Below are 54,886 nucleotides of genomic sequence, written 5' to 3'. Positions count from 1 at the left end.
AGGTCCACCCACAGCGCCCTGCCCAGGTACCCGTATCCCATCACAACCTCCCCCTTTTGAACGGTTTCTCAGGTTGTCAACCCTGAGGTCGGCTTCGGGCCTCGACCTACGCCTGAGTAGGCCGCCACGGCCCACCGCCTCACCCTGCCTGCTCTTCCGGTGCCTCCCGGTCTTTCCCCTCTGCGTCTTGGTATAGCAATTCGGGATGGCTTTTAACATAATTCTGGCGCAGTCCCTCGATTTCCTTCAGCTCCTGCAACCCCTGTGACCGTTCCGGTCCCTACGGACCAAACCAAAAAGCCCCGGGCCGGGCGAGGTGGCCACCCTCCCCGGACGACCCGGTCAGAAGCTACCGGGCAAAATAATGCCGGTATTCCTCCGGCGTGAGACTGCGGTAGCATTCGGGGCAGAGTTCGCCGCGTCCGGGCACCAGAACCGGATTGCCCTCCAGAACGTCCTCCACCAGTCCCAGCGACCGCCCGCAACGAAGGCAGCTGTCGATCACCGCGTCCGCCCTCCTTTGCTTGCTTTCGGTTTTAGCCTTGCCAACCCGACCCGGCGGTAACGCTGGAATCTCCTGGCGTAACCACCCTGACGGTGCTTTCATAGCCTGGAGCAGGGGTGAGAGTATGCGCCAGGTGCTGCCCTATCTCCTGCCGCTGGCAAGCCTGGCCGTAATTGCCTTACTGATCTGGGGGGAAAGCATCTGCCGGGAAAAGGGCGATCCGATTACTCTCTGCCTTCACCTGTTGCCTTCGCTGGCCGATTCCCTGGAGGTCGGGGTAAGGTGGGCCGTCTGGTCTGCCTCCTGGCAGGGAAGGACCATATCGGTGTACCTGATAGACCCGGGCTTCTCGCCCCTGCTCACCGAAATCGCCACCCGGCTGGCCCGAGCCTACCCGGGCGCCGTAATTCACCGCACGGCAGTCCGAATTTCGGTGCCTTCCCCCGACGGGCCCGGCCGCTAGCCTCCCAGCCGGCCGGGCCCGAGCCGATCTGAGCCCACGTACGCCAGCCCGCACGGACGCCACCGTGGCACGCCAGGCAGGCCCGGTACGAGATATACGGCAGGTTTATTGGGAGCAGGCAGGGAAATAGACAGAGAGGCTGCCGGTTAGACGGAGGCGGTTAGAAAGATGATGGACCTCAAACGTCGTCTTGGGCGGGAACTGGTTGCCGGCCTCTGGGAGCTTCTGTACCCTTTCGCCAACCGCTGCCCCTTCTGCCGGCAGCGTCGTCGCGGCGAAACCGGCATCTGCCCGGACTGTCTGGCCGAGGTAAGAGCCTGGAAGGGCCGTTACCAGCCCTGTCACCGGTGCGGCCGCCTGCTTCACGGGCCCGGGCTCTGCCGCGACTGCCGTCCCGACCCCCCGCCCTTCCGCTGGGCCCGCGCCGCCGGCGTCTACGAGGGACACTTGCGCCAGGCGCTGCAACAGCTAAAATACTACCGCCGCCGCCGCCTCGCCGCCCCCCTGGGCCGTCTCCTGCTCCTGGCCCTGGAGGAGGCACCGCCGCCGATCGACTTCGACCTGGTGGTTCCCGTGCCTCTTTCCCCCAGGCGCCTGGCCGAGCGCTCCTTTAACCAGTCCGCGCTTCTGGCCAGGGAATTGGCCCGCGCCCGCAGCCTTCCGCTTGCCGAGCCGCTGGTACGAACTCGCGAAACGCCGCCGCAGGTAGGTCTCAGCCGCGCCAACCGGATGGTCAATCTGGCCGGCGCTTTTGCCGTTCCCGACCCGCAAGCGGTGGCCGGCGCCTCCATCTTACTGGTGGACGATACTCTGACCACCGGGGCCACGGTGCGCGAATGCAGCCGGGTCCTGCTGGCCGCCGGAGCCCGCACGGTGTGCGTGGTTACGGTGGCCACGGCCTTCGCCCTGACCTAGCCACCCGCGGCATTTAGGAGGCTTGGGAGGAACCGTTCTTTCCCCTCTCAGACGGAAAAAGAAGTCCTAGCGACCGTACTACCAGCACCACGAGGTAAAGGATGGCGAAAGTAAGCGCCAGACCCCAAGCAAGGATCTCTAGGCCAAACTGAAGTTCGTTTCCCGTCAAGGGCTCACCCCCGCTCAGATCAATCCCAGGGCCCGCAATATGGCCAGGACCACACTGGCAACTACCACCGAACCTATTTGCCCGCTGGTGTTAGCGCCGATGGCGTGCATCAGCAGGTAGCTCTGGGGGTTCTCCGCCGCCGCCAGGCGGTGGGCTACCCTAGCCGACATAGGAAAGGCGGATATCCCTGCAGCCCCGATAAGAGGGTTTATCTTCTCTCGCGAAAACAGGTTTACTAACTTGGCTACGAGTATCCCCGCCACGGTATCCCCAACCAGGGCCACGAGGCCTAGGCCGAAAATGGCCAGGGTTTCTAGTCTCAGGAAGGTACGGCCCTCCATGGTAGCGCCCACCGCAAGGCCCAGCAAGAGCGTGGTTACGTTAACCAGTTCGTTCTGCGCCGCTCGGGATAGCCTTTCCACTACCCCGCACTCCCTAAGGAAGTTGCCCAGCATCAGCATGCCCATCAAGGGGGCTCCCATGGGGACGATGAGCAGGGTCACCACGCTTACTACCAATGGAAAGAGCACCCGCACGGTCTTGGACACCGGGCGGCTATAAATCGCCGCCGACATCACCCGGCCCCTCTCCTCGCGGGTAGTCAGCAGCCGCGCCAGCGGGGGCTGGATTATGGGTACGAGGGCCATGTAGGAATAGCACGCGACTCCCACCGGTCCCAGAATTTCAGGCGCATACCGGCTGGCTACAAAGAAAGCCACCGGCCCGTCACAGGTACCGATCATACCTACCGCCACGGCCTCCAATTTATCAAATCCCAGGGCCAAGGCTATGAGCAGGGTCAGGAAGACGCCGAACTGAGCGGCGCCGCCGAAGAACAGCACCCGCGGGTTCTGGAGGAGAGGACTAAAGTCGATCATGGCCCCGATTCCTATGAATATCAGGCAGGGAAAAATATCCGTGAGCACGCCCGCCTGGTAGAAGTAGCGAAGGAGGCCATGCTCCTCCATCAACCCGGTCAAGGGGAGATTCACCAGAAGGGCCCCAAAGGCGATGGGCACCAACAGGAGGGGCTCTACCTCCTTGGCCACGGCCAGATAGAGCAGCAGCCCGGCCAGGGCTAACATAACCGCGTTATGCCAGGAGAACTCTAACAGGGCAGCGAATAAGTTGGTCAGAACCTCGACACCTATCATGAGCACCAGACCCCCCGGACGGGCAATCGGAAACCGAGGCAGCTAGGATTTGGCGCTGCCATACGTCTTTAGGAAGCGGGCCAGGGAACGGTCGTAGGTCCTTTCTACGTCCGGCGGGAAAAGACATCCCGGTAACTCCCCGTGGCGCCAGTGGTAGCTCAGGCATTCACAGCACTTGCCTTTACGGGAGCACGGCTCGTAGGTGCAGGTGCACTTCTGGCGGTTACGCTCCAGGTTGCACTCGGCTCCCGGGAGACTCAAAGCCTACCTCCTCCTTCCTGGTCTGGTTCCGGAACGTTTCCCCGTTAATGACTAAGGTTAGACGTTCTCCGCCCCGTTCCTGCCTCACCAACCAACCTTATTCCCGGCCACCGTTGCCATCCCGAAGCCAGTATTCCCCGAACCGGCCCTTCGGCCCAGACACGGCCGAACGCCGGTGAGGTTTGCGTATCCCGTAGATGGCTCTCCGGCCGTTCAGAACCAACTCGGGCGGCCTCGGCGCATACCCTACCCGGCCTGAGGCCAGCCTAAGGATGAAATGGAGGGAACGATTTGCAGCTAGAAGAATTCGCCGCCCGACGGCGCGAACTTATGACCGCCGGGCCTTTCCGGCAACCTCAGGTAACCGTAGGCATGGGCACCTGCGGTCTGGCGGCGGGCGCGGGCGAGGTCTGGCGGGCGGTACGGGAATACCTTCGGGAACACCACCTGGCGGCCACGGTCAAACCGGTGGGGTGCATCGGCCTGGACGATGCCGAGCCCCTGTTGGACGTACTGCTCCCCGGCGAGCCCCGGGTAAGCTACGGCCGGGTCGGGCCGGATATCGTGCCCCGCATTCTGGAGGAGCACCTGCGGCACCGCCGGCCGGTGGAGGAATGGGTGGTGGGCCGCATCTACGAGGAAGGCCGGCCCTTCCCGGAGCTGGACTTCTACCGCCGCCAGGAGCGAAGGGTGCTGCGGCGCTGCGGCTTCGTCAATCCGGAAAGCATAGACGAATACCTGGCCCGGGGAGGCTACGGGGCGTTTCTAAAGGTGCTGACCCGGATGGATCCGGAGCAGGTTATCGAGGCGGTCAAGCGTTCGGGCCTGCGCGGCCGGGGCGGAGCCGGATTTCCCACCGGCCTCAAGTGGGAGTTCGCCCGCCAGGCCCCGGGGGAAAAGAAATTCGTGGTCTGTAACGCCGACGAGGGCGACCCGGGAGCCTTCATGGACCGCAGCCTCCTGGAAGGAGACCCGCACGCGGTGCTGGAGGGGATGCTGATCGGAGCTTACGCCATGGGCGCCACCCACGGCTACATATACGTGCGGGCCGAGTACCCCCTGGCGGTGAGGCGGCTCAAGATCGCCCTGGCCCAGGCTCGCCAGTACGGCTTGGCAGGGGAGAACATCCTGGGCACCGGTTTCAGCCTGGAAATTAAGCTCCGGGAGGGAGCGGGAGCCTTCGTCTGCGGGGAAGAGACCGCCCTGATGAGTTCGGTGGAGGGCAAGCGCGGCATGCCCCGGCCGCGCCCGCCCTTCCCGGCCCAGCGGGGGCTTTGGGGCTACCCCACCAACATCAACAACGTGGAAACCTGGGCCAACGTGCCCCTCATCCTCGAGCACGGCCCGGACTGGTTTGCCGCCCTGGGAACCTCCGGCAGCCGGGGCACCAAGATCTTCGCCCTCACCGGCAAGGCGCTCCGCAGCGGCCTGGTGGAGGTGCCCATGGGCATAACCCTGCGGGAAATAGTGTTCGGCCTGGCGGGAGGCCTGCCCGCCGGCCGCCGGTTCAAGGCGGTGCAGATCGGCGGGCCCTCGGGCGGATGCCTGCCGGCCTCGGCCCTGGACACCCCGGTGGACTACGATTCCCTTACCCAGGCCGGAGCCATGATGGGCTCCGGGGGCCTGGTGGTGTTAGACGATAGCACCTGCATGGTGGACCTGGCCCGCTTCTTCACCGCCTTCAACCGCCGGGAATCCTGCGGCAAGTGCACCCCCTGCCGGGAAGGCACCCAGCGGATGCTGGAGATCCTGGAGCGCCTGACCGCCGGCCAGGGCAGCCACGAGGATCTGGACAGGCTGGAAGAGCTGGCCCTGGTAATGAAGGATACCTCCCTCTGCGGGCTGGGCCAGACCGCGCCCAACCCGGTGCTCAGCACCCTGCGCTATTTCCGTTCCGAATACCTGGCCCACATCGAGAACCGGGTGTGCCCCGCGGGGGTCTGCGCTTTAACCCCGGGCAGGCCAAACCCAAGGGAGGGGGAAGCGCTCCATGCGGCAGCCGCCACCCGCTAGTACCCCAGATGATCCGCGTTCTCGGGCGGGCAGGCCAGGGATCCGTCAGGAAGACGCCGCCCTCTCGCGGCACCAACCCCGGGCCGAGGACATAAACCAAGGGGCGCCGCCGCCGGCCGAGGATCTGGTCGAGCTGACCATCGACGGCCGCCGGGTGCTGGCCGCCCGGGGCCAGACCATCTTCCAGGCCGCCCGGGCGGCGGGCATCGCCATCCCCCACCTTTGCTATCACCCCAAGCTTTCGATAATCGGCTCCTGCCGCCTGTGCGTGGTAGAGGTGGAGGGGGCGAGAAATTTGCCCGCCTCCTGCTCCACGCCGGTGGCCGAAGGCATGGTAGTGCACACCGAGTCTGAACGGGTGATCCAGGCCCGGAAGGTGATCCTGCACCTCCTGCTGGCCAACCACCCTCTGGACTGCCTCACCTGCGAGAAAACCGGCGACTGCCGGCTGCAGGCCTACGCCTACCAGTACGGAATCAAGGTTCCCAAATACCACGGCCTGCGGCGGGACTACCCCCGGGACGACACCAACCCCTTCTTCGAGCGCGACCACACCAAGTGCATCCTCTGCGGCCGCTGCGTGTACCACTGCGCGGAAAACGTGGGGGTGAACGTCTACGACTTCGGCTACCGGGGCTTTGAGGCCAAAATCGTGGCCGGCCTGGACCGGCCGCTGGAGAACTCACCCTGCATCTTCTGCGGCAACTGCATCGACGTCTGCCCCACCGGCGCCCTGCAGCCCAAGCTGATTAAAGGCAAGGGCCGGGTGTTCGACGTGGACCGCGTGCCCACCGTCTGCCCTTACTGCGGCGTGGGCTGCGCCCTCACCCTGCTGGTGAACCGGGGCGAAATCGTGGGAGCGGTGCCGGCCAACGGGCCGGCCAACCGCAACCTCCTCTGCGTGAAGGGCCGCTTCGGCTGGGACTTCGTGCACCACCCGGACCGGCTACGGCAGCCTCTCATCCGCAACGGCGAGGGGTGGCGCGCCGCCTCCTGGGAGGAGGCCCTGGACCTCGTGGCCCGGCGCCTGAGCGAGATCCGGGATCGCTACGGCCCCGACGCCATCGGCATCATCAGCTCCGCCAAGGCCACCAACGAGGAGAACTACCTGCTGCAGAAGTTGGCCCGAGCGGTGATCGGCACCAACAATGTGGACAACTCCGCCCGGCTGTGCCACGCCTCCACCATTACCGGCCTGGCCGAGGCCTTCGGCAGCGGCGCGGCCACCAACCCCATTGCCGAGCTGGAAGAGGCGGAGGTCATCCTGGTGGTGGGCTCCAACACCTTCGAGGCCCATCCCGTAGTCTACTTCTGGCTGCAGCGGACCCACCGCCGGGGCGCCAAGGTGATCGTCATCGACCCGCGCCGCACCGCCGTGGCGGAAATAGCCGACCTCCACCTGGCCCTGGTGCCGGGCACGGACATAGCCCTCATCAACGGAATGATGCACGTGATCCTCAAAGAAGGCCTGCACGACCCGGAGTTCATCGCCGCCCGCACCACCGGCTTTGAGGAACTCCTGCCGGTGCTGGAGCGCTACCCGCCCAAGCGGGCCGGCGCCCTGACCGGGGTGCCGGCGGAAAAAATCGTGGCCGCCGCCCGGCTCTACGGCTCCTCCCGCCGGGCCACGGTGCTTTACGCCATGGGCGTAACCCAGCACGTATCCGGCACGGCCACCGTCCGGGCCCTGGCCAATCTGGTGATGCTTACCGGCAATGTGGGCCGGCCCAGCACCGGCATTTACCCCCTGCGGGGCCAGAACAACGTCCAGGGCGCCTGCGACATGGGAGCCCTGCCCAACTACCTGCCCGGCTATCAGCGGGTGGATAACAGGGAAGCGCGGCAGCGCTTTGCCGCCGCCTGGGGCCGGCCGGTGCCGGAAAGGATCGGCCTGACCGTGGTGGAAATGTTCCAGGCGGCGATGGAAGGCCGGATCAAGGCCCTGTACGTGGTAGGCGAGAACCCCCTGGTGAGCAACCCGGACCTCAACCGCATGGAAGAGGCCCTGCGCCGGGTGGAGTTTCTGGTGGTGCAGGACCTGTTCCTCACCGAAACCGCTCGGCTGGCCCAGGTAGTGCTGCCGGCCGCCTCCTTCGCCGAGAAAGACGGGACCTTTACCAACACCGAGCGCCGGGTGCAGCGGGTGCGCCGGGCCATTGACCCGGTGGGAGAGAGCCGGCCGGACTGGGAGATCGTGGCGGACCTGGCCCGGCGCCTGGGGTACCCTATGGATTACGCCTCTCCGGCGGAAATAATGGAGGAAATAGCCCGCCTGACACCTATCTACGGTGGGATCACCTACGAGCGGCTGAAAGAAGAGGGCCTGCAGTGGCCCTGCCCGGACCGGAGCCACCCCGGCACCAGGTTCCTGCACCACGGTCGGTTCGCCGGCGGCCGGGGCCGCTTCGCCGCCGTGGAGTTCGTGCCTCCGGCAGAGTGGCCGGACAACCACTACCCGTATCTGTTGCTCACCGGCCGCCACCTCTACCACTACCACACCAACACCATGAGCCGGCGCTCCTACGGCCTGGCCCGGTTCCGGCCCGACCCCTACGCCGAGGTTCATCCCCAGACCGCCGAACGCCTGGCGGTGAACCAGGGAGACCTGATCGCCGTAAGCTCTCCCAGGGGAAGCATCCGCTGCCGGGCCTTCATCACCGACCGGGTGAAACCCAAGGAGGTTTTCGTGCCCTTCCACTACCCGGAGGCGGCGGCCAACCGGCTGACCCACGCCGGGCTAGACCCCGAGGCCCGCATACCGGAGCTAAAAGGCGGGGGAGCGGCCCTGGCCCGGGAGGAGCCGGCGCGGGCGGTGGAGGCCGGAGAAGCGCCCCGGGCGGCTCGAGCCCCGGGCGGCCGGGTGGCGGCTTCCGGCCGCCGGACCGGCACGGTCCGGGCCCAGGCGCAGGTAGAGCCAGAGCGGTCCGGCGACCTAGGCGAGACTCGCTAGCCTGCGCGCCTCGGGTAACAGGCCAGCGGCGGTTTGATGGAAGCCGCAGTTTTGAAGCATGCGTGATCGGGGGGTAACTACCGAATGCCCGTCACTCCGCAGCAGGAAATATGGCCGGGAGGACCGGAGGCGACCCACCTGGCGCCGCTTCCCGAGGCTCTGGCCAAGATCCTAGATCGCCACCGGGACGAGGAAGGCTCCCTCATCCCGGTGCTGCAGGAAATCCAGCGCCGCTTCGGTTATCTCCCCCGGGAGTACATGGCGGCCGTGGCCCGGGAGCTGCGCCGGCCCATGGCCGAAGTCTTCGGCGTGGCCAGCTTTTACGCCCAGTTTTCGCTCCAACCCCGGGGAGAAACCACCATCCGGGTCTGCCTGGGCACGGCCTGCCACGTACGGGGCGGACAGGCCATCCTGGAGGCTTTCAGCCGAACCCTGGGCATTCCGGCCGGCAGCACCACCCCGGACCGCAAGTTCAGTCTGGAGCGGGTGGCCTGCCTGGGCGCCTGCGGCCTGGCACCGGTGGCCATGATCAATCAGGAAACCTTCGGCCGGCTGACGCCGGAAAAGGTGCCCGAACTTCTGAAGCGAAAGGGTGAAACGCACTGAAGGAAGAGTATCCGGCCGGGCGATCCCAGACGCAAATCCCGGCCGACCTGCACGTGGAGGCTTACGCCCCGCGGGAAGTGGCGCGCAGGGTGGAAAAAATCGGTGCCAGCAAGGCCGAACAGGATCCCTGGACCACCCTGGCCCTGGCCTTTCTGGCCGGCGCCTTCATCGCCCTGGGTAGCCAGTTTTATACCGTGGCAGTGCACGATTCTCCCTTTGGGGTGGGCCTAACGCAGCTCATCGGCGGGATGGCCTTCTGCCTGGGCCTGGCCCTGGTGATCGTAGCCGGCGCGGAGCTTTTTACCGGCAACACCCTAATCGTGATGGCTTACGTGCAGAACAAGATTTCCGGGCGCCAGCTTCTGCGCAATTGGGGCCTGGTCTATGCCGGTAATTTCCTGGGCGCCCTGGCCATGGTCTTTCTCATCTATGCCAGCGGCCAGTACTCCCTCAACCACGGGCTGGTGGGAGCGCAGGCCCTCCTGATAGCCCACGGCAAAGCCGGGCTTTCCTTCTCGGCGGCTTTTAGCCGGGGCATACTCTGCAACCTGCTGGTGGCACTGGCGGTGTGGCTTTCCCTGGCCGGCCGGAACGTGGTAGACAAGATCGCGGCCCTCTTGCTGCCCATTACCGCCTTCGTCGCCTCCGGGTTCGAGCACAGCGTGGCCAACATGTACTTCATCCCCATGGGGTTGTTGCTCAAGGGCCACGCCGACTTAATGGTCCTGGCCGCCCGGGCCGCGGGCGGCCCCCTGAACCCCGCCCTCCTCTCCCTGACCGGCCTTTTCCGCAACCTGATACCGGTCACGCTGGGCAACGTAATCGGAGGCGCGGTTCTGGTGGGGCTTACCTACTGGTTCGTGTACCTGCGGCCGCCCGGAGCCCTGCGCCTGCCCCGTCTCTTCCCCGGCACCCGGCCGCTCCTACGGCCGGCGCGCAAGCCCCTTCGGCCGCGCCGCAACGGCCCGGAGCGTTAAAGCTTACCCGGCAACGTCGCCGAACCAACTCTCCTACGCGGCGGTGGAGTCCCCGCCCTGACCCTACAGCCAGTACCGGAACCCGTCGAGACCAGATAGGGGTCACGGCTCCGGCTTATCGCCTGTTGGCTCTGGGCGGCACCGGGTCTCCCCGTTCGTACTGTAACCTCGCCGACCGAACTAGGGCTCGAGCGTCGCGCTCCGGCAGGCGCCCGGCGCAGGCGCCATCCGTGGCGCTGCGCCGCTCCGGCCGTCCGTGGCCTCGCCAAGCTCAGCACCCGGTGAGGTGCCAATGTATTCAGGTGAGTACCCGGAACCGCCCGGCGACCTGGAAGCGGCGACAACTCACCGGCGGGCGGAACCGCCGAACCAGAACCGGGTCAAGCCTCGGCATCCTCCGGCGGCGGAGGTATGTATCCCCGCTCCATCAGGACCCGGGTCATCTCCCGCGCCTGGCGGATGATCTCCCGGGCGTGGACGAAAAGTTCCTCGGCGGTCTGCGGGCGCCTAGCCACTCCCTGCTCCACCGCCTTGGCTCCCACCGCCGCCGCCACCCGGGGGTAGACCTCCCACTCCTCCATGGTGGGCAGCAGATACTCTTCCGAGAGCCGTCCCGTCTCCTCCGCGTAAGCGGCCAGGGCCTCGGCCGCGGCCAGGCACATCTCATCGGTGATGGTGCGGGCGCGCACGTCCAGGGCGCCGCGGAAAATGGCCGGGAAGCCCAGGGAATTATTGATCTGATTGGGAAAGTCGGAGCGGCCGGTGGCCACCACCCGGGCGCCGGCCTCCCGGGCCTCCCAGGGCCAGATCTCCGGCACCGGGTTGGCGCAGGCAAAGACAATGGGATCGTCGGCCATGCTCCGAATCCATTCTTTCTTTATCCGGTCAGGACCGGGCCGGGAGAGGGCGATGACCGCATCCGCGCCCCGCAGGGCTTCGGGAATGCCTCCCACCCGGCCTTCGGCGTTGGTCTTAAGGCAGAGTTCCCACTTCTCGGGGTAGGAAGGTTTTAGCCCCTCCCGGCCCGGGTGCAGCAGGCCCCGGCTGTCTACCACCAAAAGGTTGCCGGGTTGTACGCCCGCGGCCATCAGCAGCCGGGCGATGCACACGTTGGCCGCCCCGGCTCCGATCAGGGCGATCTTAACCTCTTCCAAGCGCTTGCCTGCCAGTTTCAAGGCGTTTAGGAGCCCCGCCAGGGTGACCGCGGCCGTGCCCTGCTGGTCGTCGTGCCACACCGGGATCTCCATTTCCCGCCGCAGGGTATCGAGGATGGCGAAGCACTTGGGTTGGGCGATGTCCTCCAGGTTGATGCCCCCGAAAGAGGGAGCCAGGTACTTCACGGTGCGAATGATTTCCTCCGGTTCCCGGGTATCCAGGCAGATGGGCACGGCATCTACTCCGCCCAGGTACTTGAAGAGCAGGGCCTTGCCTTCCATGACCGGAAGGGCGGCCTCCGGGCCGATGTCTCCCAGGCCCAGCACCCGGGTGCCGTCGGAAACCACGGCCACGGTGTTCCACTTGCTGGTGTACTCGTAAACCAGGTCCGGGTCGCGATGAATGGCCCGGCAGGGCTCGGCCACCCCCGGGGTGTACCATAGGGCGAAGTCCTCCAGGCTCCTGACCGCGCACCGGGGCAGGGTTTGCATTTTGCCTCGGTAATAGGGGTGAAGCTTCATGGCCAGCCGGCCCGGCTTTTCCGCCTGCCGCACCAGTTCGTCCTTGCTTGCCACTCTTCAATCTCCCTTCCTTAGCGTCGGGCGTACTTTTGCCGCCCCTCCACATAGAGGTCCCCGCCGTAACAATCGTTGATCACTACGGCAGGAAAATCTTCTACTTCCAGGACCTGTAGAGCCTCCGGCCCCAGCTCCGGGTAGGCCACCACCCGGCAGCTCCTGATCTTCTGGCTCAGGAGCGCGCCCGCGCCGCCTACCGCGGCCAAGTATACCGCCCGCTGCTCGATCAGCGCCTGTTTCACCGCCTCCGAGCGCGAACCCTTGCCGATCATGGCTTTGAGCCCGGTGCGGGCCAGAAGCTGAGGGGTAAAGGGGTCCATCCGCCCGCTGGTAGTGGGTCCGGCCGCCCCCACCGGCCGGCCCGCACGGGCGGGAGAAGGGCCCACGTAGTAGATGATCTGCCCTTCCAGGTTCACCGGCAGGGGCCGGCCCTGTTTCAGGAGCTCCGCCCATAGCTTGTGCACCGCATCCCGGGCGGCGTAAAGTTCCCCGGTTATGAGCACCGGGTCGCCCGCCCGCAACTCCGCTACCACCTTGTCGGTAAGAGGGGGACGGAGAAGCTTAACCGCCATGCCCGCGCTCCTTCCTCCTGCGGCCGGTAGCCACCGGCCGGATCTCAAGGCCTCAGAACTTCCCTGCTTTAGTGTTCGCCGCCGAGGCTGGCAACCCTTTTGTGAGGCGCCGGGATAGGTCCAAGCCGGGAGGTTCCCCGTTGACGGCGGGCGGTACCGGGCCTCCCCGTTCGTACTGTAACCTCGCCGACCGAACTAGGGCTCAGGCTTCGCGCTCCGGCGGGCTCCCGGCGGAGGCGCCGTCCGTGGCGCCCCGCCGCTTCGGCCGTCCGTGGCCTTCGGCCCGCCTTCGCGCTCGCCCTCGCCAAGATCGGTTGCCCGGCGAGGTTCCAATGTACTCAGGGGAGGCCCGGTACCGCCCGCCAAACCAAAATTGCCGGTGGGTCGGGCGTCCGAGTGGCTCCCTCCGGGGAGCACGCATAGGATAAAGCAGCCGCTTCCGGCGCCAGAAGCACCGAGACCAAGAAGCAAGGTTCCAGCCAAAAAGCAGGGGGAAAGGAGGAGCGCGGTGCGCACCGTTCTCTGGCAGGCCATCACCGCGGAACAGAACTTGGCTCAAGCCTACCGCCGCTGGGCGGAGCAGATAACCCGGCCCGAGCTGCGCCGGCTCTTTCTGCAGTTGGCCGAACAGCACCAGCAGCACGCGGAGGTATTGCGGGCCCGGCTGGCCCAATCCCCCTGAAAATAAATCGGCCCGCAGGCTGCGGGCCGCAGGAGAAAGCGGACGGAAGCAACACGGCAACCGGGAACACGAGCCTCAGGCTCGGGGCTACTCTGCCCCTGGTTCCTCTTTCAGCTCTTCCTCCCCGGGAGAGGTCTCCTCCGCCCAGAAGCCCTCCGAGGAGCCCTCTTCCGCCGGTCCCGCCGGAGGGGCTGCCTCTTCGGGCGCGGTTTCGGGCTGGGGTGGCGGCTCGTGGCCGGGTGCCGACGGTCCGGGGGGCCCGGCTTCGGCTTTCGCCGGCGGAGCTGCCGCCCCGCACCCGCAGGGCCCGGAAGGGGCGTAGAGTTCTCTTACTTTCGCTTCGTCCAGGCCGTAGGCGGAAAAGTACTCCAGCACGGGCTTTGGGATACCGCTCAAGCGCTCTTCCTCCTTTCCCAACTCGGGAAGCTGATCAGGGTTCCGGCGGTCTTACCCCTCTCTAAACTTATGCGGCGAGCTTGGGTGAGGTTACCGGAGCAAGCGCTTTTTGTGGCAGGCGCCGTCCAGGAACCTCCTCCAGGTTCACCCCATATGATGGTCTACGGAAAAGGCTAGCCGGCAGGACCAGCCTTGGCCGCCCCTAACATTCCTTAAGGAGGGAGACCTGATGGGCGAAATTCAGCCCGGCAAATGCCCCATAGTAGACGGCGTGCCGCAGTGCCCGCCGCCCACGGAAATTGACTGTATTGAAGTCTTAAAGGTTTATGACCAGTGCATTAAGGAAGAGATCATCTTCCGCGAGGTACCAGTACCCAAACACTGCCACATAGACCCCACGGATACCATTGTATGTGAAGTGGTCTTCCCGGACACCACCTGCTCCATCTTTAACTTTGGGGAGCCGGACCCCAACAACTTTCGCTCAATAGTCATAAAGCAAACTATCAAGTTGCAGATCCGGGTGTTCGACAGCCGTGGTCACGAAAAGGTTCCCTGCCGCGTTACGGAGGGGCCCTTCCAGCAGTTCCAGGATGTCTTCCTGTACGCGCCCGAGGGTACCTTCGGCCAGTGCCGCATAGTGAGCGCCCGCTGCGAGTGCTCGGTGCTTCCCCGCACCGATACCACCAACCACGAGGACAGCGCAGAAGGGAACGGGCATGAAAGCCTCGTGTTGTTCTGCAAGATAAAGCTCTGCAAAGAGATCCAGGTGAAGGCCCTGGTGAAGCTCCTGGTCCCAAGCTACGGCTTCTGCCAGGCCGAGCCCTGCGTGGCCACTCCGCAGGAAGAGTTCCCCTGCCCGCCGCAAAACCTGTTCCCGCCCCAGCAGTGCGAAGTGCCGGACGTGGTGGTAGTGGATACCCCAGAGGCCCTGGCCAATAAGACCGCGGAGACGGGTCCGGAGGGTGAGGTTCCCAGAACCATGGTGCAGGGGATAGTAGTCACGGTCACCAGAGGGGCGGATGTGTTCGACGCCATCACCGACGCCGACGAGGTGGCCCGCTTCCCGGCCCTGGTGGGCGGCTTCAAGCGGGGCGACGTGATCAACGCCGGGGGCAAAGAGGTTAGGCTGCCGGTGGATTGCTGCCGAGTCACCTTCGAGCGCCAGCGCGACCTCACGGGGCAGATCGTACGCACCCTGGTGTACTGCGACGGCCGCCTCATCCGGGTGCTGCCCAACTAGGTCCCGGCGACGTGACCGCCCCAGCCCGGTAGAGAAGGCGCCAGGCGGCCGGCCTGGCGCTTTTCTCTGCCACCTCGAGTTGAGAGCATCGCCAGCCGCCGGAGCCCATATAATGTTTGGGGAGAATCCAACCTGAGAATCTAACCGGAGTAGGAGGAATCCCGGGTGAAAATCATCACCACCAGCCGAAAGTTCTACCTCACCCTAGAAATCACCGAGGAGGAGCTTAAACAGCTCCGGGAAGAATACCAGAAGATCGCTCTGGAAAAAGGGGTAATTACCGCCCTCATCGAACAGATACTGGTAACCGTCCGCTAGGCCCGACGCCTAGGCCTTCGCCGCCCCGCCCGGCATACCTAGGGCCGGGCGAAGAGCTCCACTACCACCAGGCCCGAACGGCCGACGTAGGGGGCTACCCCGATGCCCACCCGGGTGTAGGTGGGGCTGAGGATAATCGCCCGGTGGGCCGAGCTGGCCATGAGCAGCCGGTGAGCCTTGTAGACGCTTCCCGCCTTGGCTATGGTTTCGCCGCAGGCCGACCAGGGATAGCCGGCGGCGGTGAGCATCTGACCGGGGGTTCCGTAGGTGGGGGAGGTGTGCCCGTAATAGTCGTAGGTGGCTACGTCTTGCGCTTTGAGCCGCGCCAGACGCATCAACTCCGGATCGGCTTCTACCGGGCTCCGCCCGGCCTTTAGCCGCTCCTGGTTGATCCAGCGGAAAAGCTGCGCCTCTTCGGCGGTGAGGCCGGAAGGGGGCTCCGGCACCGTCTGAGGAGCCTGGGTTTGCGGCTGAGAGGTGCCGCCCGAGGCCGGGGCAGCCGGAGCGGGAGAAGAGGGGGCGGACGAAGCCGGAAGTTTGAGCGTGGAGGGAGAGTACTGCTGCAGGTACTCCAGATACCACTGTTCGACGCTCTGGCCGGGCGCGGGCCGTTCGGCCACCGCCGCCGCCACGGTAGGGGAGGGCCACAGGGCCAGGATAAATATTGCCAGCAGGGCAAGGGAAGTGGGTCCGAAGGAAGTTTTCACCGGTCTTCCTCCTTAATACGGGTTTAGTAGATTATAACTTGCCCGTAACAAGGTGGGAAACCGGTAAATTCTGCCTAGAAAGCCACGCTAATAATCCGCCGGCGGCCGTCGTACTGGACCCGGCCACCCAACCCCTCCGCCACCCGGCGCAAGGGCAGCCATAGGGTGCCGTCATCTTCCCAGGCCGCCGGGAAGGCATGGCCGGTGCTCACGTATACCTCGTATGGCCCGTAACGCAGAACTACCTGCCGCCCGGACCGGACCAGCGAAGCGCCGAAAACCTCGGTAAAGAACCGGGCGGGAACGTAAGCGGAGCCGCCTCGCAGGCGGTAGGAGTCTGACCCACCGTTAGCCTCCGCGGCCAGCCAAACCGTCCGGCCACGGCTGAGTCCGGCCAGCAGCAGGCGGCGGGCCAGGGCTTCCTGCTCCTCCCGGTCGGCAACCTCGTAGTCCGGCACCAGGCCCTTGCCGTCCACTTCGCGGCCCAGGGGCGTGCGGTAGCGGGCCACGGAAAGCTTCAGGGCGCCGCCGTTACTCAACTCGAAAACCGACTGGATGGAGCCCTTGCCGAAGGTACGCTCTCCCACCAGAAGGCCGATGCGGTAATCCTGAACGGCCCCGGCCACGATCTCCGCCGCGCTGGCGGTAAAGTGGTCTACCAGCATCACCAGCGGCAGCCTAACCCTCCGGCCGCCCTCGGCCTCCAGAGCTTCGGGCTCGCCCTCCCGGTCTACCACCTGCACCACCGGACCCGGAGGCAGGAACTGCGCCGCCACTTCTACCGCCACGTCTAACAGTCCCCCGGAGTTGCCGCGCAAATCCAGGATAATTCCCCGGCTGTCAGGAACCAGTTCGGAAAGCGCCCGGGCGGCTTCCTCGGCGGTGGCGGTTCCGAACTCCTCCAGCCGCAGGTAGCCGATGCCCTCGGGTAGAAGCTCCCAAGACACGCTGGGAATTTCGATTACTTCCCTCACCAGCCTTAATTCGAACCTTCCCCCACCCGGCCGCTCCAGGGTTAGCACCACTGCCGAACCCGGCTCCCCCCGAATGAGGGTCAAAGCCTTCTCCACGCTGGCGCCTACCAGGGAATGCCCGTCGGCGGCCAGGATGCGGTCCCCAGCCTTTACCCCGGCCCGTTCGGCGGGAGAACCGGCTAACGGCGCCACTACGGTTATGTAATCACCGACCTTGTCCAGACGAATACCCACACCGCTGAAGCTGCCCCAGAGGGATTCGAGGAACTGAGCATATTCCTGCGGCCCCAGGTAGACGGTGTAGGGATCGTTGAGGCCAGCGATCAGTCCTTCCACCGTGGACTTGTCGAGGCTTTCCGCCGGCAAGGGATCTACATAGTAGCGCCGTAGGTACTCCCGCACCTCCTCGAGGATCCCATTAGAAGAGGCCCCCGCCGCCATGGTGGCATCCGGCCGAGGCCCCTCCTCCCCGGCTACCCCGACCGCGGAGTAAGGGAGCAACAATAAAACGAAAAGCGCCAGGAGAAACCAGACCCGGCCGCCTCGACCCCCGACTGCCATTTGAAGCTCTCCTCTCCGATACCGCTCTAGAAACCAGCTCTTCCGCCGGCCATCTCCATGGCCCGCCGTCCGCCTCGAGGTAACATTTTCCCTTGACCTGGGGCGCCGGCCGTCCTCTTCCTCATTCTATTCCTACCACCGGGAACAGGCAAGACCAACCAATCGGTCCCGGCCAGGAGGAGAACCGCCTCGGAGCCTCGAATACGGTTCGCGTATCATTCTAAAAGCTCTATCGGTCGCACCAATATCTGGCCCGGGGGCCGTCCCGACCCGGGAAAGCGGGGATGCCGGTCGCCGGGCGCCAACAGCAGGTGCCGGCCCGGCACAAGGGCTTCCCACAATTCGGGAGGTGATAAAAATCGTTCCCGCCGAGTTCCTGATTCCGTACCTGGTTTCCAACGCCGTGTCCCTGGCGCTGGTGCTTGCCGCGCCCAAATGGCCCCGGCCGGTAAGAGTGCTCTTTGTACTCATCTTTCTCGGAGCCGGGAGCTTCAACGCCTATATGGCCATGTCCCAGCCCGAGGGCTACTTGGTCTACGGCCGGTGGGCCCTCCTGCCCGCTTACCGCGACTTCATCTCCGGGGTATTCAGCCGTTATACGCAGCCGATAGTGTTGGCCATTGCCCTGGGCCAACTGGCGGTGGGCGTGCTTCTGACCCGGAAAGGCCGTAGCTTCTGGCTAGGCGTGGCGGGCGGGATGGTGTTTTTGCTGGCCATCGCTCCTTTGGGTATCGGCTCCGCCTTCCCGGCTACCCTGCTGATGGCGCTGGCCCTCTACCTCATGGCGCGCCGCCTGCCGAAGGGCCGCTACCGCCGACGTATATACGGTTAGACCGCACCGGAGGATTGTGCCGCAGAAGATCACCGGCACCAGGCTTATTCCCCTCAAGGCCAGCCAGATAAAGGGCAGACTATCAATATTGTGGAGGTGTTTCCCCGTGGGACTGTGGTCGCGCCTCAACCAATTCTACCCGGTGTGGCTGGAGGCGGTTATTGTAGCCCTGCTGGTGGCCTCCTTCTCGTTCCCCCTGGCGAACTATGGCGATATGCCTGCCCGCATTCCCACCCACTTCGACGTTTCCGGCCTGCCCGACGCCTGGAGCGATAAGACGCCCAGTGCCGTCCTGCTCGGGTCGCTGATCGCGGCGGTCAGTTACGGCGGCCTGACCTTGCTTTCCTGGTGGGTGGCGGTGGTCGACGACCCGAAAAAGGTGATCAACGCTTCCAAGCAACGGCTGGCCGCCATGAGCAAGGAGCGGGCAGAACAGATCCGGCGGGTCACCCTGACCTTCCTTTTCGCCATCAAGTTCCTGCTGGTAGCCATGCTGGCCTACCTTAGCTATGCCCAGACCGAGGTGGCCCTCGGAGCCCGGGAAAGCTTGGGCTGGCCCTTCACCGCCCTGGCGGCCCTGCTTTTGGTTGTCTGCGGTTTTCTCACCTGGCGCGTCCTGGCGCTGGTGTACGGGCGGGAAAAACCCGGCTACGGCCGAACGCCCGCACCTACGCCCCGCAGGCGCAGCTAGGCCCCTGTTCTCGTGTCTCTTAACACAAGGGCCGTTGCCATAGCCACACTATACCCGGAACCCCGAACAATTTCCCTGCAAAGCCGGTGCTCCTCTTCGTTAACCTCTTCGTAACCCTTTGGGCGAAAGGAGATGATAGGATCTCACCAGAATAAGAGCGGCAAGGAGTTGATACCATGTCCTGCGTAACCCGTTTCATTGCCGCGGCAGTGGGGGCGGCCCTCCTTCTCGGGGGGTGCGGCCTGCCCAACCCCTCCGCCACCATAAGGGCGCCGGAAGTGGCCGGACAGGTAGACGAGCTGACCCGGGCCGTCCAACAGTTGCTGGCACCCGGCCAGACCATGGCCGAAGCCCGGCCGCTCTCCTCCCCGCAGGCCGAAGCCGAGCCACAGAAGGCCGTGGTCAGCGCCGATCTGGACGGAGACGGTCAGCAGGAACTGGTGGTGGGTTACCGGGAGGCGGAACAGAGGGCGGGCGTCTTCATCGCCCGCCGTACCGACCGGGGCTGGGAAAAGGTCTGGGAGGAAGAAATCGGCCCTCTGGGGCTGGACGTGCTGGGAGCGGAGGATCTCACCGGCGACGGCCGGCCGGAAGTGCTCATCGGGGGCACGATCGGGGCCTCGGCGGGCAACCACCTAAAGATCCTCACCTGCTCGCCCGGGGAAAAGGGGGGAGCCCCTTCCTATACCGCCCTCTGGGAGAACGGCTACCACCGCCTGGAGGTGGGCGACTTCGACGGGGATAACCGCCAGGAAATTGCCCTCTGGCTCAAGGATACCGGTACAGCCATGGAGGTGGAGGTTTACCGCTGGGCACCGGCGATGTATTTCCCCGCCGGGTTTTACGAGGCGGAAGATGCCTATACCTCCTACTTCCCGCGCGTGGTGGACTATTATCAGGAACAAACACAGCGCCTGCCCGACGCCGGCGTTCTCTGGTACCACCTGGCCCTCAGCCTGGTGCGGGCGGGCCGGCCGGCGGAAGCACTGACCGCCGTCGAAAAAGGGACGGCCCTCAAGGCGGATTATCCGGGCCCCGATCAGTGGGATCTGGTCAGAGGCGAGGCCCTGCTCGCCCTGGGGCGCTATGAGGAGGCGTTGAGCACCCTCGGCCGGATCACCGCGCAGGACCGGGCCGACCCGGCCCCGCCGCCGGAGAATGACGAACGGCGGCCCGTCTACGCCGTGCCGCCGTTCGTCCTCGCCGCAGCCTACTACCGCAGCGGCCTGGCCTGGGAAGGGCTGGGACAGCACGGCCGGGCCCGGGAAGCCTACGCCCGCGCCGCGGCCGTCCGCCCGGACTGGCTTCTCCCGGCCCGGGCCCTGGAGCGGCTCAAGGCCCGGCCGGCCGTGGATAAGGTGGTCGCCTACCTGGCCGCCTTGGAGCCCGGGGAGCGGGAGCAAGCCCTGAAGCACCTCGCCGCCTGGGGCCGGGAGCAGGGGCTGTATCTCGCCGCCGTAAGGGCGGAAGGTGCGGACGGTCTGCCCGAGACCTGGCTGGTGGATCTCAAGGCTGGCCCCTACGACGGCAGCCTGGACGCCCACCTGGTATGCTGGTGGGAGGACGGCGCCTCCGGCCGGGAAAACCGGTTCCGCTACCAAGTCTTTTACAGCGCCGAGGCCCAGGTGCACGGCCTGGGACCCACCCATCAGGCCGCGAGCGCCCGCCTGGCCCTGGGCCGGGAGGGCCAGGCCGAGATGGCCGCCGTCTACGACAGCGCCTTCTCGGGTAGCGGTTCCCCCCGGCCGGAACTGTATCTCTTGCGCCGCGAGGCCGACCGCTGGCGGATCCTCTGGCGGCCGCCCTCCCGGGAATGGCGCCCGAGCCACGGCCGCCTTACCTTCACCGGCACCGGCCTGGAGGAGTTCGTCCTGGAAAGCGATTCCTGGGAGGTCGGGGATGGTAAGGATCAGATATTCCACGAGGCCAACGCCGGCCCGCACCGCCGCTTTCGCGACCTCTGGCGGCGGCAGGGTGACGCCTACCAACGGGTGAGCGCCGAGACGGTGGCCACGGCCTACGCCGCCCTGGTGGAATTCGTCTACTGCCTGAGCCGGGGCGAAGAGGAAAAGGCGGCCCAATGGGCGGTGGATCCTTCCCTGGTGGCCCGCGCCAAGGAGCTGGGGCTGGTCCAGCGGCCCCTGGGGCAGAGGTGGCTCCTGGAACTCCCCGACCCCACGGTAGAGGCCCGCGGCCCCCTGACCATAACCAGCGGTCCGGCCGCCGGCGTCCGGGCAACCTTCGTCAACCGGGAGGGGAAGTGGCTGCTGAAAGACCTGGAAAAGGTGCCGGTCGAGGAAAAGTAAGACGCCGGGCCGGGGTAAGGAGCCGAGCATGGACCGGGAACTGCTCCTGATCATCGAAGATGAAGAAGCCATTGCCGAGTTCGTCCGCCTCAATTTGGAACGGGCCGGTTTCCGCGTGGTCTGCGCGGCCAGCGGCGAGGAAGGTCTGGCCCTGGTGCGGCGGGAGACCCCGGCGCTGGTAGTCCTGGACCTGCGGCTGCCGGGCATGGACGGGCTGGAGGTGTGCCGCCACCTGCGGCGGTTCCACCCGGAGATTGCCGTGATCATGCTTACCGCCCGGGGCCAGGCCCTGGACCGAGTGCGGGGCCTGGAGCTGGGGGCGGACGACTACGTTACCAAGCCCTTTGACCCGCGCGAACTGGTCGCCCGGGTGCAGGCGGTCCTGCGTCGCACCCGGCCGGAACGCGAGGCCGCCGGGGAGGAAAGGCGGTTCGGCCGCCTGCACCTGGACCTGCGCCGCCGCCGGGTGCGTAAAGACGGTAGGACGGTGGAGTTAACGCCCCGCGAGTTTGAGCTTCTGGCCTTCCTGGCCGGCCGACCCGGTCGGGTATTCAGCCGGGACGAACTCCTGGACGCGGTCTGGGGCCCGGACTACGAAGGCGACCCCAAAACCGTGGACGTGCACATCCACCGCCTGCGGGAAAAGCTGGAGGACGATCCCGCCCGGCCCGTCCACCTGCAGACGGCCTGGGGAGTGGGCTACTACCTGGACCCGGGCGGAGAAGAAGGCGGCCCGGGCAGCAGGAGGTTCTAATCGGTGTTTTCCGGCATCCGCGGCCGCGTTGTGGCCGCCTACCTCCTCATCACCGGGCTCATCTTTCTTCTAGGCGGGGGCCTCCTCCTGGCGGGCCTCAAGGCCTACTACCTCTCCGGCATGGAGTCCGTGCTGGCCCGGCAGGCGGAGTGGAACGCCGCCTTCTTCCAGGACTACTGGGGCCGGCCGGATCGGGTTACCGACCTCTCCTTGACCGCACCCCAACTGGTTTCAAGCTTCGCCCGGGGAACCCCGGCCCGGGTTCAGATCGTAGACGAGCAGGGCCGGCTGCTGGCGGATTCCCACGATCCCCTGCGGCAGGAAGACCTGAGCCGGGCCCCCGAGGTGCAGGCCGCCCTCCGGGGCCAGCCGGGGACCTACCGGGGAACCAGCCCCGCCACCGGCGAGAACATCCTGGCCGTGACCCGACCCCTGCGCCAGGGTGGAGCGGTGAGCGGCGCCCTCCGCCTGAGCACCAGCCTGGTAGTGGTGGAAAAGGTGATCCGGAACGTCACTTTGATCTGGCTCCTGGCCACCGCTGCTGCCCTGGGCCTGGCGGCGGCGGTGGGCTCATTCCTGGCGGGGACGGTGGTGCGTCCGCTGACCGAAATCACCCGGGCGGCCGAGCGCCTTGCCCGGGGGGATCTCGACGTTGCCGTTGTCCGCCACTACCGGGACGAGACCGGCCGCCTGGCCGATACCCTGAACCACTTGGCCCGGGAACTGCAGCGCCTGGACCGGCTAAAGCACGAATTCATCAGCTCCATCTCCCACGAACTGCGGACTCCTCTGACCTCCATCAAGGGCTTTGCGATCACCCTCCTCGAAGGGTTGCCCCCCGAGGAAAGCGAGCTGCGGCGGGGACTGGAGATAGTCAACCGGGAGACCGACCGGCTGGCCGGTCTGGTAGAGGAACTGCTGGATTTCAGCCGCCTGGCCGCCGGCCGGCTTACCCTGCGGCTGGCGCCGCTGGATCTGGCCGGACTGGTACGCGATACCGCCGAGCAGATGCGGCCCCGCGCGGTGCGGCAGGGAGTAGATTTGGAGATCCGCCTGGCCGACCGTCTTCCACCGGTGGAGGCCGACGCCGACCGCCTGAAACAGGTCCTGGTCAATCTGCTGGACAACGCCCTGAAATTCACCCCCGCCGGGGGGAGGATTAGTGTGACCCTGGAACCACGGGACCAGAACCTGGCCCTGGAGGTAGCGGACACCGGCGTGGGCATAGATCCCGAGGAGCTACCCCTGGTTACCCGGCGCTTCTACCGGGGCCGTAACGCGCCGTCCGGGGGCAGCGGCCTGGGCCTGGCCCTCTGCCAGGAGATCGTGGGCCGGCACGGCGGCACCCTGGACCTGACCAGTCAGCCGGGGCAGGGCACGACGGTCACGGTTCTTCTCCCCGCCCCCCAGGGCCGCAGCCCGCAGCGCACGTTCTGAGCCCCGCCGTCCCGGCATACCGGCCCAAACCTTCCCGGCCGGTTTCTCACCCCGCCCTCGCCTCGTCCCGCCTCCCTTCTCGCCCCATCCCCGCGTCATCCGGTGCCCACCCGCCGGCCTGACGTCACTTCCCCGGCCTCTCACCGGATTCACTTCGGCAGCCCTGCCGCCGTAATCTGTAGCGGAAGCCCTCTAAAGCGCACCTCCTTTGGGGAACGCGGAGATGCAGACAGAAGTCCTGGACCGGCTGCGGGAGCGCATGGCGGCCCAGCTTTCCTGGCTCAAGAGTTGCCAGATTGTGCGCCCCGGGACGGACGCCGACGGCGCCATTGCCTTACGGCCGGGAAGCGGCCGGGTTAACCCCTACTTCGCCAATTTCGCGGCCCTGGCCCTGCTGGAAGATCCCCTGGGCTTCCCGGCAGTGGAGCGCTACCTGGAATGGTACCGGCGCCACCTGAGGGAGGACGGCACCATCCCCGACTACCACTACCAACCGGACCGGCCGCCGCGCCCGTCCGCGCCCGACTCCGAGGACGCCTACGCCGGCACCTACCTTTCCCTGGTCGCCCGCTTCCGGCGCAGGACCGGCCGGACGACCTGGGTTTCGGCCCACCTGCCGGCCCTAAAACAGGTGGCCCGGGCAATAGTCCGGCTGATGGACCGGGACGGACTAACCTTCGCCCGGGCCGACCACCGGGTCAAGTACTTAATGGATAACTGCGAGGCCTACCGGGGTTTGGAGGACTTCGCCCAGGCCCTGGACCTTCTGGGCGACGGAGAGGCGGCGTACTTTCGGTTATGGGCCCAGGAGATCGCGTGCGGGGTGGAAAAGAGCCTCTGGGACCGGCGGCGAGGGTGCTATCGTCCTGCCAAGGCGGCCTGGTTCGCCCGCCGTGCCAACCTGCGGCGCTTCTACCCGGACGCCGCCTGCCAGTTGTTTCCCGCGCTCTACGGCCTGATTCCGGCGGATTCGCGGCGGGCGGCCCGGCTCTACGCCCGGTTCAACCGCTACCATCCCGGCTGGGTGGGCCTAAAGCCGCCCAACCACCCCTGGGTGCTGCTGGCTTACTGCGCCTGCCTCCACGGCGACTACGGCCGAGCCCTGGAAAAGCTCAACCGGGCCTGGGAGGCCTACGTCGTCCCCCGGGCCGAACGCTGGTACTGCGCCGAAGCCGCCTTCTTTGTCCTGGCGGCCGCCTGTTTGCTCCGGGCCCAGGACCCCGCAGCTACTCCCGTACCTTGCAGCACTCCGGGAATGGCGCCTGCCTGGTTGCCGCATGACATCGCCTAACGTTCCTCCCCAACATGATTCTTTAGGCTCGAAAGCCAGGGTCCCCGGGCCTGTTGCCCAACGTGGCGGCTTCTTTGAGAGAACGGCGGCCACCGGTGGAGGCAGACCAGGCCTGCGGCCGTCTTCCGAGAAGCCTCGGTGTCGGTGAATATCCGAGCAACATAGGATAAATACCGGGAAGAAAGAGGGACGGAGAAAGGTGGTGTTACGGCCTTGTTCCAAGGACCGTTGATCCTCCGGCCCGGCGACCGGGTAATACCCGTGGGTCAGGTGCAGGAGCAGCTCAACACCGTTCTCTACGCCGGGCTGATGGTGGATAACATCTTCGGTCCGGCTACCGAGGCCGCTCTGCGCGAGTTTCAACGCATGGCCCGCCTGCCCGAAACCGGCATCGTGGACCAGGCCACGTGGTACCGCCTCTTCTCCGGCGATCCGCTGCCGGCGGAGGCGGCCGTCAGCCCGGAACCGGAGCTTAACGCGGAAAAAGAGCCGGCGGAAGAGTTCGAGCCGCTGCAGGCCCCTGATCAATACAGCATAGAAATAGACCGGGGCCGCAGGATTTTGACCCTGTTTCGGGGAGGAACCAGAGTAGCCTACTTCTCCGTGGCCGTGGGCAAGCCGGCCACTCCTACGCCCCTGGGAAACTTCCGCATCCGCAACAAGGCCGTCAACCCCGGGGGCCCCTTCGGCACCCGCTGGCTGGGGCTCACCACCAACGGCATCGGCATCCACGGCACCAACGCCCCTTCCTCAATCGGCCTGGCGGTCTCCAACGGCTGCATCCGCATGTACAACCAGGATATCGAATACCTTTTTCCTCTCGTAAGCGTGGGCACCCCGGTGCGGATCATCCGGGGAGTGGAGGCGGCGGTGCCGCCCAGAACCTACACCGTGCGCCCCGCCGACTCCCTTTACCTCATCGCCCAGCGCTTCGGCACCACCGTGGCGGCCCTGCGCGCGGCCAACAACCTCCCCACGGACGTGATCTTCCCGGGCCAGACCCTGGTCATTCCCGAAGGAGCGGCCCCCGGACCGCCGCCCCCGCCGCCCTCCCCCCCGGTTCCCGCCGCGCCGGACACGATCACTTACGTGGTCAGACCGGGGGATACGCTTTTCCGCATCGCCCAGTCCTTCAATACCACCATCGCCACCCTGCGGCGCCTGAACAATCTTTCCGGCGATCTGATTACACCCGGCCAGGTGCTCCGGGTGCCGGCCCCGGCCCTGACCACCCGATACGTGGTGCAGCCCGGCGACACCCTCTATCTTCTGGCCCAGCGCTTCGGGACCACGGTGTCGGAGCTGCGCGCCCTGAACAACCTCACCACGGACATCCTTCGCGTGGGGCAGGTCCTGGAAGTACCGGTGCCGAGGTGAAGCCTCGCTTTCCCAACGATTAACCTAATCGGCGGCCTCCTCTAGGGGAAGGTAGCGGCCGCCTTCCTCGCGGAACGTGCCGGGCAGCTCCACGTATCTTCCGTTCTGCCACCGGTAGAGCTTGAAGACGGGTTCGGCCAGGGAGCGGGGGCGGTTGCCTACGGCTATTTCCAGCCTGCCGTCCCCGTCCAGGTCGACCAGTTCGATCCGGTTGGCACCGACTTCAAGAAGAACCACCGGGCCTCGATCGCTCCAGACGTAGATCCTCATCTCGCCGGCGTTAGCGCCCCAGTCGGACCAGAAGATTTCCGGCCGCCCATCGCCGTTGATGTCGCGCACGCTCTCTACCAGGGGCGGAGTAAAGAGCTGGTTGCCCAGGGCCACTTCACCTCCCAAAGGATAGAGGCGGCCCCCCCGCCAGAGCGCGTACCTCCCGGTCTCCCCGTTGCCGTAGACCAGATAGATGCCGTCTTGCCCGCCGTCCCCGTCGGCGTCCACCCTGGCCCAGCGGAGAACCCTGGTGCCTTCCGGCAAGGCAGCTAAGACTTCCCCGGGCTGTTCCCAGAAAGCGCCGTTGGTGTTGTCTTCCAGGGCGATAACGTCCACGATCAAGTACCGGCCGCCGTTCTCCGGGGCGACGGTCACCACCTGGCTGAAGGCGAGGGCCGGGGCTCTGTCCCCGTAGGCGCCGAAGTAGGCGCGCAAAAGAAACGACCTGTTGGCACCATACGCCCCCTTTTCCTCTATTTCCACGGCGGTGATGGGTGTGGAAACGCCGATGACTCCGGGCAAGACCTGCTCCTTGAGCTCAGGAGCCAGGTAGGCCCGCGCCAGGGCGCCGTTGCGGCTCTTGAGAGCCTGGGCATACTTCTCTACCAACTCCCGGGGGCCGGCCACCGCCCGCAGCCCGAGGCTCAGCAGCTCCAACTCCTTTCGCGCCGCGACCTCCGGCGGGTCCGCCGCCGGGGTAACCCTTACCTCCCCGGTCCGAGCATCCCACTCCACCTTCGCGCCTAGAGCCTCGGCCACCCAGCGCACCGGCACCATGACCCGGCCTCCGACCAGGCGCGCCGGCACGTCAGGCCGGATTTCCCGACCGTTGACCACCAGTTTAACGGGCGCGGCCGCCAGAGCCAGAGTGGCGACGGAAAGAAGGATAACAACCACTGCGACCGTAACCAGACGCTTGCCAGCTGCGCTCATGCTTCCCCTCTCCTCCAGATTGGGTTTTCGCGGACCGCAAGCTGTTCTACTTCCGGTCCGCCAAAGCGATCGGCCTCAAACGGCCCGGGCTAAGGGAAGACCTTAGTCCACGACCGGCCGCCGTCGGTGGTACGGATCAGGTAGTCACCGTAATCGGGGGCGGTGCCCACCGCCCACCCCTGCCGCGCAGAGACGAAAACCACCTCTCGGAGGCTTTCACCAGCGCTTTCCACCCGGGCGAAGGTGTTGCCCCCGTCCAGAGTAAGCAGCAAACCCCCGGCGATCGGCCCGGCCCCAACGTCCAGAGGAATCCATCCCACCTGAGAGGTGACGAACCGCACCTGAGTGGGTGTGGGTCGGACGCACTTGATCTCGTTAATCTTCTCCCAATCCTCGCCGCCGTTAGCGGTGTAATACAGCTCGCCGGCCCAGGTCGCCAGGTTGCTGGTCAAGAACCAGCCCGTACTGGCATCCACGAAACAGATATCTATGCTCCCGCCCTGGCCATCCGGGTGACCCTGAGCAAACTGCTCCTGCCAGTGTTTACCTCCGTCGGCGGTCCGGAGGACTACCACCTTATCTTCGCGGCCCTCGGCCGCCTTGCTAGACTCTTTGCCCGGGACCACGCCGATCACCCACCCGGTAGCAGGGTTGACAAAAGCCAGGTGCTGGGGGACAAAGCCCGCTACGCCGAAGGAAAGCGAAAACCATTGTTTCCCACCGTCTCGAGTGGCCAGTAATCGGCCGTTGAGCAACGCATAGCCCTGCGTCGCATCCTGAAACCAAAGATCGTACCCGGCAGGCAAGTTCGTGCTTGTCTCCTCCCACTGGGCTTCCCAGGTTTGCCCCCCGTCTTCGGTGTGAAGGAGCTTGACCATACCGGCTTGGGCTTTCGAGTTCTGACCGCCAGACTCCGCCAGCGCCCATCCGGTGGTCCGGTCAACAAATCTTAACCGGTGCACGGCCGTATCCTTTAGCTCGGCCGCCTTCTCCCAATGCGCTCCACCGTCCAGCGTCCTTAGAATCTGCGAGCCTTGTCCCGGCGGTGAACTGCGGTCCTCCGCCGCCACCCACCCGGTGTTGGCCTCGATGAACTCCAGGGAATGCAGGGCCAGGTAGGGATTCTCCCCCTGGGCGGCCGCCTGCTCTCCTTCCGACCAGGTCGCCCGCGTTCCTGCTTCAGGTCTTGCCGGGTTGTCATCCCGGGCATGACAAGCAAACGAAGATGCGCCGATCGCTAAAATGACGCCAGATAGCAGTACCCTTTGTACTCCGTTCATCGACGAACCCCCGCGAGTTCCGAAAGCGCTTGCACCTGGTCGTTCCCTCCGAAGTGGCAGATGCTTACCCAAGTACTGCGGCCGGTTCTCGCAGCCGGCCGGCTCCGTTAAAGTGACGCTGGCGAAGGAGCTGGGGTTCCCCCCTTGCCGGCCGGACGCTATACTTTCCGCACCCACCACCTTGAGCCCGAAGAGTTGGGGCTCCACATGCAACCGGGCCCGAGCCGGAACAACTCGGGTACCAGGGCACAGCTCGCCGGCCGGCTTGTTTACCTTTCCCGGTCCTGATCCGTCTAATATAGTAGGAAGGGGTGCCGGGGAGAGGGAGCGAATGTGGGAGCGTCTATACCGAATCGCCGTGGGCTATCTGCTGAGGCTCGGGCTATCTCCCGCCGACGCCGAAGACATAGCGCAGGAGGCGCTTATTTCCACCTACCTCCATGCCGACGGCGTCCCGGAGGGAAGGCTGACGGCTTATGTCATGGCCGTGGCCAAAAACCGATATGTGGATCTGGTGAGGAAAAACCGGCGGGAATTCGCCGGGTTGAGCCTCGACCCCGGCTCCCCCGCCTGGCCTTCCGAGGCCGACCGGATCGAAACCAGGGTAGAGATAGAAAGGGCGCTGGGGCGGCTCAACCTTACCGAGCAAAAGCTCTTTCACCTGAAATACAGCCTGGATCTCAGCACCGCCGAAATCTCCGCTCGGTTGAACACCAGTCGCCATACGGTAAAGACCTTGCTCTGGAGGTTGCGAAGGAAGCTGAGAGAATATCTGGAAGAGGGAAGGGGGAGCTAGAATGACTCAAGAGGTCAACCAGGAGCGCGGCAGCACCGAACCGGTCTTCAACGAAAGGGAATTCCTGCGTAAGGCCCGCTTAAGAAGCGTCTTGAGGATTACTCTGATTTCCTTAGCTGTGGCCATAGGGGTGCTGGTGCTGGCGTTCGTAGTCCCGGAGATAATGCTGCAGAAGCAGGAGAATCGTCTGGACTGCCTGTACCCGGAACTGGTACGTTTCAGCGAGCCTAATACCGTGGCGCTTGGCGGGGAGAGCTACGGCGTGCGCTGGCTCGGCCGGCAGAAGCGGTACTACCTCCTCCGGTTGGTAGGCGACAAACCCTGCGCGGCCGGAACCCTCACCCTGGATTTTGATGCCTGGGGGGGAGAGCAGAGTAAAGGCCATTATTCTTTCTGCGTACTGAGTCCCGATGAACCCCTTGTCAGGCGCTATCCGGGTATATCAACGGGCCTTCCGGAAGGAGCCAAAGTGTACCTGGCGCCGTATGCGGTGCCCAGATTGGAGTTCTATCATCCGGCAGTGAATTACGAGAAGATCAGGATAGAATTCGCGGTGCTGGAAACGATTCCTCGAGATAATCTGGTAGAAATGGCCCTTTCCTTCAGCCGGCCTCTGACCCTCGACGAAATGAGGGCCCTATTTCCGGAGGCGGTCAGGCTGATGTGGGGCGCGGTGTGCGCCTACGAAGACCACGAGTACCAGGAGAAGCCCTACCTGGCGAAGAGGCTGGTTGGCAATCCCTATCTAGAGGGCCCGGAGGGCGAAGAAGAGTTCATAACGGCGCTGGAGGCGCTCAGCCGGATTCCGAGTTATCACTCCGACAACCTCCAGCGAACCGCCTTCTTCCTCCGGGAGCACGGCGTGCGCTACTACGGCGTGGTGGCCGTGGGTGACCCGGCGACCCTACAGGAACTGTCCGGTAATGAACTCATAACCGGCACGATCCTCGGGATCGTGACTCCGCCCTATTGAGCCCACTCAGACGATTCTATCGGGCGCTGGCGGGCGTGGCGCACGGCCACTACTACGACTGCGTCTTCCTGTATCTCGTAATAGACTTTATAAGGCAGGGCCTTTGAGAGGAGCATCCTGTACACGTGGCGGACCTTCCCGCCCTTTAGCACCACCGGGACGCGCACGTGAACGCCGACGAACCGGCGCAGCTTTTCCTCCGCTTCGGCAACGATGCGCACTCCCAGCCCGGACATATAGTCTTCTTGGGCCTCGAGGAAGTCTATCGCTTCCTGCGTCCAGCGAACTTTCACTTCTGCCTCCTGGCAAGGAGCCTCTCTCGGACCATCTCGGCGGACACCGTTTCCCCCCGGTCGAGCTGTTCCAGCCCGCGCCGGATCGTGCGCAGATCCTCCGGTGTCTCCTGCATATCGAAGTCCTTTTCCTCCATGCCTAGTATCCACTGCGCCAGATTAAGCTGCTCCTCGCGCTCAAGCTGCTCGATGGCGCGAAGAAGGTCTTCCCTTAGGGCCAATGCCATCACCACCTTCAACTCCCGGGTATCTTGCCTAGACGTATTCTAGCACCATGCCGATTCTCCCTCAAGGCCTAACCTCCAGCGGATAGCCACACGCGGGAGCCCCTAGTTCTGGCCCGCTCGTTCTGCTAGAATGAAAGGGGGGCGTAACGGTGGCCGGCAGACTACAGGCAACGTTCGCGAGCCTTCTACAGGCCCTAACCCGGGCGGCGCAGGAAGTCTACGGCGAGCGGCTGGTGTCCCTGGCCGTCTTCGGTTCCGTGGGACGGGGGACCCCACGCTTCGACTCGGACGTTGATCTGCTGGTGGTAGCAACGGGCCTTCCCCGGGGGCGGATGGCCCGGGTGCGGGAGTTCTCAGCCGTGGAGGAGCGCCTGGCGCCGGCCCTGAAGAGTGCGGCCGCCGCCGGGGTGAGCACGGTAGTGAACCCGGTGTTTACCTAAGGGAGGGCAGTTCACTCAGCTTTATTATCCGACTTTTGCTCTTTTATAAGTTCGCCGATGTAAACAGTGCAGCCAACGATTAATCCACTCAAGAAAACTAGCCCCAAATATATGGGCTTTAGGTGGGATTCTGGAACACCGCCCCACGGAAAAAGAAAGTTGGCCAGGGGCAGGCCGGGCAATCATTCAGATCAACCAGATCCACTTCGGCGCCCAGAGCCCTTTCCAGAGCCTCCCACGCCCGTTCCTTTTGCCTTCTACCCGGTTTCGGGTCCCTATAAACGGCCATATCCACGTCGGAATCTTGTCTTGGCTTGGCCCCGGCCCGCGAGCCGAACAAAAAAACCAGCTTTACCTGCTTGACCGGCTCCAGTACGCTCCTGGCCAGTTCCGCCACCGATTGCTCGGCCATGTTTGCTCACCCGCCTAATCCAGCCGGATTCCGAGTTATCACGCCGACAATCTCCAGCGAACCGCCGCCTTCCTCCGGGAGCACGGCGTGCGCTACTACGGCGTCGTCGCCGTGGGTGACCCGGCGACCCTACAGGAACTGTCCCGTAACGAGTCCATAACCGGCGCGGTGCTGGGGATCGTTACCCCTCCGTATTGAGGGGCACCGCCTAGGCGGGTAGTACCGGCAAGCGACCGCCGGATTTGGCTGGCAGCAACTTTGAAAGGCATGTACAATATTTCCTATGCCGACGCCTTCGCTATCGGCCTGGCCAAGGAATTCGGCGGGATGCCTCTCGCTCCTCCGGGACGTGGCTGAGGTGCTGAGAGCGGAGGTAGAGAGGGGCGCGGCGGCCTTCAGAGTTAACAAAGCGCGGGTGTCCAGAACTAAATCTTCGGCGCGAAGAGCCGAAGGGGGCACAGATGGGGACGGTTCGCTAGAACAGCCAGGAGGCCAAGGCTATGGCTACCCCCGCTACGGCCACGATGGTTCCGATTATCCAGCGGGTGGTGTTGTGCAGTTCCTGGTGGAGGTCCTCAATCTTGGCATTTACTCCCCGGTGGAGACCCTCAATCTTGGCATCCATTTCCCAGTGGAGGCCCTCTATTTTGGCATCCATTTCCCGGTGGAGACCCTCAATCTTGGCATCTAATTCTCGGCGTAAACCCTCAAGTTTGCTGTCGAGCTTTTCGTCAAGCTTGCCCAGCTTGTCTTCCAGCTTGCCCAATTGCTGCATGATCATGTTGAACGGGTCGAAGGAGGTGCGGAAGGTGAAGCTCTGCTCCTCGCTGCCGGCTGCGACCTGCTTTCTGGTTTCTTCCTCAGGCAAGGCCAATCTCCTCCCCTCCCTGGCCCATATTCTACCACGCTAGTGGGAATCTGGGCAATGCTTACGTCTTCCCCGCTCGGTCTACCTTCCTTGTTAGATGGTGTAGTCCCCTTTTGGGGTTACTAGACCCCGCACCAGGGGAGTGGGGAAAGGCAAGGCCTTCGACAGGAGCATTCTGTACACGTGGCGGACCTTCCCGCCCTTAAGCACCACCGGGACGCGCACGTGAACAAGGGGCGGTGTCTATTCCACCGGCCAGAGTTCCACCGTGATCGTGGTGGTGGCCTTATCCTCCGTGGGGCCGCCGATTTCTGCGGGCAACACTCCGATCTTCACCTGCACTCCGGCCACCTCTTTGGCAAAGAACCGCAGGGCCTTTTCGAGAAACGTAGGAGGCGGCGATATTTCGCCTGTCGGAAAGGCATTATTGTTAAGGAGAGTCGGAGACGAAGTAACCGTTAACGCGCCGGCAGGTGTCTTCCGCTACCAGATAAGATCTATCAGATGGCGGCGCGATTAGGACGGGGCACCCTGTACCCTCTCCCCGGCGGCGCCTCGGTTATACGGCGTTGCCAAAAGACGATTCCGCCGGCCTACTCCGGCAGGAACCAGTGGATATAGCCGCAGCGGGCGCAGATCAAGCAGGTCGCCGAGGGGTTGGTCCAGTCAAGGTCAAAGAAGGTGGCCACCGCCGTATTCAACTGGGCTTGGCGGCGCCAGAACCTGTCGTGCCCACATACCTGGCAGGCGAGGTCCTTTTCCAGAATTTGTACCTGTTCCGGCTCCCTTTTCCCAAATAGCGCCACGCTACGCCTCCTTAGGCCCACGGGCCTACCCTGGAAAAATAGGCCGAGTAGCGCGGTTTTCATCCTCTGCTGTTGCCACCTGAGTGGCATGAGGGTTAGGGACTACTCTAGGCTTCTTCTGCGCTCTCCTCCAACTTCCTCTCTACGATCTCTACAAACCTAGCCAGAAGGCGCGGACCATGCCGGAGAAAGTGGTGCAGCCTCTCCCATTTGATGTCCAGGTACTGGTGGGCAAGAACGTTGCGTGTCCGGGCCAAGGCGGCCAGATCTTTGGCCAGGTCATGGGGGATCAACCCGGCCTCGCTCAAGCGGGCAAACGCTAAAGAATAGGTAGAAGGCACCTCCAAATTCTCTCCAGCCAGGATTATCTTCACTATGTCCAAGCACGCATTGGCCAGGTTCTCTACCAGTCGCTCCACTTCCCGTCGGACACGGCGATCCGTCTGATACTCCTCATAAGTAAGGCCGTTATATTCCTGCAAATCGCTGAGTTCCACCTGGAGGAAACTCAAACGGCGCATTATGCTTTCCCTTTGGGCGGGCCGTAGCGGACTCATCCTACTCCCCTGCCAGGCGGCGGCGCCACCGCCACAGGTCGAAAAGGTACTCCTGCCAGTCTTCCGCCTCGCGGGAAACCTCGAGCATGTACTCGAGGTAAAAGCGTTCATCCCGTTTAACGAGGGGGATACCTTGAAGGGCCTCCCAGGCCAGTGTGGCCGGGCAATCATTAAGGTCCACCAGATCTACCTCGGTGCCAAGGGTCCTTTCCAGGGTCTCCCATACCCGTTCCTTTTGCCTTCTGCCGGGTTTAGGCTCCCAATAGACGGCTATATCCACATCGGAATCCTGCCTTGCCCTAGCCTCGGCCCGCGAGCCAAACAAGAAAGCCATCTTTACCTGCTTGACCGGCTCCAGTACGCTCTTGGCCAGTTCGACCAGCGATTGCTCGGCCATCTTTGATCATCCCCGCACTAGCCCATGGCTTCATCTTAACATGCCAGAAGAGCGGCAGCAAGCTCTCCGCAGGACCTCATACCTCCACCCACTGCCGCAGCAGCCAGGCGGACAGCTCGAGGACCAGCAACGCCATGAGCAGAACCAAACCAGGGCCAGCAAAGAGATCTCCATGCCCGGCCTGCCCAGGCTGAGCATTGTGTTACCGCTGCCCGGGGCCATGGGTTCGGGCAGCCGCAACCTTCCGGGAAGGAAGTCGCCCCGTGGGATAATAGTACGCCTCGGGCGGCAACACGGGCTGCAGCTCTTTTCCTTGAAATCAACCGCATCCGCCCCGGCATCCCTCCATAGGATTTCCGGCCAGCTGTCGCCGTTGATGTCGCGCACGCTCTCAATCTGTAAGGGGTGACCCTCACCTGGTTATGGCCACGGCAGTAAGTAACCGTTTACTCCTTCCGCTCATTCCTTTCAGCCTCCCCAAGGTTATTAGGTTCGGCCTGAACCGGCGGCTGCGGGAAAACCTGCGTCCACGACTGACCACCGTTGGTAGTGCGGATCAGGTAATCCCCACAATTGGGCGCTGTGCCCACGGCCCATCCCTGTTGGGGCGAAATGAAGACCGCCTCCCGGATGCTTTCGCCGGCGCCTTCCACCAGGGCAAAACTCCTGCCGCCGTCCCGGGTAAGCAGCAACCCCCCGGCGACCGGCCCGGCACCAACATCCAGCGGAATCCAGCCCACCTGGGCGGTGACAAACTGCACCTGGGTGGGCGTGGGTCTGACGCACTTGATCTGGTTGATCTTCTGCCAGTCCCCGCCGCCGTTGGCGGTATAGTAGAGCTCACCGGCCCAGGTCGCCAGATTACTGGTCAAAAACCAACCGGTGGTGGCATTGATGAACTGGATGTCTATGCTCCCGACCCGGTCATCGGGGTAGTCCTGAGCAAACTGCTGCTGCCAGTGTCTGCCCCCATCAGTTGTCCGGAACACTACCAGCCTGTTTTCCAGATTCTCGCCCGGCGCTTGGGAATGGTCCTCTCGTCTGGTAACGCCGATTACCCATCCGGTGGCGGGGTTAACAAAGCTCAGGTGCTGGGGGACGAAATCTTCATCGCCAAAGGAAAGCGTAAACCACTGTTGCCCACCGTTTCTGGTGGCCAGCAGTTTCCCATTGATCAGCGCGTACCCCTGGGTCGTATCCTGAAACCAGAGATCGTAACCCGAGGGCAGGTTTACGCTTTTATCCTCCCACTGAACTCCCCAGGTTCTTCCGCCGTCCTCTGTATGCAGGACCCCGCCATCTTCACTACCGCTTCCGGCGTGCTCCGGCCGCTCAGGGTGCACCATGTCCTCCCGTCGTAAGTCCAACCGGCGGTGACGTACATGGCATTGCCCAACTGGGCGTTCCTTAGAACGGTGGGCCTGGTAGAAGGCGTCGTAAGCCGCGGCATAGGCCTCCCGGCTCCACCGGCGGCCGTTAATCCCCACGTTGTAGCCCTGGTAGAGGCCGGTGACGCGGCACGTCCGCGCTCAGGGCCTCGGCCACCCAGCGCAGGGGCAGCACGGTCCGGCCATTAATTAGCTGCGAGGGGCGTCAGGCCTTGCACCTCCGCAACCCCCCCTGGGTAACCCGCCAACCTACAGTCATTCAGCCCGTTCCAGTTTGAAGGGCGCCCCGGCCCGGATGAGGTTCTGGCCGGGGTCGTATTCCACCCTGTAGCCATAGTGTTCCAGCACGAAACGCAGGGGCACGTACAGTTTCCCGTCGTACCAAAGGGCGCTGGCCCAGGGCTCGCCCGGGCCCCGGTAGGCGGAGTATGCGCTCCGTCCGATGCCCAGCTTGAGCGGCCGGCCCCGGCCCTCCCAGGTAATCACCCTGGAGCCGGGGTGGTAGCCCAGGGAGAGGTCGAGGATCTCCGTCAACTCCAGGGCCTCGACAAAGGTGGTGTAGTTGAGCATAAAGGGAGGGGAGCGAAAGGCGGCGTGAATTTGCTCCCGCCCGCCGGAATACTCCATACCCCGATTGTCCAGGAAAAGCCCCACTCCGGGAACGAGGTTAAGGTAGGGGCGCAATTCGACCCGGCGGCCAGCCAGGTCGCCGCTCAACGGTACGATCCGCTCGGCTACAAAGGTGCCTTCCTCCGGCCAGGAACCGCTGACCAGGGCCAACCCGCCGGTGGCGGCATCATCCAGAGGCTTGGGGGCGGAAAACTCGATCCGCCGGCCGTCCGCCAGTTCCAAACGCAGGTTGGTGCCTGTGGCGGCCAGGTTGCCGATCAACACCTCCTGCCGCGGCGTCACCCGGTCCTCTACCTGCACCTCGCCCAGGGGCTGGCCCCACATTTCTGCAGCGCTGGGTAACGTCCATACCCGGACGCCGCTCTGTGCCACGTGCCCGGCGCCGTCCCGGGCGCTGACCTGGTAGTAGATCACTGTGCCCGGCGGCTGCGCGTGCAGGGGGACGCGGGCCTGCGTAGAATAGGTCTCGCCGTACCAGACCTCTTTCTGCTGCTTGGCCAGCACCGCCTCTGTGCCGCCAGAAACAGTCCAGGCCCGGAGAGACCATTGCCACAGGTCACCGTCGGGGTCGGCCAGCTCCACAGCGATTAGCGGCCGTTCCTTGGCAAAGTTGTGTTCCAGCTCGACCTCCGCCCTAGCCACTACGGGGGGCTCCGGGCGGACGCGTTCGCTGGTGGGCAGGTACAGTTCCAGCCAGCGCTGCAGGGGCAGGCCCATCCGCCGGGCTACTACCTGGTGGTAGAGCAGGCTTAGGCTGGCCAGGTCGCCCTGCTGGCGGTAGATCCGGGCCAGGTGGTAATAAGCGGCCGGGTCGCCGGCCAGGCGGTAGGCGCCAGGCGGCTCGCTTTGGCTGCCAGAAAGCGCCTCCTGGGCCGCCTCTTCACCCCGCTGCCTGGCCAGCCAGGGAAGGTCCAGGTTGGCTTCCCACAGCTCGCGGGCCTCCTGGAGGCGACCCGCTTCCTGGAGGGCCAGGCCCCGGCGGAAAAGAAGAGCCTGGCGTTCCCCATCCGCCAGGGAGGCCTCCCGCAGCGCCTGCTCCAGCAAGGACAAAGCCTCTGCATAACGGCCTTCCTGGAGCAGGCTGTCGATTTCCGGCCGGGGGGAAGAAAACATGGCCCAACCAGGGCGGTTGGAAAAGTGCAAGGTAATGTCTCTGTCCGGCTCCCAGTCGGCAAACTCCCAGACGTAGGTGTTTTCCTTCTCCAGGCGCCAGTTACCCGGCCGGGCGCCGATGACCTGGTAGGGGTCAATGCCCTCCAGGACCAGTTCCACCCGCCCGCGGCCGATGGGCCCTGCCCAGGTGGCGCCGCTTTGCAGGATGTAGCCGGTTTCTACCTCGCCGTTGGACCAGGCGGTATTCTTTACCCAGTAGGTGTTGCGTACCTCCACCTGCTCCCCGGAGGCCAAGGAAACCGGAAAGATGTACCAGGCCGGGTAAGGAGGCAGGGCGGGAAAGCCGGGCGGCCCGCTCTCCGGCGGGGACCTTTCCCCCGCCTGGGACCCCTGCCCGCCGGTGGCCGCCTTTTCCAGTCTTGCCGGCACTTCCCGGCCCCCGACCCAGGCCCGAAAGTCGTGGAGGGTGGTGTCATCGCCAAATTCGGCCCTTTCCGGGCCGGCCTGCTCCAGGGCTTGGGGGAAACCCACCAGCAGGTTCACGGCCGGCCCGCGGTTCAGGAGGGTAAAGGTGGCTTCTACCTCCGAGCGCTCAGGAGACACCTTGACCCGTACCTCTTCGGCCACCATCTGCACTTCAGTCTGATGCAAAGGCTGTACCCCGTCGCCCACCCGGCCCAGGCTGGCGTCGTCGGCCAGGGCCGGGCCGGCCGGAGTGGGTCCGAGGCCCAACAGGCCGAGCCCGAGGCCCAGTAGGATGGCCTCCACCGGCAGCCCATGCGCGCGCTTTTTCATGATCTTCCCTCCAATGCGCCGGGGGAGTGGCAGCGCTCTCTAGCTGCCGTACCCGGACGTTGAGCATTTTCCCGACCATTCCTTCCTGCTTATTCCAGCGGCCAGAGTTCCACTGTGATCGTGGTGGTGGCCTTATCCTCCGTGGGGCCGCCGATTTCTGCGGGCAACACTCCGATCTTCACCTGCACTCCGGCCACCTCTTTGGCAAAGAACCGCAGGGCCCCCATCTGTTCGGCGGGGAGTTCCCGCCAGCCCATCCGCGCCATCTCCTGAAGCAGGGTGGGCATGACGCTGCCTTTCCATCGGCCGGGGTATTTCAACCCTTCCGGCAAGACCTCGGGGGCAAAGGGCCGGGGGAGGTGATGGGCCACGATTTCCTCCACCGAAACGGTGGTTCTTCTGTGGGGCTGAGCGAAGGGTACTTTCTCAAAAACGGGGTAACCTCGGTTATCCCAATCCGTGGGCTGGAGGTAATAATCCTGGCTGCCCCGGGCGAAGACGAACCACTTCCGCGTCTGCGGGACATAGGCGGCCACATCCAGGGTTCCCTCTACCTCCCAGACCGGAGGTGGAGTTATCGGCCGGGGCCGGGCCACCAGGAGCCGGCCGGAATCCTGGGACCAATACGCCTCCCCGACAAAGGAGAAGCGCTCGATCACCTCTTGGGAGGCGACCTCAATCAGCAGGCCGCTGCGGGTGGCGCTGCTGCCTGCGTCCGAGAGGAGGTAACGGCCGTCGGGCGACCACTGGAAGCCGGTCACCCGGCATTCCCGCGCCACCTCGCCGGGTGGTTGGCCAGGCCGCCATAGGTGAATACTCCCCTCTGCCGCCGGGTGTTGGTTTTGGAGAAAGTAGGCCAGGACCTCACCATCAGGGGACCAGGCGCCAGCCGCGACCTGTTCCGCCGTTACGCCGGGGGGCAATCTGGTATCCCCGGCCGCCGCTCCGGAGGTTTCGGCTTCGGGCGGCTCAGTTCCTGCCCGCTCTTCTTGCCGGGGCGTTCCTGCAGGAACTTTATACGGCGTCCGCGGAAACGATAAGAGCTCACGCCCGTCCGCGCCCACGATTCGAAGGGTGATAGAATCGGCAAGGGCAACAAGATCCCGCTTGGAGAGCCCCTCGGCGTTCAAATCCAGGTAACCCGCAATCTTGACCGTTTCTCCGGGCGGTAAGTCGGGCAATATAGAGGGAGCAACTGGATCAGGATCGACCTTCTGCTCCGTGCGAATAAGCCTCGCCTCGACCTCCGGCGGAATTACCATTTCCCACCTCCAACCCCGTAACGGTGCAGTACCGGTGTTAGTAAGCGAAACCTGGTAACCAATCCGCTGGCGCTCAGGCGACGGCTCTCCCGGGACCCCGCCGATGTACGTAAACCAGTCCCCGGCTACTCGCGGTTGAGCCGTTTGTTTGCCTTGTTGGATGCACCCGAACAATAGGAACAGGCCCCCGGCGACTAGCAAGACCACAAGGGCCGGCCAATGATCGCGAGACGCTCTCACCCGATTCACCTCCTTCCCCGCACCCAGGCCAAACGGCAGTCCGGCCGTCCCGGCGACGCCCTGCGATCCCGTGCCGGGGTGGGCAGTCTACCGGCCGGTTTCAGACCCGCAGGCCCGCAATGCGCTGACGGCCAGTCATTGCCGCCCGAGCAGGTCCTCCGACCACGCTTCGCCGTGGAAGTTCAGGCTGAAGCCCTCTTTTCGAATGCGGATTTTAGCGCGGCGCAGCAGGTACTCGGTATAGTCTTCCCAGGCGTTCTCCTTCAACACCAGAAAGTCGGTCTCCCGCACCTCGGGGTGGCTGGCCGCCAGCCGTTCCTCAAACCAGTTTTTCAACCTCCTGATGCTGGCGTCCCGGGCAATCGACGGTAACACGGCCTCTTTCCATTCCTCCCGCGACCGGTACCCCAGAGCCTGCCTCTTGTTCCATCCGGAGGATCTCCTGCCACCGGCCTTCCCGTTCGTACGCCTTCCGGGAAACCTCCTCCACCTGCCGCTGCAGTTCGCGCGCCTCGGCCAGGGAAACCCCCAGCCCGCGTTTGACTGCCTCCTGGTAAAGAACTTCCTTGCGTGCCAGTTGGTTGAAGGCCTCATTGCGGTCCGGGGGCCGTTTCTGGCGCTCCAGCTCGCGCTCCAGCCGCCGGTAGAAACGGGCCTCTTCCTCGCTCATGGCTCCCGGGTCTATGCCCAAGGCCGCAACGAACTCTGCCGCACCGATCGGCTCGGGCGAAGAACCCGGCTCCAGCTCCTCAAGCCGCGAGGCCATCTGCAGGCCCACCTCCACCTCTCTAATTGCCATGTCCAACTCCTGAAGGGTAATCTCCTCGCCGTTGACCAGGGCTACCACCTCGTCACCGGCGGCAGCTCGGCAGGCCGTTGCCGCGAGAAGCAGGGCCAGAACGGCCAGGACCGCCAAGAGCTTTTCGGGGCTATTCGTCGTCCTGGCTGGAGGGAACATAAGAACCGCTCCTTGATCTTGATAGAACCGGCCGGCGCCGGCGCAGCTCCGATGGCCTTGGCCGCGCCTTAGCCGCTCACCGGCTCCACGGCGTAGAGGCCGTAGAATAGGCCCTCCCTTACGAAGGTGTACCTAACCACCTCCACCACCGGCCCTTTTTGGCCGGGGATAGGCTGCCGCGGCTGCATATACTGGCGTACCGTAAGCACCAGGCGACCGTCGCCGCGTTCTTCCCGCCGCAGCACCTCGTACCGGCCGGTCCAAACCAGTTCCCGCTCCCCTCGGCCGGGCGTGGGTATGGCCACCAGGGTACGGGCCGCCAGGTAGGACCGGGCCTGCCACGGCTCCACGGCCAGGTATTTCTGCACGATTTCTTCCGGGGTCCAGAGGACCACCGGCAACCCCAGTTCCAGCCGGTACAGGCCGCTGTTAAAGCCGCTGACGTAAAGGGCATTTTCTTCCGGAGTGTAGGTAAAGCTCACGCCGTCGTCCGTACCCCAGGACAAAGCCTCGGTCACCAGGGCTTCCAGTTGCCGCCGGCGCTCGGCAAAGCCTTGGGGCAGGGGAGCCAGGGTCCAGCGGCGGTAATAGTAGGTGCGGTCGCCCTGAAGCAGCAGGCGCGCCTCGCCCCCCACGGTTACGGGCACAAAGAGCCAGGGTTCGTCCGGGACACCCGACCAGGCCACCTCCTCCCAGGTGGCCCCGCCGTCGGAGGACCGCTTGAGCCGGTAACCGGTCTTCAGGTACCGGTCCCCGAACTTCTCCAGCCGCCACTCCGTCCGGTAGACCACCCCCGGTGCCGAGCTATCCCGGATCAGGATGCCGCCGAAACCCAGGCGCTGCCAGCTAATCCCGCCGTCACCCGAGCGGTAAACCCGGGGCTCCCACGCATTATCCGCCTCCGGGTTGGCCTCCATGGCCTGTATCATCACCGCGCCGGCGCAACCCGGGACCGGCAGGAGGTCGATCACCCCGCCTCCCTGCCAGACCCGCTGCCAGGTGCGGCCGCCGTCGTCACTGCGCAAAACGTAGCCCCTGTCCACGCCATCCGCCAGGCCGGCCCAGGCCCTGCCTGGAACCTGGGGGTCGGCTTCCAGGGCGTAAACCCGGGCGTTACCCCCGGATCCCGGGGCGTCGGCCCAGGTTTTCTCCCAGGTCGCCCCGCCGTCGTCGGAAAGCCAGATTTCCCCCGGGTAGATGCCCACCAGCAGGCGCCGGGGATCGCCGGGGAGGAGGGCCAGGCTCTGGGGAAAGGGAGCGGGAGACGCTTCCGGACGGTTTTCGGTGTAGGGTATGGGCAGCGGTTGCCAGGTGCCACCCCCGTCGGAGCTTTTTTGGACCCCCTCCACGGTGAGGGCGTAGACCGTGCCGCGCGCCGCCGGGTCGAGCACCAAATCCACGGTGCGCCCGCTCTTGGCCGGCCGGTCGCGCTGGGCGAGGGCATGGATCAGGTTTTGGGCCCAGCGGTAGGCCAGGGCCTGGGGATGGCTGTTGCTAAGTCGGGCGGTGCGGGCATCGGCCGTAGCCAGGACCTGGTCCCGAGCTACCACCACCCAGTCTCCCTGGCGCCGGGTGACCGCGATCTCCCCGGCGGTTAGCCCCCGGTCGAGCAGGGACTGCAGGCGCCCGGCCACAATCTGGGCCCGCCGGGCGGGAGAAAGACCTCCGGCCGCCTCCCGGAGGCGAAACAGCACCTGACCCTCCTCGCCCGGGAGGGCGAGACGGACCTCACCTATTTCCCGGCCCTGCACCATCCCGGCCCGCCACTGGGCCTCAAATCCCGTCGGTAGCAGTCGGGTTAGGGTGGCCTGCGGCTGCTCGGCTGCCTCCGGCAGGATGCTGACCGGCAACTCGGTGTCCGAGCGGGCGAAATCCACCCTCACGAGGTCGTCCGCCTCGAGCGGCGGAAGATCGGCCGCCCGGGCGGCGCCCACGGGCAAAATGAGGACGATCAACAGGGCTATCAGTAGCCATACGCTCCTTGCGGCCACAATATCTGTCACCCCCCCCCAGGTTAGCGCCGCCACAGGCGCCGGAAGAAATCGCCCAGGCGGGCCCAGAAGCTTTTCTCCTCCGACCGGGGCTCCTCCGGGCCGGCCACGACGGTCAAAAGGACAAGGCTGACAACCCAGCCTGAGTACGAACTGGCCCTGGCTTTCGCCATCTTACCAACCCCCGGCACACTCACCGTAGGCGGCGAGCCCTTGTCGATGGCTCGCGTCGGCTCCCTCTGCCCTCCCGGAAGCCTTCAGGTTCGCATTGGGAGGGGCGAGAACCGGCCACGACCTTTCAGCCATTGGCTTCCCCAGTCTACTGCTCCACCAGCCGGCGCATTTCCTCATAGCCCCGCTTCTCCAGCTCGGCGGCGCTTTTGAACTGGTCCCACTGATCTCTTATGAAAGGCAGGTAGTCACCCATGGGGTCTTCGTAGTAGAACTTCACCGTCTCGGGCTTGAGGTTTCCATCGGCGTCCAGCTCTCCCTCTACCTTAAGGAACATGTTGCCTTCCTCCGGCTTTCGGATGTACTCCTTGAGCTCCTCTTCCCAGAAGGCTATTTGCTCCTCCACCTTGCGGACCTGTTCGGGCGTGAGCCGGTCGCGGTTCTCCTCCAGGAATTGGATTCGCCCTTTTTGCCAGGGCACCTCTGAAGGAGCGGCATAGGCCAACACGTGTTTGACCGTGGTGGCGAACACCGCCTCTACCTGAGAGTCTTGAACACTACAGGAGTGGCAGACGATCGAAGTCTCCAGCAAGAGGTAGTGCTGCTGCCACATCTCCTTTAGGAGATCAGCCACCTTACCTTGCAACTGGGCCAGGACCCTGTCCTCTTCCAGCCGGTCGATAAGCCAATACGGATCGTACTGCTTTACAGTGACCTTGGTGAGGTACGAGCCCGCAGGTCCTGTGGAGGCTATTAGGTCGAACTTTACAACGTATACCCGGCTGCCGTCGGGGGCTTGGGTTTCTTTGATTATCTCGTAGTTCCGCACCCAGGGACTGGAAACACCGGTGACCCAGCCGCAGCGCTCAAATTCTTCGTACGTTTGCGTTCTGAGCTCGGGAGAAAAGACCGCATACTGCAACGCGCCGTTGCGGGTCCTTACCCCTTCTGCCCACCTATTCACTGCTTCCTGGGGTGTGGTGGGAGCTAAGGCTTCCTCCAGAAGCTTTGCCCGGCGTTCCCAAACGGATTGGGAGGGAGCAAGAATAGATACTGTGCGCGCCGCTTCATCCCAATTCACTGCGCAACCCAGAGCCTCCGCTATGTGCCTCACCGGTGCCACCAGGAGATTGTCAGTCATCTGAAGCGGAACGTCAGGCTGGATTTCCTTCCCATTGACCACCAGCTTGACAGGCTCGGCCGCAAGAGCAGCCGCAGAAACGACTGTAACCAGCAAGAAAACGCTCAGAATCACCAGCCGTCTTTTGCCCATGGCCTCCCGACCTCCTTGTAAAGGACAAGGTTTTCCCGTGGCGGGTGGTACCAGCAAGCAACCGCAATCACAGAAGCCTATCCCACAGCCCCTGTAGGCAGCGCCACACCCGGCTGAGCCAGCTTACCTCTGCGGGCTGTTGCCCCTCCTGCCCGGTCCCGGCGCCGGCGGCCAGGCCGGACCGGTCGCCACTCGCTTGGGCTACTTCCTTAGAACGGTGGGCCTGGTAGAAGGCGTCGTAAGCCGCGGCATAAGCCTCCCGGCTCCACCGGCGGCCGTTAATCCCCACGTTGTAGCCCCGGTAGAGGCCGGTGACGCGGTCGCCCTCCACCACCGCCACATAGTTGAGGTCCCGAGCCGGCCGGTAGCCCTGCTCTGCCTCGCCGCACAGAAGAAGGAATACTTGCGTCCCCGGTGCGGGAAAGTCGAAGCCCGCCCACCCGCAGACCGGATTTTTCTGCCTGGCGAGACTGAGTTCGTCGGCCCGGAAGTCCCCTTTTAGAACCTCATCCACCTCAACGGTTACCCGGCGCTCGGCTTCACCGTACTCCCTGGCCATCACGGTGCCGGTGATAATGAGGTCCGCCGACTGCAGAGTTTCCTCCGGAGAGGACACCAGCAGGCGCGCGCCGGCCACGGTCGGCAGTAACAGCAGGAGCACACCGCTCAGAAGAAAACTGCACCACCAGCGTTTGCGCCGCACCATTTTGAACCTCCTGGCTAAGTCAGTATCTAGCTGACGGGAAGCTTCATGACGGTACGTTCCAGTTCGTAACCGTCCGGCGTCACCACCCGGAAGAGTTGGAGTTGGGGCGCCGTTTCTTCTCCTGCTCCAGGTGTCGTCCGGGGCGACAACCGTAAAGGGCACCCTCCGGCTACCCTGCCCCGGAACCTCGTACCGGCCCTTTTGTGGTCACGAAAGCGGGTTCGCTTTACACGAGCCGCCGGGAGGTCCGGCGCACGTCCCGCCACAGCCGTACGCCGGCCCAGCCGAGAAGCAGCCCAAGAACCAGTAGAAACAGGTGGGCCGTAGGCTCCGCTTCGATCATTCGCAACACATACCACCCGCTCCTCCCCCATAGCAAACCGGAAACCTGGGGCAGCGCCCACAGCACCGCCAGCGCCGCACCCGCCCAGGCCGCCACCGCCAGCAGGCGCCCGAAAAAGACCGGTACGGAACCCGGCGCACGGCTGAGCAACCCCCCACCGGCCGCCAGGGCAATCAACGCGGGCACGAACCACCACAGCACCATAAGAACTCCCGGCCCGAATCGGCCTCCGTTACCGGTCCGGATCATTTGTCCGTAGAATCAGGGTGATCCTGCGCCCGCCCCGAAGGGTCAGGCTTACCCGGGGCAGGAACCAGAGACCGGGCAGGTTCTCTCCTAGGTCCTCGGCGACAGTAGATTCTGGCCCCAGGTTAGCCAGGGCCTGCCGGTAAAGCTCCAGCAGGTGCTTAATCTTCTCCCGGTCCCCCTCCAGGTCGGGGAAGAGCGGCTGGAAGTCGGCGTCGGAACGGGCGAAATCCACCCTTTTGAGGTCACTTGGTGCGCACTCGATCTCGCCATCTTCCCAACCCTCCCTCAGCTCATAGACTGGTACGCCGCCAGTCCCTGAGCACAGCGAGCGAAACAATCGGCTGTCCACTGTATCTCACTTACTGCTCGGACGATTAATGAAGATGGCTGAGGCACAACGGTCCGGCCTACCCTCAGCGGCGGTATGGGCGCCACCACAGGTATAGGGCGGCGGCAGAGGCCGCAGCCACAACAATGTGGGGCAACGACCACGCCCAGTGGCCCACCGGTCCCACTGGTCCGTCGCTGATTACCTGCCCATGGAAGAGAAACCAGAGCCCAATGGGCGGCAGTTGCAGGAGGAACATAAAGCCAAGGCTTATGAGTAGGCCCACTGCCGCCCATCTGGTTCCCCAGCCCTTTTGGCTACTTACCACCAGGACCAAGACCAGCATTCCGCCGAGGAGCGCCAGCCAACCCCATGGTACCGTCGCGTTTGTGGCGTCACTGGTCAAAGCGGGTAAGTTGACGAGATAGACGAGGCCCGTGGCTAGCGCCGTTACCCCGCAAAGCGTACTCAGACGATAGGCTGCCGTTGCCCTCATTTGCCATTCCTCTCCTTCTATGCCGGCAGGCCGCGCCGATTGGTTTCCCTTTTTAATCTAGACGCCCGGCAACGGGCCTGAGTTCCAGATCTTCCCGGGCCGAACTAGCGCATCGACCAAACAAGAAGCCGAGCGTGGTGGGGGGCGACAACTGGGCTTCTAAGAGCGTTCTGGGCGAACGGCTGTGGCTCAACCGCAAGCAGGTCCCCGTGCCGCCCCATCACCGGCCGTACCAAACCTGCTAAACGGTATGGATGCGCTGGGGATGGTTTTCGTCGTCTGGGGGGTGGTAGCCCTGGACGTTTGGCCGACTCTTCTTGGTTGCGCGCTCGTGTATCTGGCGAAACTTTGGTTCCTGGACCGGATGGTATGGCTCTACGAGGAAATGAAAACCGCGACTCGGAGGGTGGGTCCGACCGGAGGCGCACCTCTTGATCCCAAATTCCATTTGTCTTACAAGAAAGGAGGGGCGTCTTTCCAGGCCGACGTAAAGAACAAGGTTTTTCCGTGGCGGGTGGTACTAGCAAGCAACCGCCGGATTTGGCTGGCGGCAACTTTGAAAGGCAGGTACAGCATTTCCTATGCCGACGCTTTTGCTTAATTCGACAATGATCCGCTAGAACAGCCAGGAGGCTAAGGCTATGGCTACCCCTGCTACGGCCACGATGGTTCCGACTATCCAGCGGGTGCAATTCCGGAACTCTTGTTGCAGGCCGTCTACTCTGGCGTCTATCTTGGCATCCAATCTATCGATCCTGGCCTCCAGCTTGTCGATCCTGGGTTCCAAGCTCTCCATCCTGGCTTCTAAGCTCTCGATCTTAGTCTCTAGCTTGCCTATCCTGGCTTCGGTTTCCTTATGAAACTCGGCAACTGTAGTTTCTAGCCTACCTATTCTGGTATCGGTTTCCTTATAAAGCTCAGTAAGCTTGGTTTCTAGCTTGCTTGCCTTGGCATCGGTTTCCCTGCGCAGGTCGTCAACCTTGGTATCCAGCCTGCTCAACTGTTGCAAGCTCGCGCTTCACCTTCTCCCAGGGTTCGCCACCCCCTCTGCGCCTTTCTTCCTTTGCCTCGGCGACGGCCAAGCGCTCGGGCTCGCTCAGGGGCTCTTCATCCACCTCTGACATAAGAAATCTTGCGTAGTCCAGCAGGGCCTCCAGCTCCGCCTCCGACAGGTGTTCGGCAATTCGAAGCAGTTCTTCGCGCATCGCCAACCCCTCTTCACCTCCCCAGGAGGCTCTGTCCCGTCGAAAGTATGTTTTATCCCCTGGTAACCGCCATTATAAGCTTTCTTTCCCCCTTCATCAATGGCTTGTCTATCGAGTGCACGGCCAGCGCTTACGTTGACCGCAGGTGGGCCGGTTGCCGCCTTTTTTCTCGCGAGCCTGCACCCGCCCGCCACCTCCCGGGCCTCCCTAGTTCTACGCGCCGGAAGTCCCGCCCGCCGCCCAGGGGGCAAAAAAGGCCATCTTGGCCAGCACGTGCTGCACGGCCAGGTTAAGCAGGGTGTCTTCCGCCTTGGCCAGGCTGGCCCGCGCCGCGGCCACCTCGGCCCGGGTAGCCATGCCCACCCGGTACATCACCTCGCGCACCCGCAGGGCCTCGCGGGCGTTATCCGCGGCGGCCTGCGCGGTGGCGTAGGAAGCTTCCAGTTCCCTGATCGCCCGGTAGGCGTTGCGGAGGCCCTGGGTGACCTCCTCCCTCGCCGCGGCCAGGGTATCGCGGGCGTTGTCCAGGGACAGGCGGTCGTAATCGCGGGAGTTGCTCATGCCCACGGTCTTCCGCGCCAGCTCCACCGCCTGGGCGGCCTGCCAGATCGAGGGACTGGCCTCCACGATGCGGGCGATCTCCGCCTCCGGGTCCGCCACCTCCAGGGGAGAGAAGGCCGGGCGGTCGGTAAGCTCGGCCCGCCAGGAAACCGGCTTGCCCAGAAGCAGGGCCAGGTCCTGCCAGGCCTGCTCCAGCTTGGCTCCGGCCTGCTGCACCGCGGCTTCGGCCTGCGCTTTCTGCGACCGCACCGAGGCGACGGAGAGTTCGGTTTCCATTCCTACCGCCCGCCGGGCCTCGGCAACCTTAAGGCTGAGACCGGCGTTCTCCAGCTCCAGCTTCGCCAGCTCCAGGGCCGAGGCGGCTTCGAGCACGGCGTAGTATTTCTCGTACACCTGCCGCACCACTGTGTCCCTTTGGGCCTCAAGCTGCTTCCCGGCCCGTCTCCAGGCGTAGTCGGCCTGGTACATGGCCGCGGTAACGTCGGGCGCCCCGGACACGTACGACCCGGTTGCGGGGTCGTAGGCGGTCAGAAGCGCCTCGGTGTAGTAATCCCACGTTTCCTCCCTCTTCATCCTGGCCTGCTCCAGCTCGCGCTCGGCCTGGCGCACCTCGCGGCTGGCGGCCAGGGCCAGGTCCAGCGCCCGCTGCAGGCTGAGGCTTTCCACGGCAGAAGCCTGGCCTTCGGCTTCCGCCGTTGCCTCGGCCCGGGCCGCGGGCGCCCAACCGGCGCCGGCCAGCCCGGCTACAAGCAGCATGGCGGCAATGACCCTGCCCATGAGGCTCCGAGTTCGCACCGCTAACCATCCCCCCGAGAATATCGTGCCGAACCGCGCTGCCGCGACGCTGGCGGCCCGCCGACCGTTTCACCGCCCACGTCAGGAATAACACCCAGAACGGCCAGGCCGAGCCGCTCCAGGTCCTCCGGACCGCTGACCACGCCCCCGGCCGGAGCGGGCGGCCCATTCCCCGCCCGCGCGGCGGCGAGGAGCCCCGCCAGCAGCAGGCCGAAGAAGGTCCCCGCGACGAAGGCCACCGCGGCTCCAACCCAGATCGTCACCGCTTTCCGACCCCCTTCAAGACTCGCGGGCCCGGGCCTTTTGAAGAGGCCCGGGCCCACCCCGCCGCGCTGGCGGCCTATTCCACCTTCATGGTCACGGTCTTGGTTTCCTCGTTCCAGCTCACGCTGGCCCCCAGGGCGGTGGCGATCCAGCGGAAGGGCAGCATGGTGCGGCCGGCCTGGATCTCAGGCGCCACGTCCATGGTGACGGCTACGCCGTTGACCACCATGGTCTTGCTGCCGATTGTGAGCTGCACCGCGCGGCCGTCCTTAAGGAGCGAAACCTGGCCGCTGGCATAGAAGATGTTGTCCTCAGAAACGCCCAGGGCGGTGGCCACGTAGCGGACCGGGACGTAGGTGCGGCCCTCCTTGATGTACGGGGCCACGTCCATGGTGTACTCCTTGCCGTTCACCGTATAGGTGGTGCTGCCGATGGTGAAGCTGGCGGTCCGGGCGGCCGCCGCGCTCACCACCTTGGCGTTGACCACCGCGGCCAGGACTTGGTCCGCCCACAGAGGGCTGTCCTCTTCCGTGTCGGGGTCGCCCACGATAGTCACTTTCACGTCACCGTCAATCGCCAGGCGGTTGACGTCGTACTTGATGCCGCTGATGGTAATGGTGCTGGCGACGCTGCTGGTATCGGTGACGTCCACCAGGAGGGCCTTGCCGCCGTCTTTGAGGGAGGCCTTGAGGTCGATGTTGCCGGCGGTAACCTTAACGTCCGGCTTGGCGGCGAAGGCCACGCCGTCCGGCAGGACCAGCCGGAAGTCGTCGAGGATGGAGCCCTTGCCGGTCTCCTTGATCACGATGTCGCCCGCAGCCTGGCCCTGGCCCAGGTAGGCCATCTCCGGAGCGGAGGAGGCGGTTACCTCGAAGGGCTTAACCACCTGGCCGATCACTACCTCGGCGGGATCGAAGTCGCCTCCGTTGCTGCTGAACTTGAGAACGATGTCACCGGCCGCGGCGTCCCCGGCGGCGGAGACCTTGAAGTTCTTCAGCGTAACCTCGTCGTCCTTGTCATCCGCCTCCACGGCGAAGTAGGCGGCTTTGTTGTCCTTGTAGGTCTTCACGGCTTTGCCGTTGGAAACCTCGAACGGGGTGTCCGGGTCGAACTTGGCGCCGGTGATCTCCACGTACACCAGCGCGTCCGGCAGGTACTTGCTGCCTACCGGTTCGATGGTGAGCTGGGCCGCCTTGCCGGACTCCTTCAGCACCGCCCCGTCGTGGCCCGCGGTGATTTTGCCGCCGGTGTTCTTAACGTCGGTCACGGCGAAGGACACGGCCTCGGACACCTTGGCCACGGTCACGGTTTCGCTGGCCAGCTCGTCGCCGCTGCTGTCCTCAACGGTGACCGCGATCTCGATCTCCTCGTCGGCGTCCGGGGTGAGGTCCAGATACGGGGTGATCTTGACCTTGCCCGGCAGGCCGATGGTCTGGTCGCCCACCTCGAAGGTCAGCACGGTGTCGCCCTCGTCGAGGTCGTAGTCGTCTACCGCTTCGTAGCGGACGGTGGTGATGTCGGCGCTGTTGAAGCTGGCGCCGTCGCTCACGATCTCTAGGGTGACGGTGGCGCCCTCAAGGGTGCCGGCGCTACCCTCTTCAACGGTAATCTCCGCCGCCTCGCGCTCGCTGCCCACGGCCACGGTCTTGGCGCTCGCCGCGGACACCGTCACGTCGGCGCCGGTCACCCGGGCGATGAGCAGGTCTTCGCGGTCGCTGAACACGGTCTTGTTACCATCGAAGCCGACGTACTCCAGGGTGACCTCGAGGTCGCCGCTGAAGTCGCCGTCGATCTCCAGGGCGGACCCATCCTCCACGTCGAAGTTGAACACCACCGCCAGGTCGAGCGGGCTGTCCATCCCGGTGAGCGCCACCTCGAGCTGGTCACGGCTGGCGGACACCAGGTCAACGTCGGCCTTGCCCTCGGGGTCAATGACGGTCACGTAGTCGTCCAGGGTGCTGTCCTTGGCCGGGGCCATGTAGAGCGCGCCATCCGGCAGGGTCACGCTGACCACCAGCTTGTCGGCGTAGCGCGGCACGTCCGGGTCCTCCGGCAGGCGGATGGCCGCCCAGCCGGCCTCCTTGTTCTCGCCGGTGGTCACGTACTGGTAGCCGTAGCTGAGGCCGTTGGCGTACTTGTCGAGGTCGCTGACCTCCTCTTCCTCCACCGTGGCCTTGAAGGTGAAGGTGGCGCTGAGGGTGTCAGTGTTCCACTCCAGAGCGCCGGTCTTGACGCGGATGGTGGCCTTCTTGTCGGTGTCGTAGTCGTAGGTGGCGTTGCCGGCCAGGTGCAGCTTGATGGTGTCCTCGTCAACGTACTCCACCCAGTCCAGCGACACGCCGGTCGGCTGGCCGTACATGGTCACGTTCTCAAGGAGCGCGTCTTCGTCGTTCTTAAAGTAGCAGACGTCGGTGTCGGAGGCGGTGAGGTTCACGGTCAGGACGGCGCCGTCCTCTTTGCCCTCTACGGTGCTTCCGGTGACCTCAATGGCCTCCTTGGTGGCCTTGAAGGTGTAGGTAGCGGTAAGGGAATTCGTACCCGTGTTCTTGTCATGGTCTACCGCGACCGTCGCCCTCACATCGGTGTCGTAATCCTTCGTCGCATCCTTGAGTTTGACCTCGATCCTGGTGTCCGAAACTCGGGTGACGGTATCTACGGCCACCCCGGTCGGAGCGTCGGACAGGGTGACTTCCGTCGCGGCTATCCCGGCGGCAAACGTAACGCCTTCGCCTTCCAGGGTGATGACCAGCTTGCCCTCGCTTTCCTTGCCCTCGACGATGTCCACGCCGGTAACCGTTATCCACTCTTCAGCCTCGGCCACTAACGTAATGTCGTTAGTAGTGAGGTCCGCGCCGCCCTGCAGCTCCGCACCAGCGATCTTGATGCTGAAGTCCTCAATGTTCTCGTCAAACTCGCCGCTGAACACAAGCCCTATTTTCGCAGTTTGCGCGTCGATGAACAGCGCGTAGGCGACGGAGAGGCCCGCAGGTGCGTTATTAGGCGTGAAGTTGGCCTTATCCAGAGTCCCGTCCTGGACGAAGGCGTCGCCGGAAAGCCTGATCGTCAGCTCAGCTCCGTCCAGCGCCGACTCATTAATTGAACTCGGGCTGAGCGTCGCGCTCGCCGCCGCGAGGGCGGCGCCCACGGGCAGCACCAGCGTCAAAACGAACGCCAGCGCCACCAGCAGTGAAATGGATTTCCTGCGCGTCCTAAGCAAGGCTCAATTCCCTCCCCTTTTTCCTCCTAGGTTTTCCCCGCAGGTTCTTCCGGGCCCCTCCGGGCCCGGAGGCGCACCCGCGCCTTGCCGCTTGCCCTGCAACAGCCTGCTTTGCCGGGCCGCCTGCCGCCCGCGGCCGCTCGGCCGCGGCGCCGTGAGGCGCCCGTGCCGGTTCTCTCCCGCCTTCCTGCTTTCCCGGCCCGCTTTCCTCCGCGCCCCCGGAGCTTCTCATGCTCCCTGCCCCGGCGGGCGGCGGCGCTGCCGGGCCCGCATCCCCCCTTCCGCCGTCTTGGTTGCGCCCGCGGGCTGTGCCCGCCCGGGCGCTCTATCGCCACCCCACCGGCCGCCGGGGCGGCTAGCGGAGCGCCAGCCAGACGTTCACCACTTCCCGGCCCGCCTCCAGGCTCTCCCGGTCCAGGGCCTCCAGCACCTTTTCCGCGGCTTTCGCCAGGGCTTGGCTTTCCGGGTCGGACTTGGCGGACAGCTCCCGGTACTCGGCCAGCCGGCGCTCGAACTCGGCGGTGACGTCGGCGGTCTCGGTACTCCGGCCCAGCACCTCGCCCAGGCCGGACACCCCGGCAACGAACCGCGCCGCGCCGGTCACCGGCAGCACCACCCGGAGCATGAGCTGCTCCTGCTGGTAGCTCCAGGCCTCCTCCACCGCCGCCGCCCTTGCCTCAATGGCCGCCGCGGCCACCGCCAGCCTGGCGGCCTCAAGGTCCGCCACCGCCAGCCTCAGCACGGTGGTGCGGACGTGCCGGCCGTGGCTGAGGAAGGTCCTGGACGGCCCGGGGGCGCCGTCGGCCAAGGCCACCCGGCTCTCCCCGGCGGCCGGGGCCTTCCGCTCTTTCGTCGGGGCCGGTTGGGCGGCCTGGGCTGCGACGCGGGCGGGCCTAACGGTCGCCGAGGGATTCGACTCGGCGCCTTCGGTCCGGCCGGCCTCGCTCTCCGGCGCCGCCGACATGACCTCCGGCGCCACCTTCCTGCCGCCGTCCGCCCGGTGCTCTGCCGCCACCTGCGGGGCGGGGGCAGGTGCTTGCTCCTTTGGAACTTCCGCCGGGTCTTCCGCGGTAATCCCCGGGCCGGGAGCCACCGCCACCGGCGCGGGCGGCTGCGGCACCGGCGCCACGCCGGCCCGGCCGATCTGCAGCGCGGCCAGCCCGATGCCGGCCGCCAGCCCCACGCCGACGGTCACCCTGCGCCACCTGGCCCGGCGGTCTTGCCGCCGCAGCCTTTCGATTTCGCCCGCCGCCTCCAGCTCCCGGATGCGGTTCAGGGTCCTTTCGAGGAGGCCCGGGGGCGGCTCAAGGCGGCAAAAAATCTCCCCCAGCACGTCGGAGACCGCGCGCAGCTCCTCCAGCTCCGCCCGGCAGGCCTCGCAGGCCGCAAGGTGCTCCTCCAGCGCCGCCTGCTCTTGGGGCGCAAGCTCACCGTCGATATAGGGAGACAGCAGTTGGCGCGCCTTGCGGCACTTCATCCTTCGTCACGCCCCTTCCCGCCCCGGCGGGCCTTGCCACCGGGCGCGTAGCCCGCCTGGGCCAGCTTTTCCTTGAGGATCTGGCGGCCGCGGTTGATCCGCGTTTTCACCGCCGTTTCCGAGCACCCCAGGGCGGCGGCTATTTCCCGGTAGGCGTAGTCGCCTATCTCCCGCAGGGCCACCGCCGCCCGGCTCTTCGGCGGCAGCTGTCTTATCAGCCGCCAGGTGAGCTCGCGCAGCTCCCTTTTCTCGAACTCCTCCTCGGGCCCGTCCTCGCCGCTGGCGATCTCCAGCCCCGGGCCCCCTTCTTCGTCCGGGTCCGTGAGGCTGTCCAGCGAGCAGACCTTGAGGCCCCGGCGGCTCTTCGCCCAGTTTATCCAGAGGTTGGTGGTGATCCGGTGCACCCATACCTCGAAGCTGCCCCTCTCCGGATCGTAGAACCGCAACCTGGTGTACACGCGGGTGACCGCCTCTTGCACCAGGTCTTCGGCGTCGGCGTGGTTGCCGGTGAGGCTCAGGGCCAGCCGGTAAACCTTCTTCTGGAGTATGGCCACGAGCTTCTCCAGCGCGGCGGCATCCCCGCCCTGGGACCTCTCCACCAGGCCTTGCAGCTCATCCAACCGGTCCGGGCACTCCCAAAATATGGATTGGAATTTCGTCCCTCTACCGGGTCAATACAGTCGGCGGAGGCGAAAAGTTTCGTTTCCGGCGAGACCAGGCGGGGGCGTTGCGTGCCCGGGGTGCCCAGGCGCCCGGTGGCGGCCGGAATCGGACGGGGGCGGGCGGAAAAAGCAAAAAGGCCGGCAGTTACCCGGCCGTGAATCCCTGCTGCGGCGCCTGCCGGGCGAAGGCGTTGAAGCGGCGGGAGAAGAAGGCGCCCATACCATGAGCTGCCATGCTTGACACCGGCTTCCTTCCGGCGCCGCGCATGATGTCGAATTTTGGAGATGAAATGCCGGTTTTGGGGTCTGAAACGCCGCCCACGGCTCCCCGTCGCCCCGGCCCATCGTTTTAGGGCAGCCAGAACGGTGCACGGAATTCCATGCTGACTGCGGGGCCCGGAAGGGCAGGTCCATCCCGCGTGGGGGCCGGAAAAGCAAAAAGGAAAGCCAACGCTCTAGTGAAAATTCGCTTGGCTTCGACAAAGCTGGCAGGAATAAGGGCTCCCCTGTCGAATTTCATTATTTAGTTTAGGAAGTTTTTGCCATGGATAGGCCAACCGGGGCGTGATTTCCAAGGGAGTAGATGCAGATTGGTTTATGGTAAGATGTGCCAAATCTGGGGG

The 54,886-nt window shown here is 64.9% G+C and carries 55 protein-coding genes and 2 pseudogenes; 22 read left to right on the top strand and 35 right to left on the bottom strand.

Annotated elements, in window-relative coordinates; all coding sequences use genetic code 11:
• Positions 1-349: 349 nt before the first annotated feature.
• Entirely contained in the window at positions 350-505 is a 156-nt protein-coding gene (locus tag NUV99_04900; protein MCR4419457.1) for a hypothetical protein, read from the bottom strand.
• A gap of 124 nt (positions 506-629) precedes the next feature.
• Here NUV99_04900 and NUV99_04895 point away from each other — a divergent pair, with 124 nt between their 5' ends.
• The gene (locus NUV99_04895; protein ID MCR4419456.1) at positions 630-968 is read left to right on the top strand and encodes a hypothetical protein; all 339 of its coding nucleotides are present in this window, start codon (positions 630-632) and stop codon (positions 966-968) included.
• A gap of 168 nt (positions 969-1,136) precedes the next feature.
• Positions 1,137-1,883 (top strand): ComF family protein, encoded by a 747-nt coding sequence (locus NUV99_04890; GenBank protein MCR4419455.1) that lies wholly within the window; start codon positions 1,137-1,139, stop codon positions 1,881-1,883.
• Between the two features lie 183 nt (positions 1,884-2,066).
• Here the strand turns inward: NUV99_04890 and NUV99_04885 are convergent, their stop codons facing one another.
• Positions 2,067-3,206: a sodium ion-translocating decarboxylase subunit beta gene (locus NUV99_04885; GenBank protein ID MCR4419454.1), complete on the bottom strand. Its 1,140-nt coding sequence runs from the start codon at positions 3,204-3,206 to the stop codon at positions 2,067-2,069.
• A 42-nt stretch (positions 3,207-3,248) separates the two neighbouring features.
• Entirely contained in the window at positions 3,249-3,467 is a 219-nt protein-coding gene (locus NUV99_04880; protein MCR4419453.1) for a DUF6485 family protein, read from the bottom strand.
• Positions 3,468-3,797: 330 nt separating this feature from the next.
• On the opposite strand from NUV99_04880, the pseudogene nuoF reads away from it, so the two are divergent.
• From nuoF to NUV99_04860, 4 genes and pseudogenes are all read left to right on the top strand, one after another.
• Positions 3,798-5,411: pseudogene (nuoF, locus tag NUV99_04875) on the top strand (NADH-quinone oxidoreductase subunit NuoF).
• Positions 5,412-5,457: 46 nt separating this feature from the next.
• Entirely contained in the window at positions 5,458-8,430 is a 2,973-nt protein-coding gene (gene fdhF / locus NUV99_04870) for a formate dehydrogenase subunit alpha (GenBank protein MCR4419452.1), read from the top strand.
• A gap of 84 nt (positions 8,431-8,514) precedes the next feature.
• Positions 8,515-9,036 (top strand): NADH-quinone oxidoreductase subunit NuoE, encoded by a 522-nt coding sequence (gene nuoE / locus NUV99_04865; GenBank protein ID MCR4419451.1) that lies wholly within the window; start codon positions 8,515-8,517, stop codon positions 9,034-9,036.
• 35 nt (positions 9,037-9,071) lie between these two features.
• The gene (locus tag NUV99_04860) at positions 9,072-10,013 is read left to right on the top strand and encodes a formate transporter FocA (GenBank protein ID MCR4419450.1); all 942 of its coding nucleotides are present in this window, start codon (positions 9,072-9,074) and stop codon (positions 10,011-10,013) included.
• A gap of 380 nt (positions 10,014-10,393) precedes the next feature.
• Here NUV99_04860 and NUV99_04855 read toward each other — a convergent pair whose 3' ends face one another.
• A complete protein-coding gene (locus tag NUV99_04855) occupies positions 10,394-11,689 on the bottom strand; it encodes an NADP-dependent malic enzyme (protein ID MCR4419449.1) in 1,296 nt (431 codons plus the stop codon).
• Positions 11,690-11,760: 71 nt separating this feature from the next.
• Entirely contained in the window at positions 11,761-12,318 is a 558-nt protein-coding gene (locus NUV99_04850; protein ID MCR4419448.1) for a FumA C-terminus/TtdB family hydratase beta subunit, read from the bottom strand.
• A 508-nt stretch (positions 12,319-12,826) separates the two neighbouring features.
• Between NUV99_04850 and NUV99_04845 the strand changes: the two genes are divergently transcribed.
• Positions 12,827-13,000, top strand: coding sequence for a hypothetical protein (locus NUV99_04845; GenBank protein ID MCR4419447.1), 174 nt, complete (start codon positions 12,827-12,829; stop codon positions 12,998-13,000).
• 87 nt (positions 13,001-13,087) lie between these two features.
• On the opposite strand, the gene NUV99_04840 is transcribed toward NUV99_04845, so the two are convergent.
• Complete coding sequence (locus NUV99_04840; protein ID MCR4419446.1) at positions 13,088-13,396, bottom strand: hypothetical protein; 309 nt, start codon at positions 13,394-13,396, stop codon at positions 13,088-13,090.
• Positions 13,397-13,625: 229 nt separating this feature from the next.
• Between NUV99_04840 and NUV99_04835 the strand changes: the two genes are divergently transcribed.
• On the top strand, positions 13,626-14,639 hold the full coding sequence (locus NUV99_04835; GenBank protein ID MCR4419445.1) for a hypothetical protein: 1,014 nt from the start codon (positions 13,626-13,628) through the stop codon (positions 14,637-14,639).
• A gap of 165 nt (positions 14,640-14,804) precedes the next feature.
• On the top strand, positions 14,805-14,957 hold the full coding sequence (locus NUV99_04830) for a hypothetical protein (GenBank protein ID MCR4419444.1): 153 nt from the start codon (positions 14,805-14,807) through the stop codon (positions 14,955-14,957).
• Between the two features lie 38 nt (positions 14,958-14,995).
• Here the strand turns inward: NUV99_04830 and NUV99_04825 are convergent, their stop codons facing one another.
• Together NUV99_04825 and NUV99_04820 are read right to left on the bottom strand one after the other, a co-directional pair.
• Positions 14,996-15,664 carry a CAP domain-containing protein gene (locus tag NUV99_04825; protein ID MCR4419443.1) on the bottom strand — a complete coding sequence of 223 codons (669 nt, stop codon included), beginning with the start codon at positions 15,662-15,664 and terminating at the stop codon, positions 14,996-14,998.
• A gap of 74 nt (positions 15,665-15,738) precedes the next feature.
• Positions 15,739-17,199, bottom strand: coding sequence for a S41 family peptidase (locus NUV99_04820; GenBank protein MCR4419442.1), 1,461 nt, complete (start codon positions 17,197-17,199; stop codon positions 15,739-15,741).
• Positions 17,200-17,548: 349 nt separating this feature from the next.
• Here NUV99_04820 and NUV99_04815 point away from each other — a divergent pair, with 349 nt between their 5' ends.
• From NUV99_04815 to NUV99_04785, 7 genes are all read left to right on the top strand, one after another.
• Complete coding sequence (locus tag NUV99_04815) at positions 17,549-18,031, top strand: hypothetical protein (GenBank protein MCR4419441.1); 483 nt, start codon at positions 17,549-17,551, stop codon at positions 18,029-18,031.
• A 106-nt stretch (positions 18,032-18,137) separates the two neighbouring features.
• On the top strand, positions 18,138-18,722 hold the full coding sequence (locus NUV99_04810) for a DUF1648 domain-containing protein (protein ID MCR4419440.1): 585 nt from the start codon (positions 18,138-18,140) through the stop codon (positions 18,720-18,722).
• A gap of 176 nt (positions 18,723-18,898) precedes the next feature.
• The gene (locus NUV99_04805) at positions 18,899-21,028 is read left to right on the top strand and encodes a tetratricopeptide repeat protein (protein ID MCR4419439.1); all 2,130 of its coding nucleotides are present in this window, start codon (positions 18,899-18,901) and stop codon (positions 21,026-21,028) included.
• Between the two features lie 28 nt (positions 21,029-21,056).
• Positions 21,057-21,782: a response regulator transcription factor gene (locus NUV99_04800; GenBank protein MCR4419438.1), complete on the top strand. Its 726-nt coding sequence runs from the start codon at positions 21,057-21,059 to the stop codon at positions 21,780-21,782.
• Positions 21,783-21,785: 3 nt separating this feature from the next.
• Positions 21,786-23,219 (top strand): ATP-binding protein, encoded by a 1,434-nt coding sequence (locus tag NUV99_04795; protein ID MCR4419437.1) that lies wholly within the window; start codon positions 21,786-21,788, stop codon positions 23,217-23,219.
• Between the two features lie 223 nt (positions 23,220-23,442).
• Positions 23,443-24,510, top strand: coding sequence for a hypothetical protein (locus tag NUV99_04790; GenBank protein MCR4419436.1), 1,068 nt, complete (start codon positions 23,443-23,445; stop codon positions 24,508-24,510).
• A gap of 270 nt (positions 24,511-24,780) precedes the next feature.
• The gene (locus NUV99_04785; GenBank protein ID MCR4419435.1) at positions 24,781-25,887 is read left to right on the top strand and encodes a LysM peptidoglycan-binding domain-containing protein; all 1,107 of its coding nucleotides are present in this window, start codon (positions 24,781-24,783) and stop codon (positions 25,885-25,887) included.
• 24 nt (positions 25,888-25,911) lie between these two features.
• Here the strand turns inward: NUV99_04785 and NUV99_04780 are convergent, their stop codons facing one another.
• Complete coding sequence (locus tag NUV99_04780) at positions 25,912-27,090, bottom strand: stalk domain-containing protein (protein ID MCR4419434.1); 1,179 nt, start codon at positions 27,088-27,090, stop codon at positions 25,912-25,914.
• Between the two features lie 89 nt (positions 27,091-27,179).
• Positions 27,180-28,370 (bottom strand): hypothetical protein, encoded by a 1,191-nt coding sequence (locus NUV99_04775; GenBank protein ID MCR4419433.1) that lies wholly within the window; start codon positions 28,368-28,370, stop codon positions 27,180-27,182.
• Between the two features lie 331 nt (positions 28,371-28,701).
• Here NUV99_04775 and NUV99_04770 point away from each other — a divergent pair, with 331 nt between their 5' ends.
• Positions 28,702-29,166, top strand: a complete 465-nt coding sequence (locus NUV99_04770; protein MCR4419432.1) for a sigma-70 family RNA polymerase sigma factor — start codon at positions 28,702-28,704, stop codon at positions 29,164-29,166.
• Position 29,167: 1 nt separating this feature from the next.
• Positions 29,168-30,139: an anti-sigma factor gene (locus tag NUV99_04765; GenBank protein ID MCR4419431.1), complete on the top strand. Its 972-nt coding sequence runs from the start codon at positions 29,168-29,170 to the stop codon at positions 30,137-30,139.
• On the opposite strand, the gene NUV99_04760 is transcribed toward NUV99_04765, so the two are convergent.
• Together NUV99_04760 and NUV99_04755 are read right to left on the bottom strand one after the other, a co-directional pair.
• The gene (locus NUV99_04760; protein ID MCR4419430.1) at positions 30,133-30,432 is read right to left on the bottom strand and encodes a type II toxin-antitoxin system RelE/ParE family toxin; all 300 of its coding nucleotides are present in this window, start codon (positions 30,430-30,432) and stop codon (positions 30,133-30,135) included. The genes NUV99_04765 and NUV99_04760 overlap by 7 nt on opposite strands.
• Positions 30,429-30,653 (bottom strand): hypothetical protein, encoded by a 225-nt coding sequence (locus NUV99_04755; GenBank protein MCR4419429.1) that lies wholly within the window; start codon positions 30,651-30,653, stop codon positions 30,429-30,431. The genes NUV99_04760 and NUV99_04755 overlap by 4 nt, the downstream gene beginning before the upstream one ends.
• A 155-nt stretch (positions 30,654-30,808) precedes the next feature.
• Between NUV99_04755 and NUV99_04750 the strand changes: the two genes are divergently transcribed.
• Positions 30,809-31,099 (top strand): nucleotidyltransferase domain-containing protein, encoded by a 291-nt coding sequence (locus NUV99_04750; protein MCR4419428.1) that lies wholly within the window; start codon positions 30,809-30,811, stop codon positions 31,097-31,099.
• 118 nt (positions 31,100-31,217) lie between these two features.
• Here the strand turns inward: NUV99_04750 and NUV99_04745 are convergent, their stop codons facing one another.
• The gene (locus NUV99_04745) at positions 31,218-31,511 is read right to left on the bottom strand and encodes a nucleotidyltransferase domain-containing protein (protein MCR4419427.1); all 294 of its coding nucleotides are present in this window, start codon (positions 31,509-31,511) and stop codon (positions 31,218-31,220) included.
• A 27-nt stretch (positions 31,512-31,538) separates the two neighbouring features.
• Here NUV99_04745 and NUV99_04740 point away from each other — a divergent pair, with 27 nt between their 5' ends.
• A complete protein-coding gene (locus tag NUV99_04740; protein ID MCR4419426.1) occupies positions 31,539-31,709 on the top strand; it encodes an anti-sigma factor C-terminal domain-containing protein in 171 nt (56 codons plus the stop codon).
• Positions 31,710-31,986: 277 nt separating this feature from the next.
• On the opposite strand, the gene NUV99_04735 is transcribed toward NUV99_04740, so the two are convergent.
• Positions 31,987-32,385: a hypothetical protein gene (locus tag NUV99_04735; protein ID MCR4419425.1), complete on the bottom strand. Its 399-nt coding sequence runs from the start codon at positions 32,383-32,385 to the stop codon at positions 31,987-31,989.
• 289 nt (positions 32,386-32,674) lie between these two features.
• Here NUV99_04735 and NUV99_04730 point away from each other — a divergent pair, with 289 nt between their 5' ends.
• Positions 32,675-32,899: a GreA/GreB family elongation factor gene (locus tag NUV99_04730; GenBank protein ID MCR4419424.1), complete on the top strand. Its 225-nt coding sequence runs from the start codon at positions 32,675-32,677 to the stop codon at positions 32,897-32,899.
• A gap of 73 nt (positions 32,900-32,972) precedes the next feature.
• On the opposite strand, the gene NUV99_04725 is transcribed toward NUV99_04730, so the two are convergent.
• The 14 genes from NUV99_04725 to NUV99_04660 form a co-directional block, all read right to left on the bottom strand.
• Complete coding sequence (locus tag NUV99_04725; GenBank protein ID MCR4419423.1) at positions 32,973-33,185, bottom strand: hypothetical protein; 213 nt, start codon at positions 33,183-33,185, stop codon at positions 32,973-32,975.
• A gap of 107 nt (positions 33,186-33,292) precedes the next feature.
• Complete coding sequence (locus NUV99_04720) at positions 33,293-33,742, bottom strand: DUF86 domain-containing protein (GenBank protein MCR4419422.1); 450 nt, start codon at positions 33,740-33,742, stop codon at positions 33,293-33,295.
• A 1-nt stretch (position 33,743) separates the two neighbouring features.
• Complete coding sequence (locus NUV99_04715) at positions 33,744-34,139, bottom strand: nucleotidyltransferase domain-containing protein (GenBank protein MCR4419421.1); 396 nt, start codon at positions 34,137-34,139, stop codon at positions 33,744-33,746.
• Between the two features lie 446 nt (positions 34,140-34,585).
• Positions 34,586-35,485 carry a hypothetical protein gene (locus NUV99_04710; protein ID MCR4419420.1) on the bottom strand — a complete coding sequence of 300 codons (900 nt, stop codon included), beginning with the start codon at positions 35,483-35,485 and terminating at the stop codon, positions 34,586-34,588.
• A gap of 297 nt (positions 35,486-35,782) precedes the next feature.
• Positions 35,783-38,065, bottom strand: a complete 2,283-nt coding sequence (locus NUV99_04705) for a stalk domain-containing protein (protein ID MCR4419419.1) — start codon at positions 38,063-38,065, stop codon at positions 35,783-35,785.
• A gap of 89 nt (positions 38,066-38,154) precedes the next feature.
• The gene (locus NUV99_04700) at positions 38,155-38,826 is read right to left on the bottom strand and encodes a hypothetical protein (GenBank protein ID MCR4419418.1); all 672 of its coding nucleotides are present in this window, start codon (positions 38,824-38,826) and stop codon (positions 38,155-38,157) included.
• An 876-nt stretch (positions 38,827-39,702) separates the two neighbouring features.
• Entirely contained in the window at positions 39,703-39,903 is a 201-nt protein-coding gene (locus NUV99_04695; GenBank protein ID MCR4419417.1) for a hypothetical protein, read from the bottom strand.
• Positions 39,887-40,525 (bottom strand): SurA N-terminal domain-containing protein, encoded by a 639-nt coding sequence (locus NUV99_04690; GenBank protein MCR4419416.1) that lies wholly within the window; start codon positions 40,523-40,525, stop codon positions 39,887-39,889. Before NUV99_04690 ends, NUV99_04695 begins: the two co-directional genes overlap by 17 nt.
• Positions 40,526-40,593: 68 nt before the next feature.
• Positions 40,594-42,516 carry a glycoside hydrolase gene (locus tag NUV99_04685; protein ID MCR4419415.1) on the bottom strand — a complete coding sequence of 641 codons (1,923 nt, stop codon included), beginning with the start codon at positions 42,514-42,516 and terminating at the stop codon, positions 40,594-40,596.
• A 23-nt stretch (positions 42,517-42,539) separates the two neighbouring features.
• Positions 42,540-42,689 carry a hypothetical protein gene (locus NUV99_04680; protein MCR4419414.1) on the bottom strand — a complete coding sequence of 50 codons (150 nt, stop codon included), beginning with the start codon at positions 42,687-42,689 and terminating at the stop codon, positions 42,540-42,542.
• 146 nt (positions 42,690-42,835) lie between these two features.
• Positions 42,836-43,960: a copper amine oxidase N-terminal domain-containing protein gene (locus NUV99_04675; protein ID MCR4419413.1), complete on the bottom strand. Its 1,125-nt coding sequence runs from the start codon at positions 43,958-43,960 to the stop codon at positions 42,836-42,838.
• A gap of 67 nt (positions 43,961-44,027) precedes the next feature.
• A complete protein-coding gene (locus NUV99_04670; GenBank protein ID MCR4419412.1) occupies positions 44,028-44,666 on the bottom strand; it encodes a hypothetical protein in 639 nt (212 codons plus the stop codon).
• Between the two features lie 226 nt (positions 44,667-44,892).
• Entirely contained in the window at positions 44,893-45,210 is a 318-nt protein-coding gene (locus NUV99_04665; GenBank protein ID MCR4419411.1) for a hypothetical protein, read from the bottom strand.
• A 31-nt stretch (positions 45,211-45,241) separates the two neighbouring features.
• The gene (locus NUV99_04660) at positions 45,242-45,490 is read right to left on the bottom strand and encodes a hypothetical protein (GenBank protein ID MCR4419410.1); all 249 of its coding nucleotides are present in this window, start codon (positions 45,488-45,490) and stop codon (positions 45,242-45,244) included.
• 738 nt (positions 45,491-46,228) lie between these two features.
• Here NUV99_04660 and NUV99_04655 point away from each other — a divergent pair.
• A pseudogene (locus tag NUV99_04655) lies at positions 46,229-46,473 on the top strand (hypothetical protein).
• A gap of 225 nt (positions 46,474-46,698) precedes the next feature.
• Here NUV99_04655 and NUV99_04650 read toward each other — a convergent pair.
• The 7 genes from NUV99_04650 to NUV99_04620 form a co-directional block, all read right to left on the bottom strand.
• A complete protein-coding gene (locus NUV99_04650; GenBank protein ID MCR4419409.1) occupies positions 46,699-47,091 on the bottom strand; it encodes a hypothetical protein in 393 nt (130 codons plus the stop codon).
• The gene (locus tag NUV99_04645; GenBank protein ID MCR4419408.1) at positions 47,057-47,287 is read right to left on the bottom strand and encodes a hypothetical protein; all 231 of its coding nucleotides are present in this window, start codon (positions 47,285-47,287) and stop codon (positions 47,057-47,059) included. The genes NUV99_04650 and NUV99_04645 overlap by 35 nt, the downstream gene beginning before the upstream one ends.
• Positions 47,288-47,500: 213 nt before the next feature.
• A complete protein-coding gene (locus tag NUV99_04640) occupies positions 47,501-48,643 on the bottom strand; it encodes a TolC family protein (GenBank protein MCR4419407.1) in 1,143 nt (380 codons plus the stop codon).
• 2 nt (positions 48,644-48,645) lie between these two features.
• Positions 48,646-48,906, bottom strand: coding sequence for a hypothetical protein (locus NUV99_04635; protein ID MCR4419406.1), 261 nt, complete (start codon positions 48,904-48,906; stop codon positions 48,646-48,648).
• 77 nt (positions 48,907-48,983) lie between these two features.
• On the bottom strand, positions 48,984-52,124 hold the full coding sequence (locus tag NUV99_04630) for a copper amine oxidase N-terminal domain-containing protein (protein MCR4419405.1): 3,141 nt from the start codon (positions 52,122-52,124) through the stop codon (positions 48,984-48,986).
• Between the two features lie 355 nt (positions 52,125-52,479).
• Positions 52,480-53,601: an anti-sigma factor gene (locus tag NUV99_04625; GenBank protein MCR4419404.1), complete on the bottom strand. Its 1,122-nt coding sequence runs from the start codon at positions 53,599-53,601 to the stop codon at positions 52,480-52,482.
• Positions 53,598-54,221, bottom strand: coding sequence for an RNA polymerase sigma factor (locus tag NUV99_04620; GenBank protein MCR4419403.1), 624 nt, complete (start codon positions 54,219-54,221; stop codon positions 53,598-53,600). The genes NUV99_04625 and NUV99_04620 overlap by 4 nt, the downstream gene beginning before the upstream one ends.
• Between the last annotated feature and the right edge of the window lie 665 nt (positions 54,222-54,886).

Source organism: Clostridia bacterium (assembly GCA_024653205.1).
Taxonomy (GTDB): domain Bacteria; phylum Bacillota; class DSM-521; order Neomoorellales; family SLTJ01; genus JANLFO01.
Note: the sequence above shows the minus strand (reverse complement) of the source record. Positions and strands in the feature narration are given on the sequence as shown.

Coding starts and splice junctions, on each gene's coding strand:
- NUV99_04895 (MCR4419456.1), top strand. CDS start 630: ATGCGCCAGGTGCTGCCCTATCTCCTGCCGCTGGCAAGCCTGGCCGTA.
- NUV99_04890 (MCR4419455.1), top strand. CDS start 1,137: ATGATGGACCTCAAACGTCGTCTTGGGCGGGAACTGGTTGCCGGCCTC.
- NUV99_04885 (MCR4419454.1), bottom strand. CDS start 3,206: ATGATAGGTGTCGAGGTTCTGACCAACTTATTCGCTGCCCTGTTAGAG.
- fdhF (MCR4419452.1), top strand. CDS start 5,458: ATGCGGCAGCCGCCACCCGCTAGTACCCCAGATGATCCGCGTTCTCGG.
- nuoE (MCR4419451.1), top strand. CDS start 8,515: ATGCCCGTCACTCCGCAGCAGGAAATATGGCCGGGAGGACCGGAGGCG.
- NUV99_04855 (MCR4419449.1), bottom strand. CDS start 11,689: ATGAAGCTTCACCCCTATTACCGAGGCAAAATGCAAACCCTGCCCCGG.
- NUV99_04850 (MCR4419448.1), bottom strand. CDS start 12,318: ATGGCGGTTAAGCTTCTCCGTCCCCCTCTTACCGACAAGGTGGTAGCG.
- NUV99_04835 (MCR4419445.1), top strand. CDS start 13,626: ATGGGCGAAATTCAGCCCGGCAAATGCCCCATAGTAGACGGCGTGCCG.
- NUV99_04820 (MCR4419442.1), bottom strand. CDS start 17,199: ATGGCAGTCGGGGGTCGAGGCGGCCGGGTCTGGTTTCTCCTGGCGCTT.
- NUV99_04805 (MCR4419439.1), top strand. CDS start 18,899: ATGTCCTGCGTAACCCGTTTCATTGCCGCGGCAGTGGGGGCGGCCCTC.
- NUV99_04800 (MCR4419438.1), top strand. CDS start 21,057: ATGGACCGGGAACTGCTCCTGATCATCGAAGATGAAGAAGCCATTGCC.
- NUV99_04790 (MCR4419436.1), top strand. CDS start 23,443: ATGCAGACAGAAGTCCTGGACCGGCTGCGGGAGCGCATGGCGGCCCAG.
- NUV99_04780 (MCR4419434.1), bottom strand. CDS start 27,090: ATGAGCGCAGCTGGCAAGCGTCTGGTTACGGTCGCAGTGGTTGTTATC.
- NUV99_04775 (MCR4419433.1), bottom strand. CDS start 28,370: ATGAACGGAGTACAAAGGGTACTGCTATCTGGCGTCATTTTAGCGATC.
- NUV99_04770 (MCR4419432.1), top strand. CDS start 28,702: ATGTGGGAGCGTCTATACCGAATCGCCGTGGGCTATCTGCTGAGGCTC.
- NUV99_04765 (MCR4419431.1), top strand. CDS start 29,168: ATGACTCAAGAGGTCAACCAGGAGCGCGGCAGCACCGAACCGGTCTTC.
- NUV99_04745 (MCR4419427.1), bottom strand. CDS start 31,511: ATGGCCGAGCAATCGGTGGCGGAACTGGCCAGGAGCGTACTGGAGCCG.
- NUV99_04720 (MCR4419422.1), bottom strand. CDS start 33,742: ATGAGTCCGCTACGGCCCGCCCAAAGGGAAAGCATAATGCGCCGTTTG.
- NUV99_04715 (MCR4419421.1), bottom strand. CDS start 34,139: ATGGCCGAGCAATCGCTGGTCGAACTGGCCAAGAGCGTACTGGAGCCG.
- NUV99_04710 (MCR4419420.1), bottom strand. CDS start 35,485: ATGGTGCACCCTGAGCGGCCGGAGCACGCCGGAAGCGGTAGTGAAGAT.
- NUV99_04705 (MCR4419419.1), bottom strand. CDS start 38,065: ATGAAAAAGCGCGCGCATGGGCTGCCGGTGGAGGCCATCCTACTGGGC.
- NUV99_04690 (MCR4419416.1), bottom strand. CDS start 40,525: ATGTTCCCTCCAGCCAGGACGACGAATAGCCCCGAAAAGCTCTTGGCG.
- NUV99_04680 (MCR4419414.1), bottom strand. CDS start 42,689: ATGGCGAAAGCCAGGGCCAGTTCGTACTCAGGCTGGGTTGTCAGCCTT.
- NUV99_04675 (MCR4419413.1), bottom strand. CDS start 43,960: ATGGGCAAAAGACGGCTGGTGATTCTGAGCGTTTTCTTGCTGGTTACA.
- NUV99_04670 (MCR4419412.1), bottom strand. CDS start 44,666: ATGGTGCGGCGCAAACGCTGGTGGTGCAGTTTTCTTCTGAGCGGTGTG.
- NUV99_04645 (MCR4419408.1), bottom strand. CDS start 47,287: ATGCGCGAAGAACTGCTTCGAATTGCCGAACACCTGTCGGAGGCGGAG.
- NUV99_04625 (MCR4419404.1), bottom strand. CDS start 53,601: ATGAAGTGCCGCAAGGCGCGCCAACTGCTGTCTCCCTATATCGACGGT.